Genomic DNA, 57,671 nt, shown 5'->3' with positions numbered 1-57,671 from the left:
AGCCCCGCGGGTTTCGTGTGGCACTACCGGCGCTCGACGGTCGCCGCGTATCTGCGGCAGCAACGCGGCTACGGCGCGGCCGAGGCGCTGCTCGTGCGGAAGCATCCGGAATACTTCAACGCCATCGGCGGCAGTCTCTGGCAGGGACGCATCTACTCGCCCGCCAAACCCGGCGTCGTCACGCGGCAGGACATGATCTATCACGGCACGTTCGCGAGCGGCTTCTTCCAGTCCATCTACTCGGGCTCACCGAACCATGCACCGACGCTTCTCACGAGTCTCGAGTATCATGTCTGCGTCACGCTTCCGCTGCTCACGATCGGCGCGGCGTTCGCGGGGGTGAAGTTCCACCTGCTCATGCCGCTCGGCATCACGAGCCTTTTCATCTCGCTTGCGCTCTGCATCGCGGCGGCGTGGCAGGCGGAATTGCCGCGCAAGAAGCGCCGCGCCCGCTCGCGGCCGCTCATCGCCACGATGTTCTTCCTCCAGCCGATCGTGCGCGGCTGGGCGCGATACGCGGAACGCCTCACGCTCCGCCACACGCCGCTCGCCGCGCACGAGACACTCGACTCGCTCACGCTCAAGCGCTCGCGCTCGTCGCTCGGCGAGGTGGGCTATTGGTGCGAAACTGGCGTGGACCGCATGGAATTCCTGCGTTGCGTCATCGAGCGGCTCGCCGCGCAGGGCTGGCAGAACAAGACCGACTCAGGCTGGAGCCGGTTCGACGTCGAGGTGTCCGGCAGCCGCTGGTGCTGGCTCCAGCTCACGACCGCCACGGAACTTCACGCCCGCGGCCGCCGGCTGCTCCGCTGCCGACTGCGGACGGGCTGGAGCCTGCTGGCGCACGTCACCTTCTGGACCGCGCTGGGATTTGAAATCCTGCTCATCAGCGCGCTCGGCTCCTCGCTCTGGTGGCTTGCGTTTCTTCTCATCGCACTGCCGGCGCTGGTCTGGCTATTCCGCGAGGAACAGCTCGCGCTCAAGCGCATCATTTCGGTGCTGTTGGATGGAGTGGCCAAGGGCATGGCAATCGCGAAAGTGGAGCGCGTTCAACCGGCCGATTCCGTGCACGCAGTCCAGCCCGCCGCTTCGGCGGCCGGCGTCGAAACATCCGCGGCGCACGGTTCTCCCGATTCAAAACGGCCTGCGCCCAGCACGCGGGCCGCCACTCAGCCGGATCCGCTCCCGCGGCGATCTTGACACCGCGTTCGCCACGGTCGAACCCCTGCTCAAGCCGCGCCTGATTGGTCCACGCCTCGTCCCATTGCCCATCGGGATGGACGAATGCTCCACGAGGTCCGTCGGCCTCGTCGCGTTTGGGCCGGGCAAGCGAGCGTCGTCGCGCGCGATGAAACTGCTTGCCGCGCCGCATCGCCCCGGCGTTAGATGCCCGCGTTGGCGGATCTGTCCGGCTCGCGCTCCCGTAGCTCAAATGGATAGAGCGGCGGTTTCCTAAACCGTTGATCCCTGTTCAATTCAGGGCGGGAGCAGCGCCGCAGTCGCCGCACGGGGTCGCGGACGCCGCCGAAATCCGGACTGCCGCGATGGAAATCCAAAAACTACGGCGCGACCGAGATTCCTGTTTACACGTCGAGGCTCGTTGTTAGTATCCGCGCGCGACCCATCCCGCCATGAAGAAAATCGAAGCCATCATCAAGCCGTTCAAGCTCGAGGACGTGAAGGAAGCGCTGACGGGAATCGGAGTCGAGGGCTTGACGGTGACGGAGGTGAAGGGCTTCGGGCGCCAAAAGGGCCACACGGAAATCTACCGCGGGAGCGAATACACGGTGGATTTCCTGCCGAAGCTGAAAGTCGAAATCGTGCTTGGCGATGCGAAGGTGGCCGAGGCCATGAGCGCGATCATCAAGGCCGCGAAGACCGGGAAGATTGGCGATGGAAAGGTCTTCGTCTCGAACATCGAGAACGCCGTGCGAATCCGCACGGAGGAGACCGGCGACGCCGCGGTCTGAATCTGGATTTCCCCGTCCGACTCGGGTTGGGGGGGGATTTTTGTCGGTTGACCCAAAACTTGAACGCAAAGAAATACCCAATGAGCACCCCCAATGCAGTGATGGAGATGGCGAAGAAGAACGGCGCGCGGATGGTGGACGTGAAGTTTGTGGACACGTTTGGGACGTGGCAGCACTTCAGTTGTCCGATCAGCGAACTGACCGAGGACGTCTTCGAGGAGGGCTTCGGGTTCGACGGGTCGTCGATCCGGGGCTGGAAGAGCATCGAGGCGTCGGACATGCTGGCGATGCCGGACCCGGACAGCGCGTTCATGGACCCGTTCTGCGCGGTGCCGACGCTGAGCGTGACGTGCACGATTGCGGAGACGGGGACCAAGGAGGCCTACAACCGGGATCCGCGCGGGATTGCGCAGCGTGGGGAGAAGTATCTGAAGAGGACGGGCCTTGCGGACACGGCGGTGTTCGGGCCGGAGGCGGAGTTCTTCATCTTCGACGAGGTGCGGTTCGACTCCCGGAGCAACGGGACGTTCTACTCGATTGATTCGGGAGAGGCGGTGTGGAACACGGGGCGGGACGAGATGCCCAACCTGGGGAACAAGATCCGGCACAAGGAGGGGTATTTCCCGGTGGCGCCGGTGGACACGCAGCAGGACATCCGCACGGAGATGTGCCTGGTGATGGAGGGCCTGGGGATCCAGATCGAGCGGCAGCATCATGAAGTGGCGACGGCGGGGCAGGCGGAGATCGATTTCCGGTTCAACACACTGGTGAAGACGGCGGACACGATGATGCTCTACAAGTATTGCATCAAGAACGTGGCCAAGAAGCACGGCAAGACGGTGACGTTCATGCCCAAGCCGCTGTTTGGAGACAACGGGAGCGGGATGCACACGCATCAAAGCCTGTGGAACAAGGGCAAGCCGCTGTTCGCGGGCAAGGAGTATGCGGGCCTCTCGCAGATGGCGCTGTATTACATTGGCGGCATCCTCAAGCACGCCAAGGCGCTGGCGGGGCTGTGCAACCCGACGACCAACAGCTACAAGCGGCTGGTGCCCGGCTACGAGGCGCCCGTCAACCTGGCCTACTCCGCGCGCAACCGCTCGGCGGCCATCCGCATCCCGACCTTCAGCGAGAGCCCGAAAGCCAAGCGCATCGAGTATCGGCCGCCCGACCCTGCGGCCAACCCGTATCTGTGCTACACGGCGCTGTTGATGGCGGGCTTGGACGGCGTGCTCAACAAGATCGACCCCGGCGAGCCGATGGACAAGAACCTGTATGAACTGCCGCCCGAGGAGCACGCGAAGATCCCGCAGATGCCGGGCAGCCTGGCCGAGGCGCTGGACCACCTGGAGAAAGACCACGCGTTCCTGCTCAAGGGCGACGTGTTCACCAAGGACTTCATCGAGATGTGGATCGGCCACAAGCGCAAGGAACACGACGCCATCCGCCTGCGCCCCCATCCCTACGAGTTCTTCCTCTACTACGACGTGTAAAACAGCGGTTGTTCACGGGGCGCCTCGCCCGGCGGGGCGCCCATTTTTTAGCGTCGCGTGCAAGAAGACCCTGATTTTTCCGAGGATCCGAGCGTGTGAGTAAGTTGGGAACAAGAGTTAATATGTTTGCCTCGTCAGTCTCAGCCCCTTCGCCTAAGAAAAAACCATCCGGCATCGACTGCGGCATGAGGGAAGGCTCGTCGTCGGTTTGGAAGGAGTGCTGGACGAGCAACACATGCTGTAAGTGGTTGTAAATTAGTATTTTATGGATTTGAACGACCGGCGACTTGAATTGCGCAAACGGCCCATCCGCTTCGGCGCGGGCGTGGCGCGCGTTGCGGTCTTGCCGGAAAACTACGGATTTTCAGCCCAAAACCCGGCAAAGGAGGCGCGTGAATAAAACGCCCAATCGCGGCGCTGAGCCGGCCCAAGCTTTGCATGCCGACAAGGTTTGGTCGTCCTGTCAGGCGCAGCTACGCACCCTGCTGAATCCGGAGACATTCAGCCTTTGGTTTGCACCGGTGCAGGCGTGCGCGATTGACGAGAAGGCCATCACGCTCGGCGTTTCAAATGAGTTTTGCGAAGTCTGGCTGAAGGACAACTACCTCGGCCTGCTGCAGGATGCCGTCGCCCACGCGACAGGCCGGACGCTCCTGGTGAAATTCAAAGTGCTGGGTGCGGGCTCACTCGCGGCGACAGGGAGTGGCGCTGCGACGCAGGCCAAGTCCAAGGCTTCCGCATCGAATTCCCCGGTCCACGAGGGCGTGCCGGCGCGCGGAAGCGCGAATGCCGACGCCACGTTTAACCCGCGAAACACGTTTGAGACGTTCGTCGTCGGCAGCAACAACAACTTCGCGCACGCCGCCGCGCTCGCCGTCGCGCAGCAACCCGCCAAGTCCTACAACCCGCTCTTCGTTTACGGCGGCGTCGGCCTCGGGAAGACCCATCTGCTTCATGCCATCGGCCAGTATGTCCACGCGCACAAGAAGGGCGCGAAAGTCGCCTACGTCTCGAGCGAGCGCTTCACCAACGAATACATCGACGCGCTTCAAAACAACCAGTTCGCGCGATTTCGCAAGAAGTATCGCTCAGCCGACGTGCTGTTGATTGACGACATCCAGTTCCTCGCCGGCAAGGAGCGGATTCAGGAGGAGTTTTTCCACACGTTCAACGCCGTCATGGAGGCGCGCCACCAACTGGTGCTTTCGTGCGACCGTGCGCCCAGCGAGATTCAGGGGCTCGAGCAACGGCTCGTGTCACGATTTGAGTGGGGTCTGGTCGCAGACGTTCAGGCGCCTGACTTCGAGATGCGGCTCGCCATCTTGCAGAAGAAGGCCCGCCTCTTGAACGTCGAGGTGGCGCCCGAGGTCATCGACTTCCTTGCCCATCGCATCCGCTCGAACATCCGGCGCCTCGAAGGCGCGCTCATTCGCGTGACGTCCTTCACCACGCTCACCGGCCGGAAGGTCACCGTCGAACAGACCGAGACGATGCTCCGCGAAATCCTTCACGAGGAAAGCCGCGCCGTCGTCAACATCGACACCATCCAGAAGATCGTCGCCACCGAATACGACATCCGCCTGGCCGACATGACAAGCAAGCGCCGCCCGGAAAACATCGCGTTTCCGAGGCAGGTGGCGATGTTCCTCTCACGGCACCTGACCGAGAGCTCGCTGAGCGCCATCGGCGAGGCGTTTGGCGGGCGCGACCATGGCACCGTGCTCCACGCGTGCCGGCTTGTGAAGGACCGCATGGAGGTCGACCCCGCCATTCGCCAGCGGGTCGGCATGCTCGAAAAGAAGCTCCAACGTTGAGGATTGGACGTCGTCGTGCGCGCGGCTCCCAGCTCGTTCGGGCCGCGAAAATCAGGCTCGCCAAACGCCTGCGATTCCCCAAAGTTCCGGCCGCTTATGACCGTCCCGCTGTTCATCCGCATCCAGGGAATGCTCGTAAACCTCGCCGCCACCGAGGTGGCGTACTGCGCGGAGGAGACGCCCTGCGTGGCGACCAGCAGCGAGAGTTTCGAGTTCGAGTATGCGGACACCGCCCGCGCCTCGCAGGCGTTGAAGGCTGTGCACGACGCCCTCGCGGCCAAACTGCTCATCGTCGGAGACATCGAGTGACCATGTTCGCCGGCATCCACACAGCGATTGTCACGCCCTTCAAGCGGGGCGGCGGGTTGGACGAATCCGCGCTGGAGCGACTCGTGCAAGCGCAGGTCCGTGGCGGCATCGACGGCATCGTTCCGGTCGGCACCACCGGAGAGTCGCCGACGCTCGACTACGAGGATCACATCCGCGTGATCGAACTCACCGTGAAGTTCGCCGCAGGCCGCGTGAAGGTCCTCGCCGGCACCGGCGGCAACTCCACGAGCGAGGCCATCTACCTCACGAAAGCCGCCGAGGACGCCGGCGCCGACGGCTCGCTGCAAGTCGCCCCCTATTACAACAAGCCCACGCAGGAGGGACTCTTCCGGCACTTTCGCGCCATCGCTCGCGAGACGCAGTTGCCGCTCGTGCTCTACAGCATCCCGGGCCGCTGTGGCGTCGAAATCGGCGTGGACACCGTGAAGCGCCTCGCCGCAGCCTGCCCCAACATCATCGGCATCAAGGAAGCCGGCGGCTCGTGCGACCGGGTGAGCCAGCTCCGCGCCTCGCTCGGACCGAAGTTCACCATCCTGTGCGGCGATGACTCGCTCACGCTGCCCTTCATGAGCGTCGGCGCCCAGGGCGTTGTGAGCGTCGCGAGCAACATCATCCCGCGCGAAGTCAGCCGGATGGTTCGCGCGTTCGCATCCGGCAATCTGGCCGAGGCGCTCAAGGTCCACGCCCGGTTCTACCCATTGTTCAAGGACCTCTTCATCGAGACCAATCCCATCCCCGTGAAAGCTGCGCTCGCGATGATGGGCCGCATCGCGGAGGAATACCGCCTCCCGCTAGCCCCAATGGTCGCGAAGAACCGGGAGGCGCTGAGGGCGACGTTGAAATCCGTCGGAGTGTTGAAGTAATTCCGCGCGACACGCGCCGTCGGCGGCATCCCGTCCGCGCGGTGCGAAATCGCGCTTCACGAAAGAAGCCCATGACACGAGTTATCATCACCGGAGCCCGGGGCCGCATGGGCCAGACCCTCATCGCGTGCGCCTCGCAGCATCCCGGACTGCGCGTCGCCGCGCAGCTCGACCTCGGCGACCATCTCGCGCCGCACATCGAAGCTGCCGACGTTGTGGTGGACTTCAGCTTTCACAGCGCCACGCTGCCCTTCGCGCACATCTGCCAGCAGCACTGCAAGGCGCTCGTCATCGGCACCACCGGTCACACCGACGCGGAGCGATCCGCCATCCGCGGCCTGCAATCCGCCATCCCGATCGTGTGGGCTTCGAACTACTCCACCGGCGTGAATGCGCTCTTCTGGCTCACACGCAAGGCGGCGGAAATCCTCGGCCCCGGCTTCGATCTCGAAGTCGTGGAGATGCACCACCGGCTCAAGAAAGACGCGCCCAGCGGCACGGCGGCGACGCTTGCGGAAATCCTCGCTGACGTGCGAAAGCACCCATTGAGGGAAGTCCTTCGACACGGCCGGAGCGGCACCACCGGCGAACGCACCGCCACGGAAATCGGCATGCACTCGCTCCGCGGCGGCGATGTCGTTGGCGACCACACCGTCATCTTTGCCGCGAACGGCGAGCGCATTGAACTCACCCACAAGGCGGCGAGCCGCGAGACCTTTGCCCATGGCGCCCTCCAGGCGGCGCAATGGGTCGTTGCGCAAAAGCCAGGGCTCTACGATATGCAGGACGTGCTGGGGCTCCGGTGAGTCGCCGATTGCCGGCTGCCGATTTCGGATTAGAGATGGATGCCGCTCGCGAACAATCCGCAATCGCCGTAATCGCCCTCGGCTCCAACCTCGGCAATCCTGTCGCCAACCTGCGCGCGGCGATCATGCGGCTTTCCGCGCTCTCCTCGGAATCGGTCTCGGTTTCGTCCATCTGGTCCAGCACACCCGTGGATTGTCCGCCCGGTTCGCCGATGTTCGTGAACGCCGTCGTTGCACTCGATCCTCTCGAAGGCGAGACGCCCGAGTCGTTGCTTGTGAAGCTGCAAGCCATCGAACGGGAGTTCGGCCGCGGGCCAAAGGTGGTGCTCAACGAACCACGTCCGCTCGACCTGGACCTGATTGCATTCGGAGAGGAAGTCCGCGCCTCCGCCGCGCTCACGCTGCCCCATCCGCGGGCACATGGTCGCCGTTTCGTGCTTGAACCGCTGTGCGAAATCGCGCCGGGGTTCGTCCTGCCGGGTCAGGCGAAAACGGCTGCGATGCTCCTCGCTGAACTTCCTCCCGGGGAGGTTGTCCTGCGACTTGGACCCTCGGACGGTTGATCCACGGTTCAGAGGAGATTCTGATACGCGAGCCAGAGGCTGCGGTAGTATTTCATCAGCCGCACCGGATCCTTGCTGTCCGGAATCTCCGCGAGGCAGAAGCCTTGGAAGCCCGACTCGTTCAAGCCCGCGAACAGCTTGCGGAACGGATAATCCTCCAAGTGAAGGTCGCGCATGTGGACGGTGAAGATCTTGTGCTTCACGAGATTGAAGTTGTGATCGAAGCCGTCGCCGTCCAGGTCCGTCGGGTTCGAATTCCAGCACACGCCCACGAGCTTGTGGTTCGCGATGTCCATCATCGTCTTGATGTGCGGCAGCGCGGCGGTGCCGCGGCCGTGGACTTCGACGCGGATCTGCTGGCCGTAACCGGCGCCAAATTCCCCGAGTTCGCGCAGCGACTTGCCGATTTGGTCGAGGGTCTTCTCGACAGGCACGGAGGGCGGCAGGTCGTTCGGCCGCACCTTCACGCCGCTCGCGCCGACATCATGGGCGAGCACGATGTATTCCTTGGTCGCCTCGATGTCCTTGCGGAGCTTGGATGGGTCCGGCGTGTGGTAATCGAAGGCGCTGCCGAGGCTCATCAACTCGACCGGCGAGTCGGCGAAACGCTTCTTCACCTCGGCGCGCTCCTGTTTGGAGAGGTTGACCTCGACCTTGTGCGCGTGGGTCGTGCGGAGCTCGACGCCCTGGAATTTCGCCTCGGCGCAGTTCTTGATGATCGTTTCGATGTCCCAGTCTTTCGCGAGGTTGTAGGTGACGGTGCCGAGTTTCATCTTGGCGGGCTTGGAGAAACTGGGAGCGGGCTTCGCGGCCGCCTTGGTCTTGGGCTCGGCGGCTGGACTCTCGGCGCGGACGAGTGAAAGCGAGCCCGCCCCGAGCGCTGCGGTGCGGAAAAAGTCACGACGGTTGGTGTTCATGGCGGTGGATGCTGAATTGCGGCCGAGGCTAGGCGAACGCCTTGCGCGCGCAACCGGAAATTTCCGCCTCGTCCGCCTCGAGAGACCGCTCCGCGGACTGTGCGGCTCAGCGGAGGTTCGAAGCGGTTTTCTTGAATTCCGCGTGTCCGTCGAACCACACGGCCATGGCGTTGGTGCGGTTGCCGTGCACCGGCTGGCTCGGAAGCTGGCCCCACCACGAGTTGGTCAGCGGCGCGGTGCCGAGCGGGGTGTTCACTCGATCCACATCCACAAGCATCCATTCGCGGGACGGGGCGTTGATTTGCGCCATCTTGATCGGGATGAGGTATGTGTTTGTTCCCCCAATAACGTTCGTGCTCGCAGGCGACCCGAAGGGTCGGCTCCCCGACCGTGACGGCGCGAAGATGCCCGTCGGGTTCAGGCGATACGGGACGCGGTTGGTCATGCCCGTGTTGTTTAGGAACGGCGCCTGCCGCTGGAAGCCGGGGCAGACCATGACCTTCGGGCTCACTCGCACCGCACTGGGAGCCGGCAGGCTCAGATATCGCGCGATGTAAAACACCGCGGGGTTGGCGTATGTGAACACGTTCGTGCTCGTGTTCCGCACGTAGCTGGCCGTCTGGCCGTCGTTGCACACGCCGGGCAACTGGTCGTCATGGTCGTCGATGTAGAGCAAGACCGCCGTGGCGAACTGCTTCTCGTTCGACTGGCACGTGGCGGTGTGGGCCTTCTTTTTTGCCGAGGCGAGCGCGGGCATGAGCATCCCGGCGAGGATCGCAATGATGGCGATGACCACAAGCAATTCGATCAGCGTGAACGCCTCCCGGGCGTCTCGCGGCATGGACGGGTTCGAACTCATCGCCGGCTCACTTGGATTCAACGTCTCGAAACCTTGTCAGGCTGGTGGCTCCCTGTCAACCCGATGGAGCCCGTGTCTTTCTCCTCGCGCGCGGGTCATCCGCTCGGCCGAAATCGCGGTCAAGTCGCAGACGAAGATCATCGAGGGCTGCTGGGTCTGGCACATGAACCGCAACCTGACCGGCACGCGCAACACGTGGCACACCCTGCGCGGCAAACGGGGAGTCAATTTCCTCCACGGCGACGGGCACGCGGAATTCTTCACCATGCCGGACGCCGCACAGGGTTGAGTGAGCGCGCCAGCGCCGGCGCTCGATTGGGATTGGTGGTGATCGCGCCGCCGGAATCCGGCTCGCTCACCGCGCGATCCGCGGCAAGCTCGCCGCCGCGACGGCTTGGCCTCCGCGCTTGTCCTTTTCGTCCGGCGTGTGAAACGCGATGCGTGACGCGAGCTCGGGAAACTCCGCGCGCAGCACGTCCTTCGCTGTCGCCACAAGCAGTTCCCCGCCCGCGCCCGTGGTCACCCGCCCGAGGATGAGCACGTTCCGGAAGTCGTAGAAATCCGAGTAGTGCGCCAGCCCGTGGCCGAGATACACGCCGAGCGTCTGGTAAACCTTCGACGCCCGCTCATCGCCACGCGCCATCAGCGATTGCACCAGCCTCAGCTTCTCCGGCAGGCCCACCGCCGGCTCCGCCTCGATGCCCGCGGGTGCAAGCAGCCGCCCCACCGCCTGCTGGGAGAAGTATTGCGCGCCGACGCCGTAATCGCCGCTCCACTCGTCGCGCGGCGCGGCCGGGTTGAAGTCCACCGGCGCGAACGCCAGCTCATTGAGCCACGAGGTGATCGTTCCCTCCGGCGTCACGTAGCCCGCCGCCTGGCTCGTGCCCATCGCAATGCCGAGCACGCCGTTTTGACCGAGGCTCATCGAGCCCGCGAGCGCGGTCACTTCGCCGTCGTTCGCCACCTCGAACGGCACGCCCCACGCCCGGCCAAGTTCGAGGAACAGCGCCTTCACGCGGCGGTCGAAAACATCCCGCGGGACGCCGCGAAAGAGCGACGCGACCTTGATCTGGTTGTTCACAATCACGCCTGCCGAGCTGCCGCCGATGGCGTCCACGCGCGGCAAGTGCGCGGCTGCCCGGCGCAGCGAGTCCATGATGCCGTCGTAGTGATACTGCGGGTCCGTCTGGAAATACGGATCCCACACCGTCTCGTCGCTGAACACCACGCGGCCGTCCTGCACCGCCGCCACCTTGCGGTCGCTGCCGCCGAGGTCGAAGCCGATGCGGCAGCCGTCGAGATGCCGCCCGAGCGCCTGCGTGCGCGCCTTCTCTGCCGGCACTTCGTCAGGCCGGCACGCGGACACTTCGATCGCACGGTCGAACACTTGTTCCCCAATGAGCCCCGAGTCGAAGCGCCCCGTGGCCGTGTCGCGGAAGTGCGCGCGCACTCGCTCCGCAAGCCCCGCCGGCCCGGCGACATGAAGCCGCCATCCGCCGCGCGACCACAGGAGAAACTTCACCAACCGCTCGACGAACGTAAAGTTGACCGCCGATTTTGGATGCGCTTCGGGCAGCAGCGCGGTTTCCGTGCGAAAGACCGAGCCGTCGGCCTGCTCGATGGCAAGGACAAGCGGTTGGGGCGCGCCCGACTCGCGCACGAGTTCGCGGAATGCGCGCGTCGCGAGCGCCGCGGGACGGAACGCCGGGTCGAGCGCGGGCGCGACCTTCGGCGCGGGCAGTTCCAATTCGGATTCGGGATGCGGGTCGTTCACGCGCGCGGATGGTTTGACGCCCGCGCGCTCTACCGCAGTTGCCTCACGAGGTGGTCGAGGCCGTCGAGGTTTTCGCGGAGGCGTTGCTCGGCGTCGAGGTTGGTGTGGTTCAAGATGCCCACGGGGCCGCGCCAGCCGGAGTCGCGGATGGCCTTGAGCAGCGCGAGGTCGAGGTCGCCGTGGCCGAGCACCATGATTTTCTTCCCAGCCTTGTCGCCGTCCTTGGTCATGCCATTGAGGTTGAGCGCGAGCAGGTGCGGCTTCATCTTCGCCAGCAGCGCGGGGAAGCGGTCGAGGTGGTCGTGGCCGTGGTGCAGGTTGTAAACGATGCCGACGTTCATGACGCCGTCGCGCTGGAGTCGCTCAATGACGGCAATCTGGTTTTCGGGTTCGCCGAACCAGCCGCCGTGGTTGTAGAGCGCAACTTGCGAGCCGACGCTGGCGGCGGCTTCCGCGATGGGCCGGATGCGCCTGGCCTCGGACTCGACGCGCGCGAGCTGTTCCTCGGGCTGCTTCACAAACGCGCCGCCGCCGGTGACCCAGAACTGGGGCTTGACGCCGTGCCGCTTGAAGAGCTCGACCGCGCGGCGTGCCTCGTCGTTCATCGTCGCAGGAAACCACCACGCGTCGAGGCTGATGCCGTGGCGCTTGAGCGCGGCGAGTTCGTCGTCCCACTGCGCGATGTGTTCGGCGCGGTAGTCGTAGGCGAAATGCCGGATGCCGAGCTGCTCCATCATCGCCGCGCGTTCCCCGGGGCCGCGTTTCTTCGCGTCGAACGGCACGATGCACCACGCGACGAGGTTGCTGCGCGCGAAGAGCGCCGTGTCGGCGGCGCGAGTCGGCGATGTCGCTGCGAGCAATCCGCAGGCGGTGGCAATGTTCAGCAGGGTGCGCATGGAAAGGGGATCATTGCGCCGGCGCGATGGCGAGCGTGTGTTTGACGGGCACGATGGCCTTGCGCACCTCCGCGTCGAGCGCCTGCTGGCGCGCGGCGAGCCGGTCGCGCAGGCTGTTGAACGCGGCGCCGAGCCCGGGGTCGGCCTTCGAGTCGTTGGCGAACTGGCGGAAGTTCGTGACCATTCCCTTGATCATCTGCGTTTCGAAGGCCTGCTTGCGCCCGACGGCGTCCATGACCTTGGCGAACGGCGCGTCGAACGGCGTGGCCGGGAACTCGGCGGCGAGGTTCACGCCGGTCTCGAGCTGTTCGCGCGAGAACTCCTTCGAGGTCGCGCCCCACGTGACCTTCGCCTTCGCGGTTGCGAGGTTGCGGACCTTGAGCGTGAGGCGGTTGAGGTCCTGATTGAACGGCACGAACGGCGTGATGCTGCGCGTGCTGTTGGCGGACTTCGGGTCGGGGTCGAAGCAGAACGGGTAGCGCGCGCTCTCAAGTTCGACCTTGCCGCCGCCCGAGTTGAGCACCTTGTGGCCGCCGGTGGCGCTGGGCGCGCCGTTCTGGTCCACGACGATCGTGCCGAGGTCGCCGTCCACGCCCAGTCCCTTGAGGAACGCGTAGGCCATGAGGAGCTGGCCGTTGGGGCCGGGATGAAACCCATCGCCGCCGCACACGGGATAATCGTCGCCGAGCGCGGCCTTGGCCCTGGGCATGGTGTCGAACATGGCGGCGTGGACGTCGGCGAACCCGAGATTGTGCTCGGTGGCGAGCTTGCGGCAAAGGTCGCGCAGGTGGGCGAGCGTGTCGTTGTAGCCTGCGGCGGAGTTCGCGCCGCCGAAGCTCGGGCGCGCGCCGAAGAACTTCGAGTCCACCGCGCCGGGCGAGCCCACGACGATGTGCTTCACGCCGGCCTCGTCGAGACGCCTGAGGACGTTGCGCATGTTGGCCTCGTAAGCCTGGCCGATGCTGTCCTTCCACGGCTGGTAGCCGCCGTCGTTCATGCCGTAGCACGTGGTGGCGACGGTGGGCTTGAAGGCAGCGAGGTCGTTGGCGGCGCGGTTCGCGAATCCGTCGGCGCGCTCGCCGCTCCAGCCGAATTGGAAGACCTTCATGTCGCTGCGACCGGCGCAGGCGAGCAGGTAGGTCTCCATGTATTTGGTGTAGAGCTTCTGCTCGGTGATCGAGTCACCGATGATGGCGAGACGGGCGCCTTGCGGGAGCAGTGGCGGCGTGGCGGCTGGAACAGTCGCGCCGTGGAGCGCGGCCAGCGTGGCGGAGAGGAGGAGGATGCGATTCATGGTGTGCGCGGGTGACACGGTCCGGCGAATGTAGGTGGACGTGCCGGGCGGGCGCAATCCTTTCGGCGCGCGGAGGCTGCCGGCGGTGAGGCTGAAACGCGTGAAGTCCGGGCTGACTTCCGAGCTGCTCAAGACACCGGTCTTCAAGGACGAGGCGACGCATGTTATAGACGGAAGGCGCGGGGACACGGCAAAGACACGACGTTTGTTCGGTTTTCTTTTGACCCGCCCGCGCATTGCCGATAGCAATGGCGCACTCCTGCACCGAGAAACATCCCGCACCTGATGAACCCGCCCCCATCGAGCAAACGTGCCCAAACCATGGCCCTCACCGCGGCGCTGCTGGGTTGGATGTTCGACGGGTTCGAGATGGGGCTCTTCCCGCTCATCGGACAGTCCGCGCTCAAGGACCTGCTCGGCGCGGCCGCGGCGACGGACGCCACGAAGTGGTTCGGCGCGATCATCGCCGTGTTCCTCGTGGGCGCGGCCACGGGCGGCGTGGTGTTCGGCTGGCTCGGCGACAAGATCGGACGCGTTCGCGCGATGGCTCTGAGCATTTTCACCTACGCGGTGTTCACCGGGCTGTGCGGATTCGCGACCGAAGCGTGGCACATCGCGGCGCTGCGGTTCATTGCGTCGCTCGGCATGGGCGGCGAGTGGTCGCTCGGCGTCGCGCTCGTGAACGAAATCTGGCCCGGCAAGTCGCGCGCATGGATCGCCGGGCTCATCGGCGCGGCGGCGAACGTGGGTTTCCTTGGCGTGGCGCTGCTCAGCATGGGGCTCGTGAACTTTATCGGCGGCGTCGAGTCGTCGATGCTCGCCATCGGGTTGTCCAAGGAGTTCGCCCAGAAGCTCGTCGCCCACGACGGCTGGCGTTTCCTCATGATCAGCGGCGCGCTGCCCGCGCTGCTCGTCTTCTTCATCCGGCTCTTCGTCTCGGAGTCCGAGAAGTGGGAGGAGGAAAAGGCCCGCGGCGCGACCTCTCACTGGGCGAAAGCGGACCTGCTCGGAGTGCTGGTGGGGTGCTTCGCCTCGCTGGTGATCATCTGGGCGTGGTCGCCGATGAGCCCGCTGACCAAGCCGGGCGCCGGCCTTCTCACCGTGGTGTTCCTCGCGGTGGCATTGCTCGGCTACCTCTATCCGGTGCGGCAATACCTGGCGCGCTCGGAGGCGGCGGGTTCGTTGCGGGGAGCGAACTCGCGCGAGGTGATGAAGATGATGCTGCTCGGCGCGGGACTCGCGGGCGTGGCGCTGCTCGGCACGTGGGGATCGTTGCAATGGGCGCCGCGCTGGGCGATGAAGCTGGAGCCGGATGTCACGAAACACGCGAAGGAGTGGACGCAAATCGCCACCTCGCTCGGCGCCATCACCGCCACGTTTCTCGCCGCGTTGTCGGCGGGCCGGTTTGGCCGGCGCATCACTTACACTGCGATGTGCGTCGGATCGATCGCGTCCGCGCTCTATTTCTACCAGGCCAACGACAAGTTTGGCACCGCCTTCCTCGCCTCGGCGTTCGTCGCGGGCGGCATCACCGCGGCCTTTTACGGATTCTTCCCGTTGTATTTTCCCGAGCTCTTCCCGACCGCGGTCCGCGCGACCGGACAGGGATTCGCCTTCAACTTCGGCCGCATTATCGCGGCGATCGGTGGCTTGCAGACGGCCACGCTCATGGCGGCCTTTGGCGACAGCTTCCCGAAGGCGGGCTCGGTGATGACGGTGATTTACGTCATCGGGATTCTCATCATCTGGCTCGGCCCGGAAACCAAGGACAAGCCGTTGCCCGACTGAGTCGCGGACTGCATCCTCCGTTCCCGGTTGCGCAATTTCCGCTTGTCGAAGACTTCGCCCGGCGCAACCGTCCCCTCGCGTGAACAAGGTCACCGTCGCGGCCATCGCCGCCGCCAAGGGCCGCGGCCGGGTCGCGGCGCTCACGGCGTATGACTTCGCGATGGCGAAGCTCCTCGACGACGCGGGTGTGGACGTGCTGCTCGTCGGCGATTCCCTCGGCATGGTCGTGCTGGGTCACCCGGACACGACCCACGTGACGATGGACGACATCGTGCATCACCTTCGCGCCGCCGCCCGTGCGAAGCCCCGCGCGCTGCTTGGCGCGGACCTCCCGTATCACAGCTATGAAACCCCGGCCGACGCTGTCGCGAATGCCCGCCGCCTGTCCGCCGCCGGCGCGGAGTTCGTCAAGGCCGAGGGCGGCCGCGCGATCCTGCCGCAGCTTCGCGCGATCCTCGAGGCCGGCATTCCCGTGATGGGCCACCTCGGCATGCTTCCGCAGCACGTGCTTGAAGTTGGCGGCTACCGCGTGCAGGGAAAACAAGACACCGAACGCGAGGCGCTGCTTGCCGACGCGGACGCGCTCGCGGCGGCCGGCGTCTTCGCCATCGTGCTCGAACTCGTCACGCCGCCGGTCGCGGCCGAACTCAGCCGCCGGCTGCCCGTGCCGACCCTCGGCATCGCCTCGGGTCGCGAGTGCGACGGGCAAATCCTCGTGACCACCGACTTGCTCGGCACGACGCCCGGCTTCATCCCCAGGCATGTAAAGCCGCGGATGGACTTTGCCGCCGACGCGCGCGGCGCAATTCAAGATTGGATGAATGAACTGCGCGCCTGAACCGCGGACCACGGCCGTGATGACGCTTCGAGTCCTGGCCGCAGCGGCCGCCCTTGGCGCGGCGTGTGGGACGGTGCCCCATGCTGGGGACGCACCGCGCATCGAGACAATCGCCTCGCAACTCGGCCTCGCCATCCAGTCCATGCGCGACATGACCGGCGTGTGGCCTTCCGACGGGCGCAAGTTCCTCCGGCACGTCGGCGAACTCCGGCGCTCGCCGACATTCCAGGCGGACCCCGTCTCGCTTTCCGTGTTGCCCGAGCCCGAGTTCATCACCGACCTGCGATTCGCGCCCCAGCCGGACGGCTCGCTGCGCGTGAAGTTCCGATCGCGCACGACCTCGCCAGAAACATTTGAATTCCTCGTGGCCACGAACCGGGTCACACTTTCGCCCGGCGCCGGCAGCCGCCCGCGCCAGCCCTGACCGGTGAAACGAAAGCTCTCCCATCTCGACGCACGCGGCGAAGCCCGAATGGTGGACGTCTCCGCCAAGCCGCCGCTTCTGCGCCAAGCGGTGGCCGCCGGCGAAATCCAACTCCAGCGCGCAACGCTCGAACTCATCGAGTCGGACCGCGTCGCGAAGGGCAACGTGCTCGCGACCGCGCGCATCGCGGGCATCGCCGCGGCCAAGCGCTGCGGCGAACTCATCCCGCTCTGCCATCCGCTCCCGATCTCGCATTGCGAGGTGAACTTTGAAATCCCGCCCGCGCGCGACCGCATCCTCATCACCGCATCAGCCCGGATCACCGCGCAGACCGGCGTGGAAATGGAAGCGCTCGCCGCCGTCACCGTCGCCGCGCTGACGATCTACGATATGTGCAAGGCCGCGGACAAACAGATGGTCATCGGCGGCGTGCGGTTGCTGAAGAAAACCAAGCAGACTCCGCGCAGCGGCGCCGCGCGAACCGCACGACGATGAAGCGCCCGGCCCTTCAACGCGACCCGCAGTCGTCGCCGTGGATCAAGGCCGGCGTTCCCGCGCGGCAGATTCTTCCCGCAACCGTGCCCGACCCCGTCGCGGCCCCGCGCTCCAGCCCCCCGGTGAAGCCGGGCCCCGGTCAGCGCGACATCAAGACGTTCACGCGCGATGAGCTGGTGGCGACGTTCGAGGGCTGGGACGAGCGGGCGTTTCGCGTGGACCAGTTGCTCGACTGGATCTACACGCGCCGGGTGACAGGTTGGGACGCGATGACGAACATCCCCAAGCCGCTGCGCGACCGGCTTGCCGCGGAATTCGCGTCCGGGTCGCTCGCGCTCGCCCGCAAACAAGGCTCGCGCGACACGACGCAAAAACTGCTCTGGCGCCTGCGCGACGGCGCGTTGATCGAGAGCGTGCTCATCCCGGCAAACCCTGCGCTCTACGGCGAGGCGAGCGACCGCCACACGCTGTGCGTGTCCACCCAAGTCGGCTGCGCCTACGGGTGCGGCTTCTGCGCGAGCGGGCTCGAAGGCTGGAAGCGCAACCTGACGCCGGACGAGATCGTGGAGCAGGTGCTCGCCACGGAACGGGTTGCGGCGGCCGAGTCCCGGGTTTCGGATTCACCAGCGGGAGTCCCCAAACCCGGAACTCGAATCCCGAAACTCGCGGCGCGGCTGATCAACAACCTCGTCATCATGGGCATGGGCGAGCCGCTCGCGAACTACGACAATCTCCTTCGCGCGCTCGCCATCCTGAACGCGCCGTGGGGCGGCGGCATCGGCGCGCGCAAGATCACCATCTCGACCAGCGGGCTCGCGCCGCAGATTCGCAGGCTTGCGGATGAGCCGTTGCAATTCCGCCTGGCCATCTCGTTGCACGGCGCGACCGACGAGGTCCGCTCGAAGCTCATGCCCGTCAACCGCCGGTTCCCCATCCGGGAGCTTGCAGCGGCTTGCGAATACCACTTCCAGAAGAAGGGCAAGATGATCACGTTCGAATACATCCTCATCGAGGGCGTGAACGACCACGTGTCGCAGGCGCGCCCGCTTGCGCAGCTCGCGCAACGCCTGCACGCCAAGATCAATCTCATTCCTTACAATTCCGTCGAGGGGCTCCAGTGGAAACGCCCGGGCGAGGCCGCGCAGGAGGCGTTCCTCGCCGCGCTCGAGCGTTGGCACGTGCCCGTCACCTTGCGGCGCGAGAAGGGCCACGACATCGAGGCGGCCTGCGGCCAGTTGAGGCTCCGCACCGAGCGCGAACTCGCGCCGGCCACCCGCCTGCCTTCGTGAAATCCGTGTTCACCCACACCCAGCCGTGGTTCATTCCCGTCCCCGATGATCGCCCTGCTTGATTACGGCTCCGGCAACCTGCGCAGCGTGGAGAAGGCGTTGCGCAAGGTCGGCGCGGATGTGCTCGTGACGACCCGCGCCGACGCGATGCGCGCGGCGCGCGGCGTGGTGTTGCCGGGCGTGGGCGCGTTCGACGACTGCATCACCGCCATGCAACGGCAGGAACTGCTCGCGGGCGTGAAGGAGTTCATCGGAACCGGCCGGCCGTTTCTCGGCATCTGCGTCGGCTATCAGGCGTTGTTCGAGCGAAGCGAGGAGTTCAATTCATGCGCCGCCGGCCTCGGGATTTTCGCGGGCAGCGTCGTGCGATTCCCCGACCAGCCCGGCCTGAAGATCCCGCAGATCGGGTGGAATCAGATCGAGATCACGCGTCCGGAGTGCCCGCTGTTCCGGGGCATCGAGAGCGGAAGCCACGTTTACTTCGTGCACAGCTTCTTCCCCAAACCCGTGGACGACTCGATCATCGCGACGCGCACGGAATACGGCGTGAATTTCGCGTCCTCGGTGTGGAAGGGGAACGTGTTCGCGACGCAGTTCCACCCCGAGAAAAGCCAGGGCGTCGGCCTGCGGCTGCTGCAAAACTTCGTCGAGCACGCGGAACGCGCGTAGCATGGCGGCGAGCCCGCCGTTGAGTCCAACGTCATCGATGTTTCGCGGCCCTCTTGAAACTTGAACCGCGGCGCGCGACGCCCGACCCTCGCGCGCGTGACTGTGCTCGAGGTCATCAAGCGGAGTGCCGGCTTTCTCGCCAGGCGCGGCGTGGAGTCCCCGCGCCTGCAGGTTGAACTGCTCCTGTCCCACGTGCTCAAGCTGCCCCGCATGCGGCTCTACCTGGAATTCGAGCGCGTGTTGTCCGGTGCGGAACTCGAGGTCCTGCGCGCACTCATCCAGCGGCGCGGCGGGCGCGAACCGCTGCAACACCTCCTCGGCTCCGTTTCCTTCTGCGGCGTCGAGATCGAAACCACGCGCGCCGCGCTCATCCCGCGGCCCGAGACCGAGCAACTCGCGGAACTCGCGTGGAATCATGTTGCGCGCGAATGCCCCGGCGCCGCATCGCTCGTGGACTTTGGCACCGGGACCGGTTGCCTCGCCATCGCCATCGCGTTGCACGCGCCTGCCGCGAGCGTTCACGCGCTCGACATCTCCGGCGACGCCCTCGCGCTGGCGCGCCGAAACGCCGCGCGGCACCAACTCGACTTGCGCATCGCCTTTCATCTCGGCGACGGCCTCGAGGCGCTGCCCGCAGCGACGCGCGTCGAAGTGATCGTCGCCAACCCGCCTTACATTCCCACGGCGGACATCGACGCGCTCGAGCCGGAAGTCCGCGACCACGACCCGCGTCTGGCGCTGGACGGCGGGGCGGACGGGCTTGATTGCTTCCGCGCGCTCGCGCGGCTTGCGCCCGGATTCCTGAATCCCGGCGGGGCGTTTATCGCGGAGTTTGGCGACGGGCAAGCCGTGGCGTTGCGCGGACTTTTTTCCCGGGCGCCGTGGCGGGTCGATCGCGTCGCGAGGGATCTTTCCGGCCGCGAGCGTTTCTTGATTGCCCGCGTCGCCGGGCCGTGAACAATGTCGCGCGGTCAGGGCGCGGAGACACCGGAGTGCAACCATGGACAGCTTCTTGATACGCGGCGGCGTGCCGCTCCACGGCGAGGTCACCATCAGCGGCGCGAAGAACGCCGTCCTCCCCATCATGGCCGCGGCGCTCCTCACGCCGGAGAAATGCACCATCCGCCGCGCGCCCGACCTCGTGGACGTGAGGACGATGGGGCACATCCTCACCTCGCTTGGCGCCGAGGTCGCGCGCGACGGCGACACCGTCACGATCCAGGCGTCGAAGATCCGCGGCGTCGGCGACTACGAACTCATCCGCAAGATGCGCGGCTCGATTTGCATCCTCGGCCCGCTCATGGGCCGGTTGCACAAGGCGAGCGTCTCGCTGCCCGGCGGCTGCATCATCGGCGCGCGCCCGATTGACCTTCACCTCAAGGGTCTGCGCTCACTCGGGGCGCGCATCCGCATCGAGGCGGGTTACGTGAACGCTTCCGCGCGAAAGCTCACCGGAGGCGACATCTTCCTCGGCGGCCGCGCCGGCTCCACGGTCCTCGGCACCGCGAATCTCATGATGGCCGCCGTTCTCGCCGAGGGCGTCACGATCATCGAGAGCGCCGCGTGCGAGCCGGAGGTGACCGACCTCGCGAACTTCCTCATCGCGATGGGCGCGAAGGTCCACGGCGCGGGCAGCCCCACCATCACCATCACGGGCGTGAGCGAACTCCACGGCGCGGAACACGAGGTCATCCCCGACCGGATCGAGGCGGCGACCTTCGCCATTGCAGCGGCGGCGACTCGCGGCGACGTGACGATCCACGGCGCGCGGTTGGATCATCTCACGGCGGTGCTCGACAAACTGCGCGAGGCGGGGGTGAGCCTCGAACGCACGGGCGGTTCGCTGAACGTCCGGCGCGGAAGGCTCAAGCCGGTGGACGTGACCACGCTGCCTTACGCGGGATTCCCGACGGATGTGCAGGCGCAGATGATGGCGTTGATGGTGCTCACGCACGGGATCAGCATCCTCACCGAGCGCATCTTTGAGGCGCGGTTCATGCACGTGCCGGAACTCTGCCGGCTCGGCGCGGACATCGCGATTGAAGGTCCGAGCGCGATTGTGAAGGGCGGCCTCAAGCTCAGCGGCGCTCCCGTGATGGCCAGCGACCTCCGGGCGTCCGCCGCGCTTGTCATCGCCGGCCTTTGCGCGAGGGGCAAGACCCAGGTCAACCGCATCTACCACCTCGACCGTGGCTACGAGCGGATCGAGGAGAAACTCCGCGGCTTGGGCGCGCGCATTGACCGCGTGCCGGGCGAGTGAGCGGCGTCGCGCGCAGGACTTGGGCGCCCGGTTTCGTGCTTGAAATGGCCGGGGGGCGTGTCGAAACTGCGGCATGTCCAGGCACTGATGAGCAAGGACACGTCCATCTTCTCGAAAGTCGCCGGCAGCGGACCGGTCTCGGGTTTGCCGTTGATCCACGTCCTGCTGATCGAGGACAACCCGGCGGACGCCCTGCTCATCCAGGCGATGCTCTCGGAGCCTTCATCCGCGCGGTTCGAAGTCACCCATGCGGCCTCGCTCGGCAAGGGTCTGGAATGCCTCGCCAAGGGTTCTTTCGGCGTGGTGCTGCTCGACCTCTCGCTGCCGGACAGTTTCGGCCTCGAGACCTTCGACATCGTCCGCGCGCAGGCGCCCGCGATGCCGATTCTCGTGATGAGCGGGCTCGACGATGAGAATGCCGCCGTGAACGCGGTGCATTCGGGCGCGCAGGATTATCTCGTGAAGGGAAGCGTGGACAGCCCCCTGCTCGCGCGTTCGCTGCGCTACGCGATCGAGCGCAAACGGGCCGAGGAGGCGCTGCGGCATTCGGAGGCGTTTTACCAGTCGCTCGTGGACAATCTGCCGCAGTTCATCCTGCGCAAGGACCCGCAGGGTCGTTTCACCTTCGGCAACCAGAAATTCCTCGCCGAACTCGGCCGGCCGATGGAGGAGATCGTCGGCAAGTCGGACTTCGATTTTTTCCCCCCCGAGCTCGCCGAGAAGTACCAGCGCGACGACCGCGTTGTGATGCAGACCGGGCAGGTCTTCGAAACGGTCGAGGAACACGAACCGCCCGGCGGCGGCAAACGCTACGTCCAAGTCGTCAAGACGCCCATCCGTGACCGCGACAAACAGGTGATCGGCATCCAGGGGATCTTCTGGGACGTGACCGAGAGGAAGCTCGCCGAGGAACGGATCCAGCAGGCCAACGCCGACCTCGCCCGCAGCCGAGAGGAGGTCCTCAAGGCGCTCTCCGACCTTCGCGAAAAGCACAACGAGGTCAAGGAAGCCCATGGCCACATCATCCAGATGGAGCGCACGCAAATCGTCGGCCGGCTCGCCGCGGGCTTCGCCCTCGAGATGAAGGGCGCGCTCGACACCGCGCGCGCCGGGTTCGACCAACTCAAGGCGCTCCCCGGGGCGCCCGCCGCCGCGACGCTCGACTCGACCGAGGCGCTCCGCCGGGCCGATACGATCCTCAACGGCCTGCTCGACTTTGTCTCGCCCGGCAAACTCGAACTTGTGCCCGCCGACCTCAACGCAGTGCTCGAAGCGTCGCTACAGATGCTTGAACACGAATTGAAGGACGGCGGCTGCACGGCTGTGCGCGAACTTGATCCAAACCTGCCGAAGGCCTTTGTGGACGGCGGCCGCATCAAGCAGGTGCTCGTCAGCCTGCTGACCAACGCGATCGAAGCCATGCCCGGCGGTGGCACCATCACCGTGCGCACGCGCTTCCACCAGCCCAACCACGGCGAGGTCGAGTCCGACAACGACCGTCGCGTCACCCGGTTGCTCCGGCGCGCCGAGCCGTCGTTGATCCTCGAGATTGAGGACACGGGCACGGGCATCCCGCCCGAAAAACTCAGCCGCATCTTTGACCCGTTCTTCACGGTGAAGCCCGCCGGCAAGGGCACCGGCCTCGGGCTCACCGTGACCAAGAAAGTCATCGAGATGCACGGCGGCAACATCGCCATCCAGAACCGCCGCGGCGGCTCCGGCGTTTGCGCCACCGTCATCCTCAAAGCCGCCGCCCCCCCCGATGCAGCCAAAGCGAATCCTGATCGTGGATGACGACGTCGCCTTCACCCGCATGGGAAAGCTGAACCTCGATCAGCGCGGCGGCGACCACGTCCGCGAGGAGAACGCCTCCGGCAACGCGCCCGCCGCCGCGCGGGTCTTCCAGCCGCACATCATCCTGCTGGACGTCATCATGCCCGGCATGGACGGCACGAAACTCCCCGCGCGCACCCGCGCCGACCGCTCACTCGCCCGCATTCCGATCGTGTTCCTGACCGGGACAATCACGCCCGACGAGGCGCCCGCCCGGAGCCTCGACGGAAACGGGATGTATTCCCGGTCCAAGCCGGTGCAACTCGACGATCGCGTCAAGGTCATCCAGGACCACACCGCCCGCCCCGCAGCGAAGCCCTGACTTCCGGTGCCATGAACTGCCGGTGCCTCTTCGCGAGCCTTTCGCTCACCCTGCTCGCCACAATCGCCGGCGCGCAGTCCCCCGCCACCAAGAAATCGAAGGCTCCTCCTGCGAAGGCCGCGCCCGCCCCCGATGCCACCGAGGCCGAGCTTCGAAAAATCATGGTCGAGGACGACACGGCACTCGACCAGATCGAGCAGTGGACCATCCAGGCGCAAAACGCCGACGGCCCCACGGCCCCCGCCGTCCGCGCCGCACTCCAGCTCAAGATCAACGCCCGCATCGAGGAAATCCGCAAACGCTACGACGATTTCCTCACGCGCCACCCAAAGCACGCGCCCGCCCACCTTGCCTTCGGCAGCTTCCTCTGCGAGCACGGCTTCGAGAAGGAAGGCGTCAAGTCATGGGAAACCGCGCTCGAACTCGACACGAAAAATCCAGCCGCGTGGAACAACCTCGCCAACCACTACGCCCACCGCGGACCCGTTCGCAAGAGCTTCGACTACCACCTCAAGGCCATCGAGCTCTCACCCGCGCAATCCGTTTATCATTACAACTTCGGGACCACGGTCTTCCTGTTCCGCAAGGACGCGATGGAGCACTTCAGCCTCGACGAGCAGCAGGTGTTCGACAAGGCCCTCGACCACTACGCCAGGGCGCAGACGCTCGACCCGCAAAATTTCACCCTCGCATCCGACATCGCGCAGACCTACTACGGCATCCGCCCGCCGCGCAATGAAGCCGCCCTCGCCGCGTGGGAACGCGCCTTCAAGCTCGCGCCGGCCGAACCCGAACGGCAGGCGATCCATCTTCACTTCGCGCGCATCCGCATCAACATGGGCCGCTTCGACGAAGCCCGCGCGGACCTCGCCAAGGTCACCCACACCAATCACCAGGTCGTCCGCGCGCGCGTGCAGAAGACCCTCGACGACCGCCAGAAGAAAGACGCCGCGCCGCCGCAAACCGTGAAGGAACCGAAGTGACAGCTTTGCACAACCTACCTGCTTGTCTGCAGGTCGATTCCACGCACCAGGTCGAATAGACTTCCGCTGACCCGTCTGGGACCCGTGCTTGAAAGAAAACTGACCGTCCTCCTCGCCGCCGCCGCCGCACTCGTCCTCTCCGCAGCCCTCGCGCCGCGCGCCCGGGCTGCGATTTCGAAACGGCGCTCGCGCTCGATCCCTTCAACCCCGGGCTCAATCGCGAATACGCCGCCGCCATCTTCCTGTTCCGCAGGGATGCGCGGAAACTCTACGACCTCACGGAACAGGGTGTGTTCGACCGCGCCCTGCGCTACTTCCGCCGGGCGCCCATCGGCGACCCCGACAACTTCGAACTCGTGCGCGACTTCGCGATCTCCTGCCCCTTCGCGGTGAGCATCAGCACCGGCGTCGTGACTTTCTTCGCGCGGAGCTGCTTGCACACGTCATAGCCGCTCGCGCCTGGAAGCATCACGTCGAGCACGATGAGCGTTGTGCTTCGCGACGGCGCCGAGGTGGAGTTGCGAGGCGAGGAAGACCGCGGCGAACAGGGTTGGTTTCATGCCGCGAGCATGCGGCAGCCGCGCGCGCGCGTTGTCAGCGCGCAGTGAATCGAATGTAAATCTTCTGTCAGGCCGCGGGCCGCGGCGGACGAATCACACCCCCATCAAGTGCTCGATCACCATCTGGTCGAGCGCCTGGTAGTCGCGGTTTGCGACAAGCGACTGCGCGGCCTTCTCGTCGAAGGTGCGCGCCTTCCTCACAAGGCGCAGGAAGGTGCGGCGGCTGTTCACGAGGTGCGCCATCCAGTGCTCTTCCTTCGTGGTGCGGAAGGGATGCACGTCGAAGCAGACGTATTCGCCGTGGCGTCCGTAGCCGTTGCGTTCAAGCGCGCGGATTTGGTCGAAGGCGCTGCGGAGGTTCGTGCAGCCGAAGGGGCGGTCCTGGTCGTATTTCAGCCCGTTCTGGTCGTTGAGGTGGAGCGACCACAACTTGCCGAAGCTCATCGCGAAATCAATTTCATCCGCCGGGTCGAGTCCGGCGAGGATGGCGTGCGCGCTTTCGATGAGGCAGCCGACGCGCTTGGGGTCGCGAGTCTGCTGCGCGATGGCCAGCGCGTGGCCGATGGTCGGAATGTAGGCGTGATCCATCGGCTCGTTGGGCTTGGGCTCGATGGCGAGGCGGATGCGCCGGTCGTGCGCGAGCATCGCATCGAACGCGGCGACCAGGTGGTCCACCGCGCGGCGCGCGTTCTTCGACTCGCGGATGTAGCTGCCTTCGCGCGCAAGCCACAGCACGAGAATGTCGGTGCCGAGGATGTTCGCGATGTCGATCGAGGTCTTCGACCGCTCGATCGCGTAGCGGCGGCACTTGGCGTCGTTGCTCGTGTAGGCGCCGTCAATCGTCTGCGGCGCGAACCACAACCGCGGCGCGACCATCTCGGCGGCGATGCCGAGGTCGTCGAGACGCTTCTTCAACTCGCGCGCCTCCCTGCGAACCTGCCGCGGCGGCTTGCGGTCGATGTCCGGCACCGCGTCGTCGTCGTGGAACATCATCGCGTCGAAACCGTGCTTCTTGAGCCTGGCGAGCTTCCACGCAAAGGACTTCGGCTCGCGCACGGGCGGGCCGTAGGGGTCCTGCCCCTCGCTGATGTTCCAGGGGCCGAAGCAGAATTTATAGCGGCGGGCGGTAGCCATAACGGTGCGCGAAGCGTAAGGACGCGCCGCGGGCGAGGAAAGGCAAAAGCCCGGCGCCCGCGCCGTCAAATCCCTTTACACCGGCGACCGGAGTTCGCACCGTCTCGCCACGAAGAAGATCCTCAAGATCGCCGCGGTCCTGATCGTCTTGCTCGTGGTCGCGCTTGTCGCCGTCGCGCTCTCGCTCGATGGCGCGGTGAAGAAAGGCGTCGAGACCTTCGGCCCGAAGATCGCCAGGGTGGACGTGAAACTCGCCGGCGTGAGCCTCTCGCCGATGAGCGGCAGCGGCAAGCTCACCGGCCTCGTCATTGGCAACCCGGAAGGCTTCAAGACGCCGCACGCCATCGCCGTCGGCGAGGTCGAGGTCACGGTCAAGCCCGGTTCGATCTTCTCCGACAAGATCGTCGTACAGAAGGTCAACGTCGTCGCGCCCGACATCACGCTCGAGGGCGGCGGCAAGGGCAGCAACCTCGGCAAGATCCTCGAGAACGTGCAGGCCGCGACCGCCTCCGAGAAATCGGAGCCATCCTCCAAGCCCGGCAAAAAACTCCAGGTGGACGAATTCCGCGTCACCGGCGGCAAGATCAACCTCTCCCTCACCCTCCTCGGCGGCAAGTCGCTCACCGTGCCGCTGCCGGACATCCACCTGCAAAACCTTGGACAGGGCGCGGACGGCATCACGCCCGCGGAGTTGACGGAGAAGATGTTCTCGGCGGTGTTCACCGGCACCATCGAGGCCGCGGGACAGGCGGTGGCCAAGCTCGGCAAGGCCGGCGCGGAATTCGCGGCCGAGGTCGGCAGAGGCGTGCTCGACACGGCGAAAGCCGTCGGCAAAGGCGCGGTCGAAGGCGTGAAGGAAATCGGGAAGGGGATCGGCAACCTGTTCAACAAGTAGCCTCCACCGGGAGCGGTGGACCCGGTCGCCCCGCGACGCGACGCGTTCCACGGCGAAACTCCGGATGCACCGCCGCACGGGCGGTTCAAGCCTTTCCTCAGCCGCCGCACTTCGTGGCGAAGAGCACGGCCACACCGCCGGCCAACACGCCCACGGCGGGAGCCAACCCGACCTTGCCCGCCGCGAAATGGAGCACACCCATCACCACGCCGCTTGCGACGAGAACGAACCCAATGATCGTTGCTGGTTTCATAAGCTTGGTTCCAACCTCAGCGACCCGGCCTCGGCGGCGGCGGTGGAGCGCACGGTGCGCTCACGAATTCCCGCGACGCTCGAACGGACGGCGGAGAGGCCGTTCGCTGCAGCGCCCTGGTTAGGCCACATGGTCGTCATACACTCTGTCTCCTCTTGCTGAATCCTGCGATCAATCCGCCGGCCAGCGCGATTGGGCGGCGTGGCCTGCGCGTCCGCGACCACGAGCAGCCATGCGACCGCGAGTCCGATGGGCAATCGGCTGCCGGCGATTGAAGACCTCCCGCGCCCCGACCGGGGCTCAATGACGCGTGATCGCTCAGCCATAGTAGCCCGGCTCCTTGATCTTCACCTCGCCGCCGTCGAGCACGGACTTCACCGCGTCCTCCGCGGGCGACTCGCCCGCGCGCCCGAAGCGGCCGCGATAGCGGAGCACGCCGTTCGCGTCGATCACCACCGTCGTCGTGGTCAGCTTCACGCCGAACACGTCCGCGCTGCGGCCGGTCGAGTCGAGCAGCACCGGCATCGCGAGGTTCTTCTGCTTGAGAAATGCGGTGACCTTCGACGCCGGTTCATTCGCGCTCGCGTCGAGCACGTGGAATGCGACCTTGTTGCCGTAAGTCCTGGCGAACTCCGCGAGCCGCGCGTCCACCTCGCGGCAGCTTCCGCAAAACGTGCACCAGAACGTGAGCACCACGGGGCGCGCCTTGCCCGCGGCGTCCTTCTGCAACTCGGCGAGCGAGCGCTTCTGCCCGTCAAGCGTGGTCACGGCGAAGTCCGGCACCTTCGCCCCGATGGCGAGCCGGGAGTGCGCAGGCTGCGCGGTGGCGACGAACGCGACGACGAGGAACAGGGCGATGATGGAAACGAGAGTTCTCATGGGCTTGGGGGAGATTAAGGCGAGGCCCCGGGTCGCGTGTCAAGCGAGCCGGCTTCGAGGTGCGGCGAGTTTTGCCTTGATTCTCAGGCGGGACTCTGCAAGAAGGAAGCGTGACCCGAACCATGAAGACACAGGCTTCATCCCAACTGCGGGGTTCCTTCCGGACTCTGGCTTTCACGCTCATTGAACTGCTGGTTGTCATCGCCATCATCGCGATCCTCGCGGCGATGCTCCTGCCCGCGCTCTCGAAGGCGAAGGAAAAGGCGCTCGGCACCAAGTGCATGGCGAACATGAAGCAATTGGTCACCGCGTGGACGCTCTACTATGGCGACAACGACGACAAGCTGGTGCTCAACAACCACACGGCGCTCAATCTGGCGCAGACCAATCTGACGTGGTGCACCGGTTGGATGAAGAACAACGGCGGGGGCTACCGGGCGGGCAGCGAGACGGATCCAGTCTGGTTCATGAACGCGCTCCTCGGCCGCTACGCGGTCAACCCTCTGATTTACCGGTGTCCCGCCGACAAAATCGCCATCCCGCCGGCGCGCGAGCCTTACGTGCGCAGCGTCACGATGAACATCTGGATGAATGACCAACCGCTCCGGAATGTCGCCGCGATCGCCGGCACTCCACCCAAAGAAGCATTCCAGCGCATCATCTCGATGAACAAGCCCGACAACCTGTTCGTGTTCATCCACGAGGACCCCAACACCATCGAGGACGGCGTCTACCGGCTCGACAACACTCCCTTGCCCCACACAGTCATGGAGAACGCGCCCGCCGCACTTCATAACAACGGCTCAACCCTCGCATTCGCGGACGGCCATTCGGAAATCCACCGATGGGACCGTATCGCAAAGAACAACGGTGTTCCCGTCGTCGTCTCCACGGGGAATCCCACGGACGCGACCTGGCTCAAGTCACGAGCCTTCGAATGAGCCGGGCTCGGGCCGAGCCTGCCCCCATAAGATCCCGCGCGGCTCTTCCGGCGGTTCCCGGCGCCATCTGGCTCCTCTTCTTCCTCGTCCTCCCGCTGCTGTGCATCGCAGCGATCAGCTTTCTCACGCGCGGGGACGCGGGCGAAGTGGCAGGCCGGTTCACGACCGGGAACTACAAGCGGCTGCTCGGCTTCGGCTTGCTCGGATTCGATCCGCTGTATCCGCAAATCCTGCTGCGAAGCCTCGCGATCGGGTTCGCCTCGGCCGCGTGCTGCCTCGGCGCCGCGCTGCCGATGGCGTTCTTCATCGCCTCGCTGCCCGGTCGATGGAAAAACCTCGCGCTGACGCTCGTGGTCATCCCGTTTTGGACCAACCTCCTCATCCGCACTTACGCGTGGCAGCTTCTGCTTGGGCCGGAGAGTCCGCTCTCGAAGGTCGCGGCGGGCGCGGGCTTCATCGCGTCCGGCGACGGACTCCACCCTGGCATGACCGCGGTGATGATCGGGATGGTGTGCGATTTCCTGCCGTTCATGGTGCTGCCGCTTTACGCCTCGGTGGAGAAGCTCGACTGGACGCTCGCCGAGGCGGCGGCCGATCTCGGCGCGAACGCATGGAACGTGTTCCGCCACGCGTTGCTCCCGCAACTCTGGCCCGGCCTCGCCGCCGGATTCCTTCTGGTGTTTCTCCCGGCCACCGGCCAGTTCGTCATTCCCGACCTGCTCGGCGGCGCGAAGACGCTGCTGCTCGGGAATGTCATCCAGCAACAATTCGGCCCGAGCCGCGACTGGCCCTTCGGCGCGGCCATTGCGACGACCGCGCTCGCGCTCGTGCTCGCCGGCATGTGGCTCCACGCGCGCATCGCGCGGGCGACCGTTGAACGCGAGGAAGGGGTTTTGGGTTGATGAGGGCGTCCGGAGCCAACGAATCAGTGTTCAGCATCCAGACGCGGGGCGAGCGGGCACGCCGGCCTGAACACTGAGCACTTCCCCTCACCCTCCCGCCCGCCGCAGCCGGTCGCGAATCGCCTCCCACTCCGGTCCGTCGGGCGGTGCTTCGACGACGATCAGCGCGGCACCCGCGGCGTCGCACGCGTGCAACTCGCCGTAGAGTGCGCGCGCGAACGCCTCGGCGTCGTGCGGGATCACGGACACGTTCGCGAACCCGCCGCCCAGCGGAATGTGCGTGTGCGACACGACAAATGCCCCGGCGACCGGAAGCGCGCGGTCCTCGAGTTGGCGGCGCAAGTCCGGGTCGTCCTTCCATGCCGCCACGATCAGTCGCGCCCGCGGCGAATAGTGCTTCTCCAACAAGCCCGGACTGCGCAGCACACCGGCGCCGGATGGCCTTCTCGCGGACTCCACACCCTCGCCGAGCACCGCCTCAAGCGCGCCAGCGTGGATCATTCCCGGCCGCAACACCCGGGCCGGCGCGCGCGTGACGTCGACGACCGTGGATTCGATTCCCACGTGCGACGCGCCGCCATCGACAATCAACGAAACGCGGCCGCCGAGCAGTCGCGACACGTGCGAAGCCGTTGTCGGCGAAAGTTCATTCGATGGATTCGCGCTCGGGGCGGCGAGCGGGAAGCCGCACTCGCGAATCACGGCCTGCACAAACGGATGGAGCGGCCAGCGCACGCCGACCGTCGGCCCGCCCGCCGTGACCGCATCCGGCACTTCCGCGGACTTCGGCACCACCAACGTGAGCGGTCCGGGCCAGAACGCGTCGGCGAGGCGCTGCGCCGCCGGCGGCCAGCCGGACACGCAGCGCCGCGCCATCGCCGTCGAGGCGACGTGCACGATGATCGGATTGTGCGCGGGACGGGACTTCGCCGCAAAAATGCGCGCGACGGCCGTGCCATCGAGCGCATTGGCGGCGAGGCCGTAAACGGTTTCCGTCGGCACGGCGACCACGCCGCCCGCGCGCAACACGGCGGCGGCGCGGCGCACGGCGGCGTCGAACAGCACCGGCGTGTGCGTCGGCAGGATTTCGGTGGCGGGCATCGGACTCAATCGCGGGGGCAGCGTAGGTAGAACGCGGCGCCGCAGCAATCCCGCGCCTCATCCCGGCTGCTGACATCTCCGCCGTCGCACCGTATCGTGCGCCCGTGCTTGAACACCTCGCCGAACAACTCGCGCGCCGCGAACCGCTCACCGACACGCAGGTGATGCTCGCCGTGGACGAGCTCGTGAAGGAGACCGTCGCGCCCGGCGTGAAGGCGGCGTTCCTGTCCGCGCTTTCGATCAAGGGCGAGACCCCGGAGGAAATCGCCTCGTTCGCGGGCGAACTGCGCACGCGCGCCGTGCCCGTGCCGCTCGACGCGGCGTGGCGCGAGTCCCGCGAGATTCTCGACGTGTGCGGGACCGGCGGCGACAGGCTGGACACGTTCAACATCTCGACGACCGTCGCGCTTGTCGCGGCCAGCGCGGGCGTGGCGGTGGCGAAGCACGGCAACCGCGCGATCACGTCCAACTGCGGCAGCGCGGACGTCCTCGAGGCGCTGGGCGTGCCGGTGGAGTTGCCGCCCGACGAGGCGGCGCGGGCGCTTCGCGAGCGGCACTTCGCCTTCTTCTTCGCGCCGAGGTATCATCCGGCGTTCAAGCACATCGCCCCGGCGCGCAAACTCTGCGCCGGGCGCGGCCAGCGCACGATTTTCAACTTCCTCGGCCCGCTGCTCAACCCCGCCGGGCCCACCGCGCAGTTGCTGGGCGTGCCGCGGCCCGGGCTGTGCGAGCCCATCGCGCGCGTGCTGCAGTCGCTTGGGTTGAGGCGCGGGATGGTCGTTTCGGGAAGCGTCCAAAGTCCGGGCGCAACGGACAGCGCGTCGGCCAGTCTGGACGAACTCTCGACGCTCGGGCCGAACACCGTCGCCGAATTCCACCACGACCGCGGATTCAGCGTGTCCACGCTCGACCCTGGAAACTTCCCGCTTCAGCCCGCTGCTCTCGCGGACCTCGCCGGCGGCGACAGACAGGCCAACGCGGACATCGTGCGGCGGTTGCTGAGCGGCGCGGAGCGCGGGCCGAAGCGCGACGCCGTGCTGCTCAATGCGGCCGCGGCGCTCTTCATCGCGAGCCGCGCGAAGTCGCTCGTCGAAGGGTGGGAACTCGCGGCCGGGTTGCTCGACTCGGGCGCGGCCCGGGCGAAGCTGGAGGAGCTGCGAACGAGGCCGTAGTGGGACGGCTCACACCGCGTCGTAAGTCCACGGCTTGCGCTGCTCGCGGGCGATCCACTTGCCGGCATCTTTGTCGCCGGTGAACTGCTCCTTCGCAGGGTCCCACTTCAACTTCCGCCCGAGCCGCAGCGCGATGACTCCGAGGTGGCACACGCTCACGGAACGGTGGCCGATCTCGACGTCGCAGATGGGCTGCTGCCGCGAGCGGACGCAGTCGAAGAAGTTTTTCATGTGGTTGTCGCTCGCATAAAGCCGCGTCGCGCCGGCGGCGAGGGGCGTGGTCAGCAACTCGGGCGCGCCCGCCTCGATCCTGCCGCGCGTGACGAAGATCCATCCGTCGGCGCCCTCGAATTTCACGCCGTGTTGCTGGCCTTCCTTGTTCACCACGGAGCCGTTCCACGCGTTCGCGGCGGTGCTGCGGCACGAGTGCGTCACGCCGTTCGCGTAGGTGTAGTTCACGTCGTATTCGCTGTGCGCGGTGAATCCGCCGGGAATCATCTCGATGAGCGGCTTCGCGGCAATCTCGACCGGCCCGCTGCGTTCGGCGCCGATGCCCCACAGCGCGATGTCGTTGTGGTGCGCGCCCCAATCGGTCATCGTGCCGCCGGAATACTCCCACCAATAGCGAAAGGTCTGGTGGCAGCGTTCCTTCACGTAATCGGTCTTCGGCGCCTGCCCGAGCCAGAAATCCCAGTCAAGCCCGGCGGGCACGGGCGACGCGGCGAACGGTCCCTCGCGCCGGCCGGACGGGAGCCACACGCTGACGTGCTTGAGTTTGCCGAGGCGGCCGTTGCGGACGAGCTCGCACGCGAGGCGAAAGTTCTTGTCGCTGCGCTGCTGGCTGCCGGTTTGCAGGACGCGCTTGCTGTCGCGCGCGACTTTCACGAGACGCCTGCCCTCGTCGATTGTGAGCGTGAGCGGTTTCTCGCTGTAAACATCCTTGCCGGCCTTGAGCGCCGCGAGGTTCACCAAGGTGTGCCAGTGGTCGGGCGTGCCGTTGACGATGACGTGGATGTCGTCGCGCTCCATGACCTTGCGGAAATCCTTCACCGGCTTCGCGTCGGGCCACATCTTTTGCGCCTGCGCCAGGCTCGCCTCATCCACGTCGCAGAAGGCCACCATCTGACCGTGCTGCGCGGCCTCGCGAGCCACGCCGCGTCCGCGCCCGCCGCAGCCGATGAGTGCGATGCCGGGCCGGTCGTTCGGCCCGAGCAGCTTGGCCAGCGCCGCCGCGCCGGAACACTCGTCGAGGAACCACTCCGGCATCGTCGAGGCGGCGGCGAGTGCGGCGGCGGATTGGATGAAGGAACGGCGCGAAGGCCGGAAGCTCTGCGGTGTCATGCGGCGCAGTGTGGTAAGGTGCGATGAGGCTGACAAGCGCGAACCCACCCGGGCGCGACCGGAGCGCGCCGCGGTTTCGTCCTTCCATCCCGCGCCGGTCCGCCGCATCGTGCCGCGGACCTGACATGGACCCTGATCGCCTCAAGTCGCTGCAAATCGCGAGCGAGCAGAAGGCCCGCCCGACGCGCGCGCTTTGGGGAATCTTCCTCGCCGTTGGCGCGATCGTGGTAGGGGTCGCCGCACTGGCGTGGCCGCGCGCGCGCGACTCCATCCGGCTTGGCAACAAGCCCGCGGGCGCCACAAAGACCGCGAACGGATCGACGCCTTCGACGAACGCGGCAGCGCGCCCGGCCACGCCAGCGCCGGGCCGTGTCGAAGGCTCCGTCCTCACCGTGAGCGGCTACATCATCCCGCGCGAACGCATCGAACTTTCGCCGCGGTTCATGGGCGTGGTGAAGTGGATTGGCGTGAAGAAGGGCGACCGTGTCACGAAGGGACAGGTGCTTGTGCGCCTCGACGACGCCGAGCAAAGGGTCCGCGTGGCCGAAGCCGAGGCGCGTATGAAAACCGCCGACGCCGCCATCGTCACGGCGCAGGTCGCCGTGCCCGACAGCGAGGCGCGGCTGGCCCAGGCCGATGCGCGGGTGGCGTCCGCGCGCGCGGCGCTCTCGAAGGCCGAGCTCGATTTCGAGCGCGCCACCAAGCTCTTCCGCGACAAGGTGGAAACCAAGCAACTGGAGGATGACACCCGTTTGCGCCTCGAGACCGCGCGCGCGGCGATTCGGGAGGCCGAGGCTGCGCTCGCTTCCGCGAAACTCGCGCCGACCGAGGCGCGTGCCCGGCTGGACTCGGCCCGAGCCACACTGCATGAGGCCACGACCGCGCGCAGCCTGGCGCAGCTTTACCTCGACTGGACGGTCATCCGCTCGCCTGTGGACGGCGTGGTCCTTGAGAAACTCGTGGATCCGGACGAGTTGGTGGTGCCGCAGAGTTTCGGCGGCGGACGCGGCCCGAGCACGGCGCTCGTGGCGCTTGCCGACCCGTCGGATTTGCAGGTGGAGATTGATCTCAACGAATCCGATCTCGCGAAAGTTTTCCTCAGGCAGAAGTGCCGTGTGACTCCCGAGGCGTATCCGGACAGGGGCTACGACGGCTTTGTCGCGGAGATCGCGCCCGAGGCGTCGCGGCAGAAGGGCACGCTGCAAATCAAGGTGCAGGTGCTGCGGCCCGATCGCTTCCTCACGCCGGAGTTGAGCGCGAAGGTGGACTTCCTGGGCGTGCCGCCGGCGGACAACCCGGCCACGAACACGACCGAGAAGTCTGCCGCGCCCGGTCAGTAGTGGGACAATCAGGGAGCATGCCTCACAACTGACGCAGTTTGTTTCTCCCTTCTCCGCGGCGGATGTGCTAGACGAGGCCGCATGAAATCAGCCCTCGCGGTCTTGCGAACCCTCGCGCTCGCGGCCGCCTTGGTCACGGCCAACCCGGCCGCCGCGGCTTCGCCGCCGAACATCCTCTTCATCTACACCGACGATCACTCGTATCGCTCGGTGAGTTGTTACGAGGGCGCGGATCCTTACGTGAAGACGCCGAACATGGACAACCTCGCCGCGCGCGGGGTGCGCTTCACGCACGCCTACATCGGCACGTGGTGCATGCCTTCGAGGGCGACGCTGCTCACGGGCTTCCACCAATACGGCGTGAAGTCGATGCGGATGGAGGGGAAGTATCCGGGCAGCGTTTACGATGCGAAGGAGTGCCGGATGTGGCCGTCGGTGTTTCGCAAGGCGGGCTACTTCACCGGCCAGATCGGCAAGTGGCACACGGGCACCGATGACGGCTTCGGCCGTGAGTGGGACTGGCAGCGCGTGTGGAACCGGCCGAAGTATCCCGACAACGCGGGCAACTACTATTACGACCAGCTCATCACGTTCAACGGAACGGAGACGAAGGCGGTCAAGGGCTACTCGACGGACAACTACACCGACTGGGCGATCGAATTCATTCGCGGACAGCACCGGCCGTTGAACAAGCCGTGGTATCTCTGGCTCTGCTACGGTGGCGTCCACAGCCCGTATCAGCCGGCCGACCGCCACAAGCAGGATTATCCCGCCGCGAAGGTTGCGACACCGCAGGACATTTACGCGCCGCGCCCGGGCAAGCCCGAATGGATGCAAAAGGTCAACACGTGGGAAAAGGGCGCGAACGGCGAACCGGTGCTGCGCCGCGAGGCGAAGGGCAAGGAAGTCGGCGACGACAAGAGGGTGGCCGAGGGCCGCACGCTGTCGGACTGGACGCGCCAATACAACCAGGCCGTGCGCTCGCTCGACGAGGGCATCGGCCGCGTGCTCGGCGCGCTTGAGAAGTCGGGGCAGTTGAAGAACACGCTCGTGGTGTTCACCGCGGACCAGGGATTCGCCTGGGGACAGCACGGCTTCCGGCACAAGCTCGCGCCCTACGACGACAACCTGCGCCCGCCGTTCATCGTCTCGATGCCCGGCACGATTCCCGAGGGCAAAGTCTGCCGCACGCCCGTCGGCGGCGTGGACCTCGTGCCCACGTTTTTCAGCTTCGCGAAGCAGCCGCTGCCGTGGCCGGTGCACGGGCACGACCTCACGCCGCTTCTCAAGAATCCCGACGCGCCATGGCCGCACCCGGTGCTCATGCCCTACACGACGCACTTCTTCGGCGAGGATACCGCGCGCGTGCCGACCGACGCCGCACACCTCTATCAAAACGGCGTGCCATGGTATTTGATGCTCGTCCAAGGCCGGCACAAATACATCCGCCCGCTCATCGCCGGCGAGACCGAGGAGCTTTACGACCTGCAAGCCGACCCCGCCGAACTCACAAACCTCGCGCACGGCATGAAGAACGCGGACACACTCCGGCAACTCCGCGACGCGACGCTCGCCGAACTCCGCCGCACCGGCGCGAAGATGGCCGACCACCTGCCTCCCGTCGGGACGCGAGCGAAGTAGGTGCGCCGGCGTCCCGGCGCCGGGCAGGGAATTCTCCTTTTCTCCCCATCGCATTGGGGTAGCATGCGCCCGTCGTGTATTTGGACTTTTACGGGCTGCGCGAGCCCCCGTTCGACATCAATCCAAATCCGCGCCTGCTCTTCTACAGCGCGAAACATCGCGAGGCATTCAACCACCTCCTGTTTGGCATTCGCGAGCGCAAGGGGTTTGTCCAGCTCACCGGCGAGGTCGGCGCGGGCAAGACCACCATTTGCCGCGCAATGATGGAGCAACTCGGGCCGCGGGTCGCCAGCGCGCTCATCCTCAATCCCATCCTCAGCCCCGACCAGCTCATCAAGGCCATCGCGATGGAGTTCGGCCTGCCAGTCAAGGGACTCGACCGGCTCGAGACGATGGACGCCATCAACCGCTTTCTTCTCGACCAAGCTGTCAAGGGCAACGACGCCGTGCTCATCATCGACGAGGCGCAGGCACTTACGGACGAGTTGCTCGAGCAAATCCGCCTGCTCTCCAATCTGGAGACCGACGACCGCAAGCTGCTTCAAATCGTGTTGCTCGGGCAGACTGAGTTGCGCGATCGCCTCAACCAGCACAACCTCCGCCAGCTTCGGCAGCGGATCAGTGTGCGCTTCCATCTCCGGCCGCTCTCGCCGGCGGAGACCGGCCGTTACATCCACCACCGGCTCGAATCCTGCGGCGCGAACGGCACGCCGGAGTTCACCGGCCCCGCGTTGTGGCGAGTCCACCGATACAGCAAGGGCGTCCCGCGCCTCATCAACACCGTTTGTGACAAGGCGCTGCTTTGCGGGTATGTTCTACAGCGTGAGCGCATCGACTTCCGCATGATCGGCCGGGCGATCCGCGAACTCGAAGGAAACGTCAACACATGAGCCTGATCAACGATGCCCTCAAGCGGGCGGGCCAGGCGCAGCGCAGCCAGCGCGCCCCGCGCATTCCCGACGAGGGCCTCAAGCCCACCGACGGGCTGCAACCGCCGCCCCGCACGTTCTTCTCCCGCCCTGTCGCGCCGTTGCTTCGCGCCATCGTCGCACTGCTCCTGCTCGGCGGCGCCGGACTCCTCTACTACAAGTGGTCCGAAAACCAGCTCGACGAATCGGAAATCGAAAACAAGTCGTCCGGCAAACGGTCCGCACGCGGCCAACACGCGGCCAGGCAGGCAGGCAAGGTGGCGGCGGACACCAACACGACCACAGTCGCCGCGGCCCCGGTCGCCGCGACCCCGGCGACGGCCAATCCGATCGTCGCCCCGCCCGTCTTGGTCACCACCGATCCTCCCGCGAAGACCAACGAACCCGCGCCGCCGCTCGTCGTCAAGGCGCCGACAAACGCGCCACCTGAAATCGCCGCGACCACGACCAATTCCCCGGCACTGCCGACTCCGCCGACACCGCCCACTTCGCCCGCCGCGGCCACTCTCTTTGCCCCACCCGGAACCACGAACCCGCCGGTCGTCGTGGTGCCGCCGACCGTTCCATCCGTCACAAACACCGTGGCCGTTCAGATGCCGTTCCCGCGTCTCCGGGTGCAGGGCATCATCCACCGCGCGGTCAATCCCTTCGCGCTCATCAACAATCGCAACGTCACGGTTGGCGACGTCATTGACGATGCGCGTATTGTGCGCATCGAGCGTTCCAGCGTCGTGTTCGAGTTTCACGGCCGCGTCCACGAACTCTGGATACTGCGGTGAAGTCCCCTCCCGCCGGCCTGTTTCAGGCCTGTGTCCTTCACGAAGACGACCACCTCCTCGTCGTCCACAAGCCCGCCGGTTGGAACACTCACGCGCCCTCACCCTTCGCCGGCGAGGGCATCTACGACTGGCTCCGCGCGCGCGAACCGCGCTGGGCTTCGCTCGCCATCATCCATCGCCTCGACAAGGACACTTCCGGCGTGATGGTCTTCGGCAAGTCGCCCCTCGCGAACCAATCCCTCACCCGTCAATTCGAGCGGCGCGAGGTCGCCAAAAAATATCTCCTTCTCACGGACCGGCCGCCGTTGCGCGATTCGGTCGTCGTCAAGTCCTGCGTCGTGAAGGACGGCAACCGCCACGTATCCCGGCCGGCGCGCCCGGGAGACGCCCTTGCCGAGACTTCGTTCCGCGTCGTCCAGCGTCGTGCCGAAACCACGCTCATCGAGGCCCAGCCGGGGACCGGCCGCACGCATCAAGTTCGCATCCACGCGGCGGACGCGGGATTTCCTATTCTCGGTGACGAATCGCACGGAGGCACGGCCGCGCACCGGGTCTGCCTGCACGCGGAGTCCATTGCCTTCGCGCACCCGTCGAGCGGCGAGACAGTGACCTTTCGCGCGGAGGCGGATTTCAAGTCTGCCCCCCACCTCGCGCTCAGGTCCGCCGTGTGCGATGTGCGGGAAACCGATGCGTTCCGGCTGATTCACGGCGCGAGCGACGGGTTCACAGGCTGGTTCGTGGACAAGCTCGGCGACTTCCTCGTCTCCGCTTCGGAGGGCCCGCTTGAGCCGGACCGGCGGGCGCGCCTTCACCTGTTGTTGCGCGAGACGGGCGCGCGAGGGGCGTATCACAAACGGTTGCTGAAAAAGGTCGCCACGCCGGCCGACGCCGCGCCGCAATGGGTCGCCGGCGACGCCGCGGCGGAAATCTTCGACGTTCGCGAGAACGGCCTGCGCTTCGGGCTGAGTTTCATCGAGGGGTATTCCCCCGGCCTTTTCCTCGACCAGCGCGACAACCGCCGCCGCTTGCAGACCGGCCACATCGCGGCGGGCTTCGACATCGGGGCCGGCTCCACCGCGCGCCGCGTGCTCAACACTTTCGCCTACACGTGCGCCTTCTCGGCCTCCGCTGCGACGGGCGGCGCCCGCGTGACGAGCGTGGACCTGTCGAAAAAATATCTCGAGTGGGGACGACGCAACTTCGCGCTGAACGGGCTCGACGCGTCGGCGCACGAATTCCTGCACGGCGATTGCTTCGACTGGATGCGACGGCTGGCGAAAAAGGGCCGCGCGTTCGACGTGGTGCTGCTCGACCCGCCGACCTTCTCACGTTCGAAGTCCGCGGGAGTTTTCGCGGCGAAGCAAGACTACGCGTCGCTGGTGACCCTCGCGCTGCCGCTGCTCGCGCCCGGCGGCGTGCTCTTCGCATCCACGAATGCCGCCTCGCTCGCGCCGGAGGGATTCCTCGGAGCCGTCCGCGGCGCGGTCGCCCGCGCGCGGCGCAGCATCGTCAGTGAACACTACGCGCCGCAACCGCCCGACTTCCCAATCACGCGGGGGCTGCCCGCGCACTTGAAGACGGTTTGGATGAAGATTCAGTGAAGGGCACGCCGGGGACGATCGGCGGTTTGCAACGATGGCCGCAAACGCCACCACGCCGTCACTTCCGGCGTTGGTCATCCATCGACCGCGAGATGAGGCTCGTGGCCCGCTCGGGCTCGGGTCGACGAAACCACGGAAGGATGACCCAGAATCCCGCAACCAGCAGCGCGACGGATCCCGCGGCGAGCAGCCACGAGTTTCCGCGCCTCGAAGCCGGCGTCGCGACGGCTACGTGCGGCGTGACGACCGCGGCGGTTGGTTGCGCAGGCGCAGATGAGGGCGGGTTCGAGGGAGCCTCGATCACCTGAGACGATGAAGTCACGGGTGGATTGGCGGCAACGACCTTCGGCGGGGCCGACGGATTCACTTCAGCGGACTTCGTCGCTGCGACCGGCGGGAGGTTTGTGATCAGCACCGGACGACTGGTGGCAGGCTGCACGGGTTCGGGCGCGGGATTTGTCACACGCGGCGGAGCCGGAGACGTGGCTGTGGGTGCCTTGCTCGCAGTCGCCGGAGTCTCAGGAGGCGCGGACTTCACCGTCGGTTCGGCAACGGGCTGCACCTTGGCCGCCGCAGATGGCGGGATGGGCGGCGGGATCGGATTCGCAGCAGGCGGGGCCGCCGCCACGGACTTGGTTTCCTTCGGCGGTGCGGGAGGCGGCGGCGTTTCGTTCGGCGCGACCGCGGGCGGCGGCGGTTCGCGTTTCGGCGGCTCGACTGCCTTCGCAGGCGCCGGGGATGGAGTGGCGACTGCGGGCACGGGACTCGGCGCCTGAACGGCGGGCGCCGTCTTGGCGGGCGCGGGCGGCGGCGCACTGGCCACGACAGCCGCAGACGGTCGATTCGTCGGGGAAGGCACCGAGAGAACATTGGTCGCCGCGACGGGCGCGGCGCCGGGCTTCATCAACACCGGCACGGACGTGGGCGGCGCGAACGGCGCGAGTTCGCTCCCGGGGGCGCCGGCCTTCGCGAGCACCTGCCGAAATCCGGACAGCTCGATGGGTTCGTCGCCGAGCGTCACCGCGAAGTCCACGATCTGCCCGCGCCGCGCCGCGAGCGCCGTCACAAACGGTTTCTTCACCCGGCGCATTTCCTCCGCGCGCGTCCCGTAGGTCACGTTGATCTTGCGGTCGAACGGCGTCCCGACGACGACCTGTTCGCCATCGGAGATGATGACGGCGACGAGCAGCTCCGTGGCGCGCATCGCCGCGAGCACCTCGGGCACGAGGCGGTCCATGCGCGAGGCCCGTCGGAACTTCTGCGACTTCAAGTGCTGGGCCGCGCGGGCCGCGACGCTGCCGCTGTTCTCCGGTGACCACGTGATCACGGGCAACCCGCGGGCGTTCAGGTCCTCGTTGAAGGTCCACACGGTGAACTCCTCGCCCGGCCGCATTTCGCCGTGCAAGCCGGAGGCGACGAGCGAGGCGAGGGTCAGTTGCGCGGAATCGCTCAGCCGCGACATCGCGGATGAAGTGTCCACGATGAAGAGAAAACCGCACCGAACGGGCGCCGGGACCTGCGCCGGCGCCGTAGCACCAAGCGCAAAAGCCAGCCCGGCCGCAACCAGGAGCGCGCGGGTGCGGAATGGTGGCGGTCGTGACTTCACGCGACCCTCCTGAACGCCACGCGCTCGCGGCGGTTGTGTTCCTTTACATCGAGGCGGAGTTCATCAAGCGTGTCGGCGATTTGCGCGATGAACACGCCGCAACTCTGGGCCATCCCGCCGAGGGCGATCACCGTGTCGCGCTCGGCAAAGTCGTCCGTGATTGCGAGCACCTCGCCGAATTTTTGGAACCGATACGCCGCGCGCTCGATCAACTGGTCCGCGGTCTTGCCGTCGGCCGAGTAGAGAATCTCCAGCTCGTGCGTGGAGGGGAGCCTGGGTGTCCCGGGCGGGGCGCCGGCGCCATCGAAGACAATGGTGATGGGGGTGCCGATGGCGTCGCGATACTTCGTGAGCATCTGGAGCAGCGCGTCGCGCGCGGCGGCCGAATGCCGCGGCCGCCCCGGCGCGAGCCCGGGCCACGCGTGCAGCAGGCTGTAACCGTCCACAAGAATCCGGACAAGAGCCACGTTGGGACGTTAACGCCGCGTGATGGATTGGGGAACGGAAAATTCGCCCGTGGACGGACTCACCGGCGTTGCCCGAGCCAGAGCATGAGCGCGGGCACGGCCACGCCAAGCGCGAGCACGAGCAGCACAGGCCAGACCGGCTTGATGCTGCGAAACGCCAGCACCACGCCGAGCAACACCGTGAGTGTCGCCGCCGCCGCCATCAATACAACGAGCGCCTGGTAGAGCTTGGGCGACGACGGGTTCCGCGTCTCGGATTTGCCGGGATAGACTTGGTAAACATGCACGACGCGGAACTTCTGCGCGAGCGACTCCGCTTCGCCGGGTTCCTTGATGCGGTTCGGTTCCACGGTCTGATACCATCCCGTGAGCAGGTAGAAGACCAGCATCGGGGCGAAGAAGCACCCGAGGTAAAGATGCGCGCGGCGCAGGTTTTTCATCGCAGGCGTTCGCGCCGGACCGGCGCGGACTACTTCTCAGGGATGGGGATGAAAATCTTCTGGCCGATGAACATCTTGTCCGGGTTGAGCTTCGGGTTTGCATCAAGCACGGCCTTCAATGTGACCTTCGCCGGCTTGCCCTTGGACTTGAGGTCATCGTTGTAGGCTTTCACGACGCCGCCGAGTGTCTGACCCTTTTCGATCGGGTGCCAGACACCCTTCGCGTCGGCCGCGGGCGAGGGCGTCGCGCCGTCGGGTTCCGCGAGCTTTGGAGGGGATTTGGTTTTCCCATTGGGCGCCTTGGCCCCTCCGTTGCCGGGAGGCGCGGCGGGGGGCGCGACGGGGACGGACTTCAGCATCTTCTCGACCTCGGCGAGGATTTTTTGCTGGTCCGCGACGCGGCGCTGGTCGAGTTCCTTGAGTTGTTGGGCGAGCTTCAACACGTCCTCGTTGTTGCCGGCGCGGCGCGCGGTGAGTTCGGCGGCTTCGATGACCTTTTCCAGCCGCGCATTAAGGGCGGTGATGTCCTGTCGAAGCTTGAAGTTCGAGGCCTGCAAATCTTCGACGCTCTTCTCGAGCCGGCGCATTCGCTCCTCGACAACGGCGTCCTGCGCGAGCGCGGCGGGCGTCCACGGGCCGAGATGCGCGACAATCGACACGGCGCAAAGCAATCGTTTCATGGTTTGAAGATAGGGACGCGGCGGGGGCGGGTTCAAGGTTCAAAGTGCGCGCACCCGTGTCCACCGGGAACTCGCCGCCACCGCGCGCTTACTTCGGAACGTCCGCGGTGCGCTCGCCGCGGACGATTGTCTCGATCGACTTCAACGGGCCGTTGTCCTCCAGTCGCAAGACGCAGAAATCCGCGGGCTGGCCCGGCGCGAGCGGTTCCCCGAGACTCATCAACTTCGCCGCGCGGACTGAAAAGTGATCCCACACGTCGCGCCACGACCGCCCGAGCATCTGCGCCGCGCGGAACACGCCCTCGATCGGCTTGAGCGCGGAGCCCGCGAAGTTTGTCTTGCCCGGCAGGCGCACGATCTGGTCCGCGCCGACTTCGAGTTCCAGCGAGCCGATCGTGTAACGACCCGGGGGCGCGCCCGCGGCGGACATCGCGTCGGTCGTGTAGTAGATGCGTGCCGGTGGCAGCGCGCGGTGCAGCAGGCGGAAGAGCAGCGGTGAAACGTGGATCGTATCCGGAATGATTCCCGCGACAAGCCCCGGCGTGTCCGCGACGCGCCAGATCACGTTGTCGTGCCGGTCGAGCTGTTGCGGCAGCGCGTTGCCGAGATGGGTGAAGGCCGTCGCGCCGGCGCGGACCGCGCGCTCCATGGTCTCAGCGGAGGCGTTCGTGTGGCCGAGGCTGACTTTGATTCCGAGCGACACCGCGGCCTGGATGGCATCGAGCGCACCCGTGCGCTCCGCGGCGAGCGTGAGCAGCACCGGGTCGTCGCCGGCGGCTGCGCGGAGTTCCTCGATGTCACGCGGTGTCGCGTCGCGCATCACGTCCGCATTGTGAGCGCCCTTGAAGCCCGGCACGGCCGAGAGAAACGGTCCTTCGATGTGGAAGCCCGCGATGGCGTGGCGCAACTCGGCGTTCCGCGCGCGCCGATCGCGCACGTGCCTCACGCGCGCAAGGATCCGCGGCCATTCGTCGGTGATGAGCGTGTAAAGAACTCGCGCGCACCCGTCGCGCCGAAGCCGCCGCGTCGCCGCGAGCAACTCGTCGTCGGTGAGTTGGTCCCGCTGGAAATCCACGCCGCCGTAGCCGTTCACCTGCGGGTCGAAGAGCGCGGGCGCGAGCCACGCATCCTCGGGCGCCTTGCGCGCGGGTTCGAGCGCCGTGACGACGCCGTCCGACCACGCAAGCCGGACTGGCTGGCGCGTCGCGTAGTGCATCGCGATGGCTTCGCCGTGGTTCACGCGGGAATTTCGGTTCGCCCGCGCGCGCGAATCAAGCCTTTCCCGAGGAAAGTCCTTGTCAGTCGCGAGCGCCTGCGGCTACCTATCGCGCCACCATGAAAGTCGAATTCTACGGACATGTCCGTCAATACCACAACATCAAGGCGGAGATCGATGCCAACATCGAGCGGGTGCTGCTCAGCGCGAATTACGTGCAGGGCCCGATGCTCAAGCAGTTCGAGGCCGAACTCGCCGCGTATCACGGCACCAAGTTCGCCGTCGGCCTCGGCAACGGCACCGACGCCATCTGGCTCGCGCTGATGGCGCTGGGCATCGGACCCGGCGACGAAGTCATCACGCATCCGAACACGTTTTTTGCGACGGCCGAGGCGATCTGGATCGCCGGCGCCACCGCGGTCTTCGTGGATTGCGACCCGCGCACCAAGTGCATCGACCCCGCGAAGATCGCGGCCGCCATCACGCCCAAGACCAAGGCCATCATCCCGGTCCACCTCTACGGCCAGTGCGCGGACATGAACGCGATCAAGAAAATCGCCGACAAACACGGGTTGAAGCTGATCGAGGACAACGCGCAGGGCATCGGCTCCAGCGGGCCGGGCTTCAAGGTCGGCGCACTCAGCGATGTGGCGACCACGAGCTTCATCATCCAGAAAAACCTCGGCACGTTCGGCGACGGAGGCGCGCTCACCACGAACAACGCCGCCGTGGACGCCACGGTCCGCAAGCTCCGCAACCACGGCTCGAATGCGCGCAACGTGCACAGCTACGGCTTCAACAGCCGGCTCGACGACCTGCACGCCGGCGTGCTCAGTGCGAAGCTCAAGCACATCGACGCGTGGAACGACAACCGCCGCAAGTGGGCCGCGCGCTACACCGCGGGTTTGCAGGGCGCGAAGCATTTCACGCTGCCGGTTGAACTGCCCGGCTACCGGCACGTGTTCCACCTCTACGTCATTGAGACGAACGACGCGGCCAGGCGCGATGGCTTCCTGAAATTCCTCAACGACGCGGGCGTGGACGCCAAGACGCATTACTCCATCCCGATCCACCAGCAGGCGGGCTATCCGTGGGGCAAGGGCGCGCGCATCGTCGGCTCCGTGGCGAACGCCGAGCGCAACGCCGCGAGCTGCATCTCGCTGCCGATGTTCCCCGAGCTCACCGCGGACGAGGTGGACTTCGTCATCGCGAAGGTCGTCGAGTGGGACGAAGCCCAGGGCTAAACGGACAAGAAAAATGAGCAACCCCTATCGCGTCCTCGTCGCCGGCATGGGCAAGCGCGGCATGCACCACGCCACCACTTTCAACGCCAACCCGCGCTTTCAGGTCGTCGGCATCTGCGACATCGACGCAGCCCGGCTCGAAGCCGCCGCGCCCAAGCTCGGCAACCCAGCCAAGGGCAACGATGCCGCCGCGCTCGCCCGCGAGGTGCGGCCCGACGTGTTCTGCTTTTGCACGCTCCCGAACCTCCGCGCGCCGATGATCCGCGCGGGCATCGACGCGGGCGCGAAACTCATCGCATTCGAGAAGCCCGTCACGCTCACGAGCGCCGAGTTGTTCACCGTGCGCGACCTCATCCGCGGCGCGGGCGTGAAGGCTGTCGTCAGCCATCAGCACCGTTACGGCGCGCACTATCGCAAGGCGATGGAAATCGCCGCCAGCGGCGCACTCGGCCGCGTCCACACCGTTTATGGCGCGGCGACCGGCTGGATGGTCCACATGCTCTCGCATTTGATTGATTACACGTGCTGGTTCAACACCTACACGCCCGCCACATGGGTCATGGCGCAGGCCGCGGGCCGCCACAAACTCGCGGACAACCATCCCTCGCCCGATTACATCGCGGGCTTCGTGCAGTTTGCCAACGGCGTGCGCGGCATCTACGAATGCGGCGCGGGAGCGCCCGACCAGCCCGACGTGCCCCGCTGGTGGGGCAAGAACCGCATGGGCGCGCAAGGCACCGAGGGCTTCGTCGAGGTGCTGACCAACGGCGGCTGGCGCGCGGTGACGAAGAGCCGCGGCGCCGAAAGCGGCGAGGGCGTGATGAACTACGAGAACGACATGCCGCCTTACATCCAGGAAATGGCCGACTGGCTTGATGACGATGCGAAGGTGCACTCGTGCAACTTCGGGCACGCCTGCCTCGGCGCGGAGATCATGCTCGCGATGCAGCGGAGCGCGGCAGAAGGCGGCCAGGTCGCGCTTCCGCTCACGTCCGGCGCGGATGAGCAGGCGTTGCTCAAGTCCAGGCTCTCCGGACAGCCCGTGCTCGTATCGTTCGAGCAGAACAGGAAGGAATTCGGTTTGCCGTGACGCGGCGGGCGTTCCTCCGCTCGCGCGGGATGGAACGCCCCGGCCCGAACGGCCTTCAATCGCCGCTTCTTCATGTCCATTTGCGTCCGTTCGTGGTTCACTCCGCCGCGTGGAAGTCATCATCCGTCCCAATGCCGCGGGCGCCGCGGATCTCGTGGCCCGCATCATCGCGCGCGAGTTGCTCGCGCATCCGCAGCTGGTGCTCGGCCTGGCCACCGGCCGCACGATGGAGTCCGTTTACGACCGGCTCGTTCGCATGCACCGCGAGGACGGCCTCGACTTCTCCCTCTGCCGCACCTTCAATCTCGACGAATACGTCGGCCTCGCCGCGGACGACCCGCACTCGTATCGGCACTACATGGAGGAGCATCTCTTCCGGCAGATCGAGATTGACCCGCGCAACACTTATCTGCCCGACGGCGCGGCCGCGGACATTGATGCCGAGTGCGCGCGATACGAGCAGACCATCCGCAAATTCGGCGGCATCGATCTCCAATTGCTCGGCATCGGGCGCGCCGGGCACATTGGATTCAACGAGCCGCTCTCCGCGCTCCACTCCCGCACGCGCGTGAAGGCGCTCGCCCCCGCGACGCTTCAGCAAAACGCCGCGCACTTCGGCGGAGCCGACAAAGTCCCGCGCCGCGCAATCACGATGGGCGTCGGCACGATCCTCGAAAGCCGCCGCTGCCTGCTGCTCGCGACGGGCGCCGCCAAGGCAGACATCCTTGCAAAGGCCGTCGAGGGCCCCATTACCGCGATGATTTCCGCCACCGCGCTTCAGCTTCACGCCCGCTGCACCGTCGTCGTGGATGAACCCGCCGCGAGCAAGCTGCAAGGCGCCGACTACTACCGCTGGATCTTCGAGAACGAGCCCGAGTGGGAAGGATTGCGGTGATCAAACCACGAAGCCACGAAGGACACAAAAGACGGACAGGGGAAGGGCTTGGTGTCCCCGCCTTCTTCGTGTCCTTCGTGCCTTTGGGGTTGGTTTGAAACACGGAGCCGCGGGCAACGCCGGCCTGCGCGCTACTTCGGCGGTTTCGCGGATTCCCCGACCTGCCCCTTCACGTGGACGGTCTGCGTGGGGAATGCAAATTCGATGCCGGCCGCGTCGAACCGGCGCTTGAGCTCGAGGTTCAGTTGCTGGAATTCCCTGGCGTATTCCCTGAAGTCCGTGCCCGCCCACCAGTGCTCGACGAGGACGTTCAGCGACGAGTCCTTGAACTTGTTGAACGTGATGACGAGATCCGCGGTCCTCGGGTGCGGCTTGAAGATCTCGTCGAGAATCGCCAGCGCGCGCTCGACCTTGTCCGCGGGCGTGTCGTAAGTGAGGCCGAGGTTGAGCGTGGTCTTGATGTTCGGCCGGCGGCTGATGTTGGTGATGCACGCGTTGGCCATTGTGCGGTTGGGCACGGCGACGAGGTAACCCTCGAGGTTGCGAATGCGCGTGCTGCGCATGCCGATGGATTCCACCGTGCCTTCCACCTGGTCAAACTGCACGCGGTCGCCCACGCGAAACGGCCGGTCGGTGAACAGGGCGACCGCACCGAAGAGATTTGAGAGCGTGTCCTGCGCCGCGAGGCCGACCGCAAGCCCGCCGATGGAAAGCGACGCGAGGAGTCCGGTGACGTTGACGCCGAGATTTTGGAAAGTCACCAGCACGGCGACCATGATGACGAACGCCTTGATGGTCTTGCAGATCACCGGAAGCAATTGCATGTCCAGCACGCCGCGCTCGGCCTCGGTGATGCGCCGCTCCCACAAACCCATCGCGAGATCCACGGCCTTGAGCGCGACGTAAGTGATCGAGCACGCGACCACGAGCTTGAGTCCCTTCGAGATGAACACCGCCGCCCATTCCGGCCACGCGAAGACCCGCAGGCCGATGTGCATCAGGATGACGAACGTGATGATTTTGACCGGCCCCCGCGCCAGCTCAAGCAGCAGGTCGTCCGTCTGCGTCTGCGTGCGCGACGTGGCCTTGCGGAGCTGCGTGCGGAAGAAGCAGTCCACAAGCTTCGCCGCGTAGAACGCGAGCACGATGTAAAGCAGCGAGGCGACATACTGCCAGACGGGATTCCCGAGCAGCGTGCCTTGGAGCCACTCGACACGATCGAGCCCGAACGTGAGCCAGGCGCCAGTCTGCGCCGGCGCGAGCGGACCTGCGGGCGCGTTCGTTGCTTGGGTGAGCGGGGTTGGGTCGGCCATGGTTGTCGCGTGGTTTGGGTCGGCTCGAACGGTCACAGTCGTCCCATCGGGTCCGGAAGCCTTCACCGAGTCCCGCGGGGATTTGGCGGAAGGGGAGGGATTCGAACCCCCGGTAGCCTTTCGACTACGCCTGATTTCGAGTCAGGTGCCTTTAACCACTCAGCCACCCTTCCTGTCGTTCAACACAAGGCACTTACGGATGGACTGAATCCTGCGTGTTGACAATCTGATGCTGTAATCTGATACCGGCCGTGTGCATTGGAAAGCGACCAAGATTTCGCATGGCACCTTTCAATCGCCCTGACAGAAAACCCCGTTTGCCAATCTGAGCCGCTACGCACCATCGGGAAAATACTTCGCCCGGATCAGAATCGGCGGCAAGCTTATTCGCCTCAGCCTTCGGACCAAAACCCCCAGCGTTGCCAAACTCAAGCTGGCCGATGTGGAGAAGCAGGGCAACGACACAGGAAAAGCTCAAACTCCTGCTCTCCCAACTCCTTTTGAAATGCGCCAAAGAAATGCCAGCCAATGTGGACCTTCTCGACCTATGCCTCACCTTTCGAAAAGACCACGAATTGAGCAAAATCCTCTGCTGGCCTTGCTCGAGACGGTAGAGGGTGGAAGGCGAGATGCCCAGTTTGCGGGCGAATCGTGCGCAGGTGAGACCGCCGCGCTTCTTGCGGAGGAAGGATCCGAGATGTTGGTCCAGCGACTTTGGCACGCTGGCGACTGTGCCGCGTGGTCCATTCCGGATGTGGAATGTTTGGTGTTGACGGAAGGCATTATGGTGGACAGGAACGCCCCGAGCCTCGACATAGCTGAACAGCGTTCCTTTAGACCATGCAATTCTACGTTCTGCGTGATGGAAAATACGAAGGCCCGCTCCCCAAGGAAAAGGTTGAGGAGATGCTGAACATCGGGCAATTGAGAAGTTCCGACCTTGCATTCCGAGAAGGCCTTTCCAACTGGATGCCGGTTGTGGCGGCCCTCGCGGCACGCTCGACCCCCCCCGCAATTTCCACGACGGACGGTGAGAGTAAACGCGCCCCCCCACTTGCGCGTGTCGCTGAGGCTCCGTCTGCGAATTCGACTGATTTGAGCACGCCAACGCAGATCAAAACTCCTCATCCGTCCGTCCAGCCTCAGGATTTTATTCACCAGCGGGCACCGGGATCCATCTTGGGCAAAGCAAAAGCCTTTGGGGGAGCCTTCAAGAGCGCTGACTGGTTGCTGATCTTCCCCCTCGCCGAGCTTCACCTTCACCCAGAGCGGCATTCAACGCAGCCTGCCGGAACTCCATGCTAATCTCCGTCACGACCTCGCGCTTCTGCTCTTCTCGGCACCTCAGGCCAAAAGGCAAATCTGATACTGCCATTGTATACTGCTTGCCCGAAATCGGGTCTTTTCGGGTCCTCTGGAGTCCATTTGCTGCCGGCTCAAAACCGTTTCGATCTCTTGTGGGGATTTGAATTGTCCGCTGCTGTCCACTTGGGGGACAATCGGGGAAGAATGCTTTCTTCATTTTCCTCATGAACTCAAATCCCTCACTGCTGAACCTGAACCGCCGCCAGTTCCTTGGCCGAATGACCACGGGGATGACCGGCGTCGCGCTCGCGCAATTGCTCGCGGAGGAGTTCGCTCTTGCTGCCGCGAGCCCGGCGACCGCGTCCTCCGGCGTCGCGCCGCACTTCGCGCCCAAGGCGAAGCAGGTGCTCCAGATTTTCTGTCCGGGCGCGGCCTCGCACATGGACCTGTGGGATTACAAACCGATGTTGGAGAAGTTCCACGGCACGCCGCTGCCGGGCGGCGAGGCAGAGGTGAGTTTCCAGGGCAAGAACGGCAACCTGATGAAATCGCCGTGGCCGTTCGCCGCGGCGGGCCGGAGCGGGAAGAAGATTTCCTCGATGCTGCCGCATATGGCGCGGCACGTGGACGACATGGCGTTCATTCACTCGATGACGTCGCGGACGAACACGCACGGACCGGGCTGCGTGAACATGAACTCGTGTTTCACGCGTGACGGTTTCCCGGCGGCCGGCGCGTGGGTGAGTTATGCCCTCGGCAGTTTGAACCGCGACCTGCCGACCTACGTGGCCGTGCAGGACCTCCGCGGCGAGCCGCCCAACGGCAAGGCGAACTGGGGCAATGGATTTCTGCCCGCGCAGTATCAGGCTGTCGCCATGGCCGCGCAGCAACCGCTCCGCAACCTCGCGCGGCCCGCGTCCATCACCGCGAAGGAAGACGAGGCGACGCGGGAGTTTCTGAAGGTCGTCAATGCTGAGCACGCCGCCGCGCATCCGGGCAATGACGAGTTGCGCGCGCGCATGGCGAGCTACGAACTCGCGGCCAAGATGCAGCTCGCCGCGCCCGAGGTGAGTGACCTTTCGCGCGAGCCCGGGCACGTGCATCAGCTTTACGGCACCAACGACAGCAACAAGCTCAAGGCCGCTTACGCCCGCAATTGTCTGCTCTCGCGGCGCATGTTGGAGCGCGGCGTGCGTTACGTGAGCCTCTACTGCGCGTCGCGGGCGAGCGCGGTGGACGGGTTGCTGAACTGGGACGCGCACAAGACGCTGAAGGCGGATTACGAGCGGCACTGCCCGATTTTCGACCAACCGACCGCCGCGTTGCTCACCGACCTGAAACAGCGCGGGATGCTCGACGACGTGCTGGTCGTGTGGTGCACCGAGTTTGGCCGGATGCCGACGCATCAGGAAGGCACCAGCGGACGCGACCACAACCCCGACGCGTTCACGACGTGGATGATGGGCGCAGGCGTGAAGGGCGGCGTCAGCTACGGCGAGACGGACGACTTCGGCCGGCGCAGCGTGGTGGACGTGGCCACCGTGTATGACTTCTACGCGACCGTGCTGCACCTGCTCGGGTTGAACCACGAGAAACTCACCTACTACCACAACGGCGCGCAACGCCGCCTCACCGACGTGCATGGGCACGTGCTGAAGGAAATCCTCGCGTAATTCCGACCGTGAAACATTCCCTCACCCTCCTCGCCGCCCTGCTGCTCGCGCCGTTTACGGCGCTGCATGCCGCCGCGCCCACGGACAGTCGTTACGCGCCCGACTGGGCGGGTGTTGCTCCGAAACGGGTGATCAAGCACTCGCAGCCGACGGGCGATTCACTCGTTAAGGCCATCGCCGCGCTTCAGCCGGGTGACCAGCTCGTGATCTCCGCCGGCACCTACAGCGTGAATCGCCTCTGGGACATCCTCGTGAGCGGAACGGCCGAGGCACCGATCTGGATCGTGGCCGCCGAGGGCGCGAACGTGGTCTTCACGCGACCCGACGCGAAACAAAACGTGCTCAACATCGGGCAGGGTGGTCCGGTGAGGTATCTTTGCCTGCGCGGCGTGGAGATCACCGGTGGCAGTCACGGTCTCCGCCTCGGCCAGTGCAGCGAAGTGTGGATTGATCGGTGCCACATTCATCACACCGGACAGGTTTGCCTCAGTGCCAACAGCGCGAACACGCGCCGGCTTTTCCTCACGCGGAATCACCTCCACCACGGCGGTGGTCACGGCGAGGGCATGTATCTCGGCGCGAACAACGGTCAGTTCATCATGAGCGAGAGCGTAATCGCGTTGAACCATGTTCACGATTGCCGCGGGGAACAGGGCGACGGCATCGAGGTGAAGCAAGGTTCGTGGGGCAATCTGATTGCCGAGAACGACATTCACGATACGCAATATCCCTGCATCACCGTGTATGGCACCGCTGGGAAACCGGTGAACATCATCGAGCGCAACCTGTGCCGCCGCAGCGATAATCACACCATGCAAGTGCAGGGCGAGGCCGTTGTGCGGAACAACGTGCTAATTGGCGCCAAGGGTTCCGGATTCGCCAGCACGGATCACCAGGGCAAGACGCTGAACCTTCAGGTCGTCCACAACACGATCATCAACACCGGTCACGCTTTCAGCGGTGGTTCATGGAATGGCCGGAATGGCATGATCCTCGCCAACAATATCCTCTACTCGCGCGACCAGAACGCGCTGCATTTCGCCAATGGCAACGCTGGTGTGGTGAGCACGGGAAACGTGATTCTGGGCGCCGGCCCCAAGGAGGGCACCAAACCGGGACGCGGTCTCGCGGATTTCGTCGGTGTCACCTGGGACGGTCAGAAACACGATGCGACTCCCGCGGCGTCGGCTCCAGTGGCGCAGGCGGATGCGCGTTACCTGGTCGAAACTGATTTCTCCGGACGCAAACGCACTCAGCCGATCAGTGGTGCGATGACGCGATAACCTTGTCTAGACTGCGCAGGCCAAACATGAAACCGCTGCTCAACCTCCTGGTAATCCTTTTTCTCACGCCGCTCGCCGCGCTGAACGCCGCCGATGCTGCGAAGCCTAAGCCCAACATCGTCTTCATCATCTCGGACGATCAGGGAGCCGGTGATTATGGCTTCATGGGGCATCCGCAGGTGCAGACGCCGCATCTCGACAAGCTCGCTGCGCAGAGCCTCGCTTTTCCGCGCGGTTTTGTGCCGACGAGCGTTTGTTGTCCGAGTCTCGCGACCATCATCACCGGGCTTTATCCGCATCAGCACAAGGTCACCGCCAACGATCCGCCGCAGTCGCCGGGCACGACGGCCAAAGGCGGGCGTGGCTCCACCGCCGAGCTGACCGCGCAGTGGAATGGCTTGCTCGACAAGGTGCCCACGCTGCCACGCTTGCTCGCGAACGCGGGTTACTTGAGTTTTCAAACGGGCAAGTGGTGGCACGGCGATTTCACGCGCGGTGGTTTCACGCACGGCATGTCGCAGGGCTCCCGCCACGGCGATGCGGGGCTCACCATTGGCCGCGAGGACATGAAGCCGATCTACGATTTCATCGCCGAATCGCGGAAGCAGCAGAAACCCTTCTTCGTGTGGTATGCGCCGTTCATGCCGCACACACCGCACACGCCTCCGGAGCGTCTGTTTAAGAAGTATGCCGCCAAGACCGCCTCACCGCACGTCGCGCGCTACTGGGCCATGTGTGAGTGGTTTGACGAAACCTGCGGCGAACTGCTCGGCCATCTCGAGCGCGAGAAACTCGCCGAGAACACCATCGTCATCTACGTGACCGACAACGGCTGGATCCAATCGCCCACCGCCGCCGCCTTCGCGCCGAAGAACAAGACGACGCCGTTCGACGCCGGGCATCGCACGCCCATCCTCGTGCGCTGGCCCGCTCAAGTGAAGCCAGCCAAGTTCACCGCGCTGGCTTCTTCCATCGACCTCGTGCCCACCGTGCTCGCCGCGCTTCAGCTGCCCGCTCCGAAAGAGCTCCGCGGCATCAATCTGCTCGACGCCAAGGCTGTCGAAACGCGCCACCATGTGTTTGGTGAGGATTTCACGATCCGTTCACTCACGCTCGACGATGCGAGCGCGAATGTGCTGTGGCGCTGGGCCACCGATGGTCGCTGGCGGCTCGTTCTGCCGCGCACCTTTGAAGCCGCGGGCTCGCTCAAAACCATCCCGCCGGACAAATACCTGAAGCCGGATCTCATCGCCACGCTCGAAGCCGCCCAACCCATGCTCTACGACTTGGAGTCCGACCCAAAAGAAGAAACCAACGTCGCCAGCAAGCATCCCGACATCGTCGCGGCCCTTCGCGACAAACTTGATGCCCACTGGACACCGAAGCCTTCCCCGAAATGAAGACGGCAATCACGCTCCTGAGCACCCTTTCGCTTGCGCAGTTGACTGCCTTGACCGCAGCCGAGCCTTCCGGCATCGCCTTCTTCGAGCAGAAGATTCGGCCCGTGCTGATCGAGCATTGCTACGAGTGCCACAGCGCGCAGGCGAAGAAGCTCAAGGGCAACCTTTACCTCGATTCGAAGGCCGGCTGGCAGAAGGGCGGCGATTCCGGGAAGCCTGCGATCATTCCCGGCAAGCCGGAGCAGAGCCTGCTCATCCAATCCGTGCGGCACGAGGTCGAGGATCTGGAAATGCCGCCGAAGAAACCGAAGCTGTCCGATGCCGTGATCGCCGACCTGATGACGTGGGTGAAGCTCGGCGCGACCGACCCGCGCGACGGCGTGAAGCTCGAAGCGAAGCGCGGCGACAAAACCTGGTGGTCGCTCCAACCACTCGCGACGAAGCATCCGCACGAGAGCCTTGATGGATTCATCCGCGCCAAGCTAGCTGAGAAAAAGCTCACGCAGAATCCGCCGGCTGATCCGCGCACGCTCATCCGCCGCATGACCTACGACCTGCACGGCCTGCCGCCGACACCGGAGGAGGTAGAGGCGTTCGTGAAGGCGCATAAAGCCAGCCCACGTCAGGCCATCGAAGCGCTCATCGATAGCCTTCTCGCCAGCCCGCGTTACGGCGAGCGTTGGGGTCGCCACTGGCTCGACGTCACGCGCTTTGGCGAGAGCCTCGGCTTCGAGCGCAATGTCATCGTTGATGATCTCTGGCCGTGGCGCGACTGGGTCATCCGCTCGATCAACGAGGACAAGCCGTTCAACCAGTTCATCCGCGAACACCTCGCCGGCGATGTTCTCGGGAAGGATGATCCGGGCGTGGAAGTTGGCAGCGCCTTTCTCGTCGCCGGTCCTTACGACGATGTGGGCAACCAGGACAAGGTTGCGCAGGCGAACATTCGCGCCGCCACGCTCGACGACATCGTCACCGCGGCGGGGAGTGCGTTTCTCGGACTCACGATCAACTGCGCGCGGTGCCACAACCACAAGTTCGACCCCATTCCCACTGAGGATTATTACCGGCTGCGCGCGGCGTTCGAGGGCGTGACTCATGGACGGCGCGTGGTGACCACGAAGGAGGAGCGCGCCGCGTTTGCCGCCGCGACCAAGCCGTTGAATCAGAAGCTCGCCCAGATCAAGGCCGAGTTGGAGAAGCTGGACAAGGACATCGATGCGCGGGCCAAGGCCGCCGCTTCCACCATCAAGGCCACCCGGCCAAAGATCGATCCCCACGGCACCGACGAGTCGTTTCCCGCCACCGAGGCGAAGTTTCTGCGCTTCGTGATTCACGGGTTCACCACGGCCCCGGCGGGGAAGAAGCGGGCGAACGCGCCCGGCGGCAAGCTCACCGAATTCCAAGTATGGAGCAACGACGGCCGGAATGTCGCCCTCGCCAGCAACGGCACCACGGCTGAAGGCGCGAAGTCCACAACGGCCGAGGACTTCCCGGAAGCTTACGGGCCGCAATACTGCATCGATGGCATGACTGGCGAGGGCTGGTTCATCGGCGAACCGCCGGTGCTCACGCTCACATTCGCCAGGCCGGAGACGATCCACCGCATCACCTTCATCAACGCGCGAGGCGAGCGCGGAACGGACGAAAGCAGAGTGGCCGGCGCCACACCCTGCGAATACGAAGTTCAGACCTCCCTCGATGGCAAGACGTGGACGACCGTCGCCACGGACGAAGGCCGCGAACCGTGGACGCTCGCGCACCGCGCGGCCAAGGCGCGGCACAACGTCATCACAGCGGAGGAAACCGCCCGGATCACAGCGCTCGAACAGCAAATCGCCGACGTGCAACGGCAGATCAGTCGCGTGCCGAAGCTGCCGCAAATCTGGGTTGGTAACCCCGAGCAGCCCAAGGAGCGCACGTTTGTCCACAAGGGCGGCGATCCGATGAAGCCCGGTGAGGTCGTGGCGCCCGCGAGCCTGAGCGTGCTCGACCGCGTGACAGCGCCCTACGAACTTCCGGCGGATGCGCCCGAAGGCGAGCGCCGTCTCGCGTTGGCGAAGTGGATCACCGGCGATCAGAACGCGCTCGCGTTGCGCGTGCTGGCCAATCGCGTCTGGCAATACCACTTCGGCGTCGGCCTGGTGGACACGCCGAGCGACTTCGGTTCCCTCGGCAGCCAGCCCACGCATCCGGAGCTGCTGGAGTTCCTCGCCGCACGGTTGCTCGCGAATGGCTGGCGGTTGAAGGCGTTGCACCGCGAGATTCTGCTGTCGGAAACGTATCTCCAGTCCGCCGCGTATCGGGAATCCGCCGTGCGGGTGGACAAGGACGCCCGCCTGCTCTGGCGTTTCCCGCCGCGCCGTCTTAGCGCCGAGGAAGTGCGCGACACGATGCTGGCTGTCACCGGCAAGCTACAACTGGAGCCGATGGGCGGACCTGGCTTCCGCCTCTACAAGTTCACGCAGAACAACGTCTGCACTTACTTTCCGCTCGATACGCACGGACCAGAAACCTACCGCCGCGCCGTCTATCACCAGAACGCCCGCGCCAGCGTGGTGGATGTGCTGAACGACTTCGATCTGCCGGACATCGCCTTCGCCGCGCCGAAGCGCGCCAACACCACGACTCCGCTCCAGGCGCTCACGCTGCTCAACCACAGCTTCACCCTCGACATGGCGAAGGCGTTGGCCGCCTGCCTCCAAGCCGGCGACGCGGCGACCCAAGCCTATCGCACCGCCTTCCAACGCCAGCCGACCGCAAAAGAACATGAAGCCGCGACAAAACTCATCTCCGCCCACGGTGTGGAAGCCTTCTGCCGCGCACTCCTCAACGCCAACGAGCTCCTCTACCTGGAATGAAGCGGCTTCGCATCCTCATCGTCCGTCACCTCGGTCGCGATTACCGCCTCACGGATGTGTATGGCGAGGTGGTGAAGGAAGTTTTAGCATAACTCCCCGTGACAACTGACATGCTGCCCATCCGGACAATTTCCCGTTCCTGCCTGCTCCTCTCCGCCTGCCTCGGGCTGGCGGGTGCCACCCGTGGCGCGGAACCGTTTGAAGCTTTCCTGACCAAGTATTGCGTCAGTTGCCACGGGCCGGACAAGTC

General features: G+C 65.7%; 51 protein-coding genes, 2 tRNA genes and 2 pseudogenes (1 of these 55 running past the window's edge). 38 read left to right on the top strand and 17 right to left on the bottom strand.

Translation table 11 applies throughout. The features are described from left to right. The 9 genes from FJ386_01610 to folK form a co-directional block, all read left to right on the top strand. Positions 1-1,200, top strand: the final stretch of a protein-coding gene (locus FJ386_01610; protein ID MBM3875402.1) for a glycosyltransferase. It extends 1,479 nt beyond the left edge of the window; 1,200 of the gene's 2,679 nt are visible here — the last part of the coding sequence; its start codon lies beyond the left edge, outside the window; it ends in the stop codon at positions 1,198-1,200. A gap of 217 nt (positions 1,201-1,417) precedes the next feature. After that, positions 1,418-1,490: transfer RNA gene (locus FJ386_01605), tRNA-Arg, on the top strand. A 141-nt stretch (positions 1,491-1,631) separates the two neighbouring features. Continuing rightward, the gene (locus FJ386_01600) at positions 1,632-1,970 is read left to right on the top strand and encodes a P-II family nitrogen regulator (GenBank protein MBM3875401.1); all 339 of its coding nucleotides are present in this window, start codon (positions 1,632-1,634) and stop codon (positions 1,968-1,970) included. A gap of 80 nt (positions 1,971-2,050) precedes the next feature. Then, positions 2,051-3,463 carry a type I glutamate--ammonia ligase gene (gene glnA, locus FJ386_01595; GenBank protein MBM3875400.1) on the top strand — a complete coding sequence of 471 codons (1,413 nt, stop codon included), beginning with the start codon at positions 2,051-2,053 and terminating at the stop codon, positions 3,461-3,463. Between the two features lie 434 nt (positions 3,464-3,897). Then, complete coding sequence (dnaA, locus tag FJ386_01590; GenBank protein ID MBM3875399.1) at positions 3,898-5,277, top strand: chromosomal replication initiator protein DnaA; 1,380 nt, start codon at positions 3,898-3,900, stop codon at positions 5,275-5,277. 96 nt (positions 5,278-5,373) lie between these two features. Further along, a complete protein-coding gene (locus FJ386_01585; GenBank protein ID MBM3875398.1) occupies positions 5,374-5,586 on the top strand; it encodes a hypothetical protein in 213 nt (70 codons plus the stop codon). Positions 5,587-5,588: 2 nt separating this feature from the next. Then, positions 5,589-6,470, top strand: coding sequence for a 4-hydroxy-tetrahydrodipicolinate synthase (locus FJ386_01580; GenBank protein ID MBM3875397.1), 882 nt, complete (start codon positions 5,589-5,591; stop codon positions 6,468-6,470). A 71-nt stretch (positions 6,471-6,541) separates the two neighbouring features. Continuing rightward, entirely contained in the window at positions 6,542-7,276 is a 735-nt protein-coding gene (locus tag FJ386_01575) for a 4-hydroxy-tetrahydrodipicolinate reductase (GenBank protein MBM3875396.1), read from the top strand. A 35-nt stretch (positions 7,277-7,311) separates the two neighbouring features. Further along, positions 7,312-7,839: a 2-amino-4-hydroxy-6-hydroxymethyldihydropteridine diphosphokinase gene (gene folK / locus FJ386_01570; protein MBM3875395.1), complete on the top strand. Its 528-nt coding sequence runs from the start codon at positions 7,312-7,314 to the stop codon at positions 7,837-7,839. A gap of 8 nt (positions 7,840-7,847) precedes the next feature. Here the strand turns inward: folK and FJ386_01565 are convergent, their stop codons facing one another. Next, positions 7,848-8,612: a sugar phosphate isomerase/epimerase gene (locus FJ386_01565; GenBank protein MBM3875394.1), complete on the bottom strand. Its 765-nt coding sequence runs from the start codon at positions 8,610-8,612 to the stop codon at positions 7,848-7,850. Between the two features lie 250 nt (positions 8,613-8,862). Then, entirely contained in the window at positions 8,863-9,615 is a 753-nt protein-coding gene (locus FJ386_01560) for a type II secretion system protein (protein MBM3875393.1), read from the bottom strand. Between FJ386_01560 and FJ386_01555 the strand changes: the two genes are divergently transcribed. After that, positions 9,596-9,904: a hypothetical protein gene (locus FJ386_01555; GenBank protein MBM3875392.1), complete on the top strand. Its 309-nt coding sequence runs from the start codon at positions 9,596-9,598 to the stop codon at positions 9,902-9,904. The two genes, FJ386_01560 and FJ386_01555, sit on opposite strands and share 20 nt — an antisense overlap. A 66-nt stretch (positions 9,905-9,970) precedes the next feature. Here FJ386_01555 and FJ386_01550 read toward each other — a convergent pair whose 3' ends face one another. The 3 genes from FJ386_01550 to FJ386_01540 are packed head-to-tail and all read right to left on the bottom strand — an operon-like array spanning position 9,971 to position 13,816. Further along, positions 9,971-11,362 carry an ROK family protein gene (locus tag FJ386_01550; protein MBM3875391.1) on the bottom strand — a complete coding sequence of 464 codons (1,392 nt, stop codon included), beginning with the start codon at positions 11,360-11,362 and terminating at the stop codon, positions 9,971-9,973. 56 nt (positions 11,363-11,418) lie between these two features. After that, on the bottom strand, positions 11,419-12,249 hold the full coding sequence (locus tag FJ386_01545; protein ID MBM3875390.1) for a sugar phosphate isomerase/epimerase: 831 nt from the start codon (positions 12,247-12,249) through the stop codon (positions 11,419-11,421). Positions 12,250-12,295: 46 nt separating this feature from the next. Next, positions 12,296-13,816 carry an SGNH/GDSL hydrolase family protein gene (locus FJ386_01540; GenBank protein ID MBM3875389.1) on the bottom strand — a complete coding sequence of 507 codons (1,521 nt, stop codon included), beginning with the start codon at positions 13,814-13,816 and terminating at the stop codon, positions 12,296-12,298. A gap of 84 nt (positions 13,817-13,900) precedes the next feature. Between FJ386_01540 and FJ386_01535 the strand changes: the two genes are divergently transcribed. From FJ386_01535 to FJ386_01485, 11 genes are all read left to right on the top strand, one after another. Beyond that, positions 13,901-15,367, top strand: a complete 1,467-nt coding sequence (locus tag FJ386_01535) for an MFS transporter (GenBank protein MBM3875388.1) — start codon at positions 13,901-13,903, stop codon at positions 15,365-15,367. Between the two features lie 79 nt (positions 15,368-15,446). Continuing rightward, entirely contained in the window at positions 15,447-16,205 is a 759-nt protein-coding gene (panB, locus tag FJ386_01530) for a 3-methyl-2-oxobutanoate hydroxymethyltransferase (GenBank protein ID MBM3875387.1), read from the top strand. After that, positions 16,189-16,629 carry a hypothetical protein gene (locus FJ386_01525; GenBank protein MBM3875386.1) on the top strand — a complete coding sequence of 147 codons (441 nt, stop codon included), beginning with the start codon at positions 16,189-16,191 and terminating at the stop codon, positions 16,627-16,629. The genes panB and FJ386_01525 overlap by 17 nt, the downstream gene beginning before the upstream one ends. A 3-nt stretch (positions 16,630-16,632) precedes the next feature. Further along, positions 16,633-17,124, top strand: a complete 492-nt coding sequence (gene moaC / locus FJ386_01520; protein ID MBM3875385.1) for a cyclic pyranopterin monophosphate synthase MoaC — start codon at positions 16,633-16,635, stop codon at positions 17,122-17,124. Beyond that, entirely contained in the window at positions 17,121-18,413 is a 1,293-nt protein-coding gene (gene rlmN / locus FJ386_01515; protein MBM3875384.1) for a 23S rRNA (adenine(2503)-C(2))-methyltransferase RlmN, read from the top strand. Before moaC ends, rlmN begins: the two co-directional genes overlap by 4 nt. Before the next feature lie 45 nt (positions 18,414-18,458). Continuing rightward, positions 18,459-19,082, top strand: a complete 624-nt coding sequence (hisH, locus tag FJ386_01510; protein MBM3875383.1) for an imidazole glycerol phosphate synthase subunit HisH — start codon at positions 18,459-18,461, stop codon at positions 19,080-19,082. 60 nt (positions 19,083-19,142) lie between these two features. After that, the gene (gene prmC, locus FJ386_01505) at positions 19,143-20,039 is read left to right on the top strand and encodes a peptide chain release factor N(5)-glutamine methyltransferase (protein ID MBM3875382.1); all 897 of its coding nucleotides are present in this window, start codon (positions 19,143-19,145) and stop codon (positions 20,037-20,039) included. Between the two features lie 43 nt (positions 20,040-20,082). After that, positions 20,083-21,342: a UDP-N-acetylglucosamine 1-carboxyvinyltransferase gene (gene murA / locus FJ386_01500; GenBank protein MBM3875381.1), complete on the top strand. Its 1,260-nt coding sequence runs from the start codon at positions 20,083-20,085 to the stop codon at positions 21,340-21,342. An 87-nt stretch (positions 21,343-21,429) separates the two neighbouring features. Next, positions 21,430-23,136: a PAS domain S-box protein gene (locus FJ386_01495; protein ID MBM3875380.1), complete on the top strand. Its 1,707-nt coding sequence runs from the start codon at positions 21,430-21,432 to the stop codon at positions 23,134-23,136. After that, positions 23,105-23,497 (top strand): response regulator, encoded by a 393-nt coding sequence (locus tag FJ386_01490; protein MBM3875379.1) that lies wholly within the window; start codon positions 23,105-23,107, stop codon positions 23,495-23,497. The genes FJ386_01495 and FJ386_01490 overlap by 32 nt, the downstream gene beginning before the upstream one ends. 11 nt (positions 23,498-23,508) lie before the next feature. Continuing rightward, positions 23,509-24,480: a hypothetical protein gene (locus FJ386_01485; GenBank protein MBM3875378.1), complete on the top strand. Its 972-nt coding sequence runs from the start codon at positions 23,509-23,511 to the stop codon at positions 24,478-24,480. A 370-nt stretch (positions 24,481-24,850) separates the two neighbouring features. Here FJ386_01485 and FJ386_01480 read toward each other — a convergent pair. Together FJ386_01480 and FJ386_01475 are read right to left on the bottom strand one after the other, a co-directional pair. Beyond that, positions 24,851-24,949 (bottom strand): annotated as a pseudogene (locus tag FJ386_01480) (response regulator). 184 nt (positions 24,950-25,133) lie between these two features. Continuing rightward, positions 25,134-26,174 (bottom strand): TIM barrel protein, encoded by a 1,041-nt coding sequence (locus tag FJ386_01475; protein MBM3875377.1) that lies wholly within the window; start codon positions 26,172-26,174, stop codon positions 25,134-25,136. 154 nt (positions 26,175-26,328) lie between these two features. On the opposite strand from FJ386_01475, the gene FJ386_01470 reads away from it, so the two are divergent. Next, entirely contained in the window at positions 26,329-27,069 is a 741-nt protein-coding gene (locus FJ386_01470) for a hypothetical protein (protein ID MBM3875376.1), read from the top strand. Positions 27,070-27,640: 571 nt separating this feature from the next. On the opposite strand, the gene FJ386_01465 is transcribed toward FJ386_01470, so the two are convergent. After that, a complete protein-coding gene (locus FJ386_01465; GenBank protein MBM3875375.1) occupies positions 27,641-28,201 on the bottom strand; it encodes a TlpA family protein disulfide reductase in 561 nt (186 codons plus the stop codon). A 110-nt stretch (positions 28,202-28,311) separates the two neighbouring features. Here FJ386_01465 and FJ386_01460 point away from each other — a divergent pair, with 110 nt between their 5' ends. Then, positions 28,312-29,142, top strand: a complete 831-nt coding sequence (locus tag FJ386_01460) for a prepilin-type N-terminal cleavage/methylation domain-containing protein (GenBank protein MBM3875374.1) — start codon at positions 28,312-28,314, stop codon at positions 29,140-29,142. Beyond that, the gene (locus FJ386_01455) at positions 29,139-30,044 is read left to right on the top strand and encodes an ABC transporter permease (protein MBM3875373.1); all 906 of its coding nucleotides are present in this window, start codon (positions 29,139-29,141) and stop codon (positions 30,042-30,044) included. The genes FJ386_01460 and FJ386_01455 overlap by 4 nt, the downstream gene beginning before the upstream one ends. A gap of 87 nt (positions 30,045-30,131) precedes the next feature. On the opposite strand, the gene FJ386_01450 is transcribed toward FJ386_01455, so the two are convergent. Next, entirely contained in the window at positions 30,132-31,145 is a 1,014-nt protein-coding gene (locus FJ386_01450) for a threonylcarbamoyl-AMP synthase (protein MBM3875372.1), read from the bottom strand. Positions 31,146-31,249: 104 nt separating this feature from the next. Here FJ386_01450 and trpD point away from each other — a divergent pair, with 104 nt between their 5' ends. Beyond that, a complete protein-coding gene (gene trpD, locus FJ386_01445) occupies positions 31,250-32,317 on the top strand; it encodes an anthranilate phosphoribosyltransferase (GenBank protein MBM3875371.1) in 1,068 nt (355 codons plus the stop codon). A 9-nt stretch (positions 32,318-32,326) separates the two neighbouring features. On the opposite strand, the gene FJ386_01440 is transcribed toward trpD, so the two are convergent. Continuing rightward, entirely contained in the window at positions 32,327-33,658 is a 1,332-nt protein-coding gene (locus tag FJ386_01440; protein MBM3875370.1) for a Gfo/Idh/MocA family oxidoreductase, read from the bottom strand. Positions 33,659-33,783: 125 nt separating this feature from the next. On the opposite strand from FJ386_01440, the gene FJ386_01435 reads away from it, so the two are divergent. The 5 genes from FJ386_01435 (at position 33,784) to FJ386_01415 (ending at position 39,948) form a co-directional block, all read left to right on the top strand. Beyond that, positions 33,784-34,998 (top strand): HlyD family efflux transporter periplasmic adaptor subunit, encoded by a 1,215-nt coding sequence (locus tag FJ386_01435; GenBank protein ID MBM3875369.1) that lies wholly within the window; start codon positions 33,784-33,786, stop codon positions 34,996-34,998. Positions 34,999-35,079: 81 nt separating this feature from the next. Continuing rightward, positions 35,080-36,639 carry a sulfatase gene (locus tag FJ386_01430; GenBank protein MBM3875368.1) on the top strand — a complete coding sequence of 520 codons (1,560 nt, stop codon included), beginning with the start codon at positions 35,080-35,082 and terminating at the stop codon, positions 36,637-36,639. A 74-nt stretch (positions 36,640-36,713) separates the two neighbouring features. After that, a complete protein-coding gene (locus FJ386_01425) occupies positions 36,714-37,529 on the top strand; it encodes an AAA family ATPase (GenBank protein MBM3875367.1) in 816 nt (271 codons plus the stop codon). After that, positions 37,526-38,347, top strand: a complete 822-nt coding sequence (locus tag FJ386_01420; GenBank protein ID MBM3875366.1) for a hypothetical protein — start codon at positions 37,526-37,528, stop codon at positions 38,345-38,347. The genes FJ386_01425 and FJ386_01420 overlap by 4 nt, the downstream gene beginning before the upstream one ends. Beyond that, the gene (locus FJ386_01415; GenBank protein MBM3875365.1) at positions 38,344-39,948 is read left to right on the top strand and encodes a hypothetical protein; all 1,605 of its coding nucleotides are present in this window, start codon (positions 38,344-38,346) and stop codon (positions 39,946-39,948) included. Before FJ386_01420 ends, FJ386_01415 begins: the two co-directional genes overlap by 4 nt. 58 nt (positions 39,949-40,006) lie before the next feature. Here FJ386_01415 and FJ386_01410 read toward each other — a convergent pair whose 3' ends face one another. The 5 genes and pseudogenes from FJ386_01410 to FJ386_01390 all read right to left on the bottom strand — a co-directional run bounded on the left by FJ386_01410 (position 40,007) and on the right by FJ386_01390 (position 44,357). Continuing rightward, entirely contained in the window at positions 40,007-41,428 is a 1,422-nt protein-coding gene (locus FJ386_01410; protein ID MBM3875364.1) for a hypothetical protein, read from the bottom strand. A 122-nt stretch (positions 41,429-41,550) separates the two neighbouring features. Continuing rightward, positions 41,551-42,021, bottom strand: a complete 471-nt coding sequence (locus FJ386_01405; GenBank protein ID MBM3875363.1) for an NYN domain-containing protein — start codon at positions 42,019-42,021, stop codon at positions 41,551-41,553. Positions 42,022-42,080: 59 nt separating this feature from the next. Then, positions 42,081-42,461, bottom strand: a complete 381-nt coding sequence (locus FJ386_01400; GenBank protein MBM3875362.1) for a hypothetical protein — start codon at positions 42,459-42,461, stop codon at positions 42,081-42,083. A gap of 29 nt (positions 42,462-42,490) precedes the next feature. Continuing rightward, positions 42,491-43,141: a LysM peptidoglycan-binding domain-containing protein gene (locus FJ386_01395; protein MBM3875361.1), complete on the bottom strand. Its 651-nt coding sequence runs from the start codon at positions 43,139-43,141 to the stop codon at positions 42,491-42,493. A gap of 163 nt (positions 43,142-43,304) precedes the next feature. Beyond that, positions 43,305-44,357 (bottom strand): annotated as a pseudogene (locus FJ386_01390) (N-acetylglucosamine-6-phosphate deacetylase). A gap of 119 nt (positions 44,358-44,476) precedes the next feature. Between FJ386_01390 and FJ386_01385 the strand changes: the two are divergent. From FJ386_01385 to nagB, 3 genes are all read left to right on the top strand, one after another. Continuing rightward, a complete protein-coding gene (locus FJ386_01385; GenBank protein MBM3875360.1) occupies positions 44,477-45,601 on the top strand; it encodes a DegT/DnrJ/EryC1/StrS family aminotransferase in 1,125 nt (374 codons plus the stop codon). A gap of 13 nt (positions 45,602-45,614) precedes the next feature. Next, positions 45,615-46,691, top strand: a complete 1,077-nt coding sequence (locus FJ386_01380; protein ID MBM3875359.1) for a Gfo/Idh/MocA family oxidoreductase — start codon at positions 45,615-45,617, stop codon at positions 46,689-46,691. 109 nt (positions 46,692-46,800) lie between these two features. Continuing rightward, positions 46,801-47,586 carry a glucosamine-6-phosphate deaminase gene (gene nagB, locus FJ386_01375; GenBank protein ID MBM3875358.1) on the top strand — a complete coding sequence of 262 codons (786 nt, stop codon included), beginning with the start codon at positions 46,801-46,803 and terminating at the stop codon, positions 47,584-47,586. Between the two features lie 131 nt (positions 47,587-47,717). Here the strand turns inward: nagB and FJ386_01370 are convergent, their stop codons facing one another. Then, positions 47,718-48,899 carry a mechanosensitive ion channel family protein gene (locus tag FJ386_01370; protein MBM3875357.1) on the bottom strand — a complete coding sequence of 394 codons (1,182 nt, stop codon included), beginning with the start codon at positions 48,897-48,899 and terminating at the stop codon, positions 47,718-47,720. A gap of 83 nt (positions 48,900-48,982) precedes the next feature. Further along, positions 48,983-49,072, bottom strand: a tRNA-Ser gene (locus FJ386_01365). A gap of 667 nt (positions 49,073-49,739) precedes the next feature. Here FJ386_01365 and FJ386_01360 point away from each other — a divergent pair. The 5 genes from FJ386_01360 (at position 49,740) to FJ386_01340 (ending at position 57,421) form a co-directional block, all read left to right on the top strand. Then, on the top strand, positions 49,740-50,204 hold the full coding sequence (locus FJ386_01360) for a DUF4339 domain-containing protein (GenBank protein ID MBM3875356.1): 465 nt from the start codon (positions 49,740-49,742) through the stop codon (positions 50,202-50,204). A gap of 224 nt (positions 50,205-50,428) precedes the next feature. Further along, positions 50,429-51,877 carry a DUF1501 domain-containing protein gene (locus FJ386_01355; GenBank protein MBM3875355.1) on the top strand — a complete coding sequence of 483 codons (1,449 nt, stop codon included), beginning with the start codon at positions 50,429-50,431 and terminating at the stop codon, positions 51,875-51,877. After that, entirely contained in the window at positions 51,877-53,160 is a 1,284-nt protein-coding gene (locus tag FJ386_01350; protein MBM3875354.1) for a hypothetical protein, read from the top strand. The genes FJ386_01355 and FJ386_01350 overlap by 1 nt, the downstream gene beginning before the upstream one ends. Positions 53,161-53,186: 26 nt before the next feature. After that, on the top strand, positions 53,187-54,560 hold the full coding sequence (locus FJ386_01345; GenBank protein ID MBM3875353.1) for a sulfatase: 1,374 nt from the start codon (positions 53,187-53,189) through the stop codon (positions 54,558-54,560). Next, on the top strand, positions 54,557-57,421 hold the full coding sequence (locus FJ386_01340; GenBank protein MBM3875352.1) for a DUF1553 domain-containing protein: 2,865 nt from the start codon (positions 54,557-54,559) through the stop codon (positions 57,419-57,421). The genes FJ386_01345 and FJ386_01340 overlap by 4 nt, the downstream gene beginning before the upstream one ends. Positions 57,422-57,671 lie beyond the last annotated feature (250 nt).

It is taken from the genome of Verrucomicrobiota bacterium, from assembly GCA_016871675.1.
Taxonomy (GTDB): Bacteria; Verrucomicrobiota; Verrucomicrobiia; order Limisphaerales; family VHCN01; genus VHCN01.
This window is presented reverse-complemented; position numbering and strand designations above follow the sequence as displayed.

What these genes read in the sequence shown, in the direction of transcription:
- FJ386_01600 (MBM3875401.1), top strand. Translation starts at nt 1,632, where the DNA reads ATGAAGAAAATCGAAGCCATCATCAAGCCGTTCAAGCTCGAGGACGTG.
- glnA (MBM3875400.1), top strand. Translation starts at nt 2,051, where the DNA reads ATGAGCACCCCCAATGCAGTGATGGAGATGGCGAAGAAGAACGGCGCG.
- FJ386_01585 (MBM3875398.1), top strand. Translation starts at nt 5,374, where the DNA reads ATGACCGTCCCGCTGTTCATCCGCATCCAGGGAATGCTCGTAAACCTC.
- FJ386_01580 (MBM3875397.1), top strand. Translation starts at nt 5,589, where the DNA reads ATGTTCGCCGGCATCCACACAGCGATTGTCACGCCCTTCAAGCGGGGC.
- FJ386_01575 (MBM3875396.1), top strand. Translation starts at nt 6,542, where the DNA reads ATGACACGAGTTATCATCACCGGAGCCCGGGGCCGCATGGGCCAGACC.
- folK (MBM3875395.1), top strand. Translation starts at nt 7,312, where the DNA reads ATGGATGCCGCTCGCGAACAATCCGCAATCGCCGTAATCGCCCTCGGC.
- FJ386_01565 (MBM3875394.1), bottom strand. Translation starts at nt 8,612, where the DNA reads ATGAAACTCGGCACCGTCACCTACAACCTCGCGAAAGACTGGGACATC.
- FJ386_01555 (MBM3875392.1), top strand. Translation starts at nt 9,596, where the DNA reads ATGGACGGGTTCGAACTCATCGCCGGCTCACTTGGATTCAACGTCTCG.
- FJ386_01560 (MBM3875393.1), bottom strand. Translation starts at nt 9,615, where the DNA reads ATGAGTTCGAACCCGTCCATGCCGCGAGACGCCCGGGAGGCGTTCACG.
- FJ386_01540 (MBM3875389.1), bottom strand. Translation starts at nt 13,816, where the DNA reads ATGCGCGGGCGGGTCAAAAGAAAACCGAACAAACGTCGTGTCTTTGCC.
- FJ386_01535 (MBM3875388.1), top strand. Translation starts at nt 13,901, where the DNA reads ATGGCCCTCACCGCGGCGCTGCTGGGTTGGATGTTCGACGGGTTCGAG.
- FJ386_01525 (MBM3875386.1), top strand. Translation starts at nt 16,189, where the DNA reads ATGAACTGCGCGCCTGAACCGCGGACCACGGCCGTGATGACGCTTCGA.
- rlmN (MBM3875384.1), top strand. Translation starts at nt 17,121, where the DNA reads ATGAAGCGCCCGGCCCTTCAACGCGACCCGCAGTCGTCGCCGTGGATC.
- hisH (MBM3875383.1), top strand. Translation starts at nt 18,459, where the DNA reads ATGATCGCCCTGCTTGATTACGGCTCCGGCAACCTGCGCAGCGTGGAG.
- murA (MBM3875381.1), top strand. Translation starts at nt 20,083, where the DNA reads ATGGACAGCTTCTTGATACGCGGCGGCGTGCCGCTCCACGGCGAGGTC.
- FJ386_01495 (MBM3875380.1), top strand. Translation starts at nt 21,430, where the DNA reads ATGAGCAAGGACACGTCCATCTTCTCGAAAGTCGCCGGCAGCGGACCG.
- FJ386_01490 (MBM3875379.1), top strand. Translation starts at nt 23,105, where the DNA reads ATGCAGCCAAAGCGAATCCTGATCGTGGATGACGACGTCGCCTTCACC.
- FJ386_01485 (MBM3875378.1), top strand. Translation starts at nt 23,509, where the DNA reads ATGAACTGCCGGTGCCTCTTCGCGAGCCTTTCGCTCACCCTGCTCGCC.
- FJ386_01475 (MBM3875377.1), bottom strand. Translation starts at nt 26,174, where the DNA reads ATGGCTACCGCCCGCCGCTATAAATTCTGCTTCGGCCCCTGGAACATC.
- FJ386_01465 (MBM3875375.1), bottom strand. Translation starts at nt 28,201, where the DNA reads ATGAGAACTCTCGTTTCCATCATCGCCCTGTTCCTCGTCGTCGCGTTC.
- FJ386_01455 (MBM3875373.1), top strand. Translation starts at nt 29,139, where the DNA reads ATGAGCCGGGCTCGGGCCGAGCCTGCCCCCATAAGATCCCGCGCGGCT.
- FJ386_01450 (MBM3875372.1), bottom strand. Translation starts at nt 31,145, where the DNA reads ATGCCCGCCACCGAAATCCTGCCGACGCACACGCCGGTGCTGTTCGAC.
- FJ386_01440 (MBM3875370.1), bottom strand. Translation starts at nt 33,658, where the DNA reads ATGACACCGCAGAGCTTCCGGCCTTCGCGCCGTTCCTTCATCCAATCC.
- FJ386_01435 (MBM3875369.1), top strand. Translation starts at nt 33,784, where the DNA reads ATGGACCCTGATCGCCTCAAGTCGCTGCAAATCGCGAGCGAGCAGAAG.
- FJ386_01430 (MBM3875368.1), top strand. Translation starts at nt 35,080, where the DNA reads ATGAAATCAGCCCTCGCGGTCTTGCGAACCCTCGCGCTCGCGGCCGCC.
- FJ386_01420 (MBM3875366.1), top strand. Translation starts at nt 37,526, where the DNA reads ATGAGCCTGATCAACGATGCCCTCAAGCGGGCGGGCCAGGCGCAGCGC.
- FJ386_01400 (MBM3875362.1), bottom strand. Translation starts at nt 42,461, where the DNA reads ATGAAAAACCTGCGCCGCGCGCATCTTTACCTCGGGTGCTTCTTCGCC.
- FJ386_01395 (MBM3875361.1), bottom strand. Translation starts at nt 43,141, where the DNA reads ATGAAACGATTGCTTTGCGCCGTGTCGATTGTCGCGCATCTCGGCCCG.
- FJ386_01385 (MBM3875360.1), top strand. Translation starts at nt 44,477, where the DNA reads ATGAAAGTCGAATTCTACGGACATGTCCGTCAATACCACAACATCAAG.
- FJ386_01380 (MBM3875359.1), top strand. Translation starts at nt 45,615, where the DNA reads ATGAGCAACCCCTATCGCGTCCTCGTCGCCGGCATGGGCAAGCGCGGC.
- FJ386_01370 (MBM3875357.1), bottom strand. Translation starts at nt 48,899, where the DNA reads ATGGCCGACCCAACCCCGCTCACCCAAGCAACGAACGCGCCCGCAGGT.
- FJ386_01360 (MBM3875356.1), top strand. Translation starts at nt 49,740, where the DNA reads ATGCAATTCTACGTTCTGCGTGATGGAAAATACGAAGGCCCGCTCCCC.
- FJ386_01355 (MBM3875355.1), top strand. Translation starts at nt 50,429, where the DNA reads ATGAACTCAAATCCCTCACTGCTGAACCTGAACCGCCGCCAGTTCCTT.
- FJ386_01345 (MBM3875353.1), top strand. Translation starts at nt 53,187, where the DNA reads ATGAAACCGCTGCTCAACCTCCTGGTAATCCTTTTTCTCACGCCGCTC.
- FJ386_01340 (MBM3875352.1), top strand. Translation starts at nt 54,557, where the DNA reads ATGAAGACGGCAATCACGCTCCTGAGCACCCTTTCGCTTGCGCAGTTG.